Below are 57,671 nucleotides of genomic sequence, written 5' to 3' on the forward strand. Positions count from 1 at the left end.
GCGAATGTTGTTTGGTACGATGCTGCTACTGGCGGAAACAGATTAGATGCATCTGAAGCACTCGTGGAGGGTATGACCTATTATGCCGCCAGGGTGGATGTCAATACAGGTTGCGAAAGTGCCGATAGGTTGGCCATCATGGTAGCCGATTGTGCCCATCTGGAGGTAACCAAAACGGCAGAACTACCAACGGTAGTGGTCGGCCAGATGTTTAATTATACCATTGCCATTACGAATACCGGTCTGGTACCCGCCCAAAATGTGGTCGTGACCGATGATGTGCCTGTGGAGCTCCAAGTCTTGGAAGCCTCTCATGACGGCGCTATTTCCGGCAATAATGTCACTTGGTCAATTGCTGCAATTGGAGCGGGTGAGACCCTGGAATTGACGCTTGGCGTGATGGCGCTTACTGAAAGCCAAGGTGTAGTGAACAGTGTCACAGCGGACAGTGATAACTCTGATCCAGATGATGACGATTCTGATCCTACTACCATACTAAGTGATGATGTAGATTTGGCGATGGATAAAGTAGTTTCTGCTCCAGTGATTGAGATCGGTCAGGAATTTACTTACACCCTGACGGTGACCAATAAAACAGCCACACCTGCACTGAACGTGACACTGACGGATTATATGCCGGATCAGGTGAGGTACCTAGGATCCAATGCCCCAGCGGATATTATCGAGAACTATGATGCAGCCTCTGGAGAATTGACCTTCACCATTCCTGAAATACCTGGTGAAACAGTAGTAGAAATCCTGCTTCGTGTGGAGGCGCAGGACAGCGGTTTGGTAACTAATTCCGCAGCAGTGGAAGCCGCTGATCAGGTAGATCGTTTCGAAGGTGACAATACAGCTACCATTAGCCATGATCAGTTGGAAATCACCATACCGAATGTATTCTCTCCAAATGGTGACGGTATCAATGACACTTGGGAGATCGAAGGGCTGACAGAGCTTTATCCTGACAATGAAATCATCGTGGTCAATCGATGGGGAGGGGAAGTATTCAAGACTTCCAACTACCAAAATGACTGGGATGGTGGCTCCTTGGATGAAGGTACTTACTACTACAGGGTAATCATCAGAGACGGAGATACAGGAAGAGAAACGGAGTTTACTGGATACGTAACCATTTTAAGATAAAGAATCGATGAAAAGCTTAAAATACATCTTGATAGTAGCGGGGATCATTTTTACTTGCATGGATGCAAAAGCACAGCAAGCTCCCGTTTTCAGTCAATACATGTTTAATCCCCTGTTCTTGAACCCGGCATATGCCGGGTACAAGCAACAGATTTATCTGCAGAGCTATTACAGGAAGCAGTGGACAAATGTCCCGGGAAGCCCGGAGACATTTGCGATCTCCGGCGATGGACTGATTACCGATACCAATGTCGGAATAGGTGGTCATATCATGGTCGATCGTTTGGGGGCGCAGAAAACCACGGGAGGATATGCCAATACAGCCTATCACCTACGGGTTTCCAATGAAGGCTATTTGAGCTTTGGACTTGGTGCCGGTTTGGTGAATACCAGTTTGGATGGCTCGATGCTGAACCCGATGGACCCTTCGGATCCGTCGGTGTCCAGTGGTAACGAAAGGGTACTTTATCCTGATCTTAGGGCGGGGTTATTTTACTATAACCCGAAATTCTATGCTGGGCTATCTGCAGACAACTTGTTTTCCTCCAGTTTTAATTTTGACAATGGAGCAGTGTTGGTACAACCTTCTTCGAATATGTACCTGACAGCAGGTACGATCATAGATGTGTCCTATAATGTTGCCATAAAGCCATCTGTCCTTTATGTAGAGGATTTTAATGGGCCTTCAAGATTGGATTTGAATGCGTTTGTGCTGCTGGGCGAAAAACTTTGGCTGGGAGCTTCGTACAGGACTTCTGTTAACCTTCAGGGAGAGGAGTTCCAAGGGGAGACCAAGCGGCCCGTGTCTGTTGTGGGCCTGGTAGAGTTTTACGTAAATGACCGCCTGAGGATTGGATACGCCTATGATCATAATGTTTCCGGATTCAGTACCAAGGCATTTTCTACGCATGATTTCTCTGTAGGGTATTTGTTCCCGCCAAAACGCGTGAAATTAGTTTCTCCAAGATATTTTTAATTCAGATATATGATGAAAAGAACTACCTACTATTTTCTTACGGTATTGATATTGGCTGGGGTCTGTTCATGTTCCAGTTTGAAAAACAGGGACTTGATCAAGGGCGACCAGCAGTATGAAATGCTTAACTATGCCGTGGCGGTAAATCACTACCAAATAGCATGGGAAAGGACAGAACTACCGGAGGTAGCAAGAGGATTGGCAAAATCCTATTTCGAGATGAGGGAGTTTGATCTTGCCGAGTCTTGGTATGCTAGGCTGGACAGGGATGATCAGCTTACCAATGAGGACAGGCTTGATTTTGCCAAGGCGCTGATTGCCAATTCCAAATTCGATGAGGCACGGATGCAGCTGATCAGGTACAACCGCTCTGAAGCCACTGAAGTAAGCCAAGAGGAAATCAATAATTTGCTCGAAACGGTAAAAGAAGCCAAAGCATTGCTAAATGCATCCAAGGACGTGCGAATGACCAACCTAAAAGATGTAAATTCCTCTTTTGCCGATTTTGGGGCGTTTGTCAGGGATAGTACTTTGGTTTTTGCCAGTGATCGAATGGATCAAGATCCAGATAAGATGAAAGTGGATGAATACAATGCCCTCAGAAGTGATATTTACGGATGGACTGGAAATGGCTATTTGAAGGTGTATGAAGCCACCGGTGACTGGGATAAGTATGATGTCGATACCGTCGTGAAGCTAGATGAGTATAAGAGTGACCATCACAGTGGGCCGATATATGAGACAGAAAACATGGTGTTTTGGGTAAAAGCCGGTAAGCCTGGTGATAAGAAAAAAGGTGATAATGTAAATAAAAAGAACTATACGCTCTATCCACAGGTGTTTTACCGGATGAAAACAGATACTGTTTGGGGAGAGCTTAAAGGTTTGCCTTTCAATAATCCCTACGAGTATTCTGTGAGCGATCCCTTTTGGGATGAAAAAGAAGAACGGCTTTATTTTTCATCGGATAAGCCAGGAGGTTATGGCAAAGCAGATATCTACTACAGTAAGTTTATGGGAGAGGAAAAATGGTCCGAGCCGATCAATCTTGGTGATGAAATCAATACGTTTGGAGATGAACGGACGCCGTTTGTAGATAAGAAAGGCCAGCTTTATTTTTCCTCAGATGGAAGAAAGGGACTAGGCGGACTGGATGTTTTTATGAGTAAGCCAAAGGGCAATAACTGGGAAAAACCAGAAAACCAAGGAGCACCAATAAATTCCACTCGTGATGATTTTGCTTATTTTATCAATCCAGATATTCCCGACAGGGGTGTAATCTCTTCTGATCGACAAGGAGGGGAAGGCTGGGATGATATTTATGCTTTTGTGCTGGACATTAACTCCAAAATTTTCCTTAAAGGTACCGTAAAGGACAAGGAGTCCCTTGAACCACTTCCCAATGCCGTGGTGGTGCTGTCTGATAGAAGTACCGGTACCGAGTTTACCTACGTTACAGATGAAGAAGGAGAATATGACTTTCAGCTGAATGAGGAGACCGTTTACGATATCGAAGGCAAAAAGACAGATTACATTACTGCTGAGATCAAAGGATTGAGCACTAAGGGAATTAGGTTGTTTGCGGATAGTACGATTGTCCGGGACCTGTACCTTGATAAGATTGAAATCGGCAAAACCATTGAGCTGGAGAATATCTACTATGATTTTGACAAGTGGGAGATCCGTCCGGATGCTGCATTGGAACTTGATAAGCTGGTGAAAATCCTGGAGGACAATCCAACAATGAAGATTGAGCTGAACTCCCATACTGACAGTAGGGGCTCAGATTCCTATAATCAAACACTTTCTGAAAAACGCGCCCAATCGGCAGTGGATTACATCATCTCAAGAGGTGTGTCCAGGGTGAGAATAGAAGCAAAAGGGTATGGTGAATCAAGACTTCTGAATGAATGTGACGATGGCATCGAATGTACCGATGAGCAGCATCAGCAAAACCGTCGTACTGAATTTACCATTGTAGATTATTAAGCAATAAGGACTTTTTATATAAACTTTCACTGGGAGGAGGGATGAGTTCGGTAGTAGTTAATAATACCCTTCACGTAAATTTTTTAGATGTCAAGACCGTCTGTTGGGCGGTCTTGGCCTTTTTTTGCCTGCTTTTAATCCAACCTACCCAAGTCAAGGGACAGAAAGTGTATGCGGATAATTATATTGGGAAAAGTAGTGACGCTCCTATTGTTGGTGCTATTTTTCCTCCATATTATAAACGAACTGCTATCAATGCCAATGAAGCTGCTCATGGTGGTGATGAATTATTTGCTAGCCTTTATGCTAGTCCAGGACTTATCTTAGGCTTGGGGGCTTATAGGGGGTATGTAGAAATCCAATATGATGAGATTGTTCCAGCCAATACCCCAACTTATATCAGAGTGGATGGCGATGAGGGATTACTTGAACAATTATTAGGTGGTACACTAGGTGAGCTTTTGAGTGGGGTGGTTGGTAGTATCTTGGGAGAACAGATAATCAAAGTGGAAGCGATGAATTCAAATGGGTATGTGCTATTTGACCGAAGCACACTGGGAGGACTTGGATCTGATGATCTTAAGATGGTCAAGGATAAGAATGGTAATTACCACTTAATGTTTACCCCAAACGTACCTTATCAAAGATTGAAAATTACCAATCTGGCTATGGCTTTGGCTGGACTTGGTGTTGAATTTTATCTTGATGTGTATGAAGCTTTTTATTTTGGTGAAGCATGTAATTATTCTCCTGAGTTTATTTCTTACGATGGAAGTGGCATTAACCTGGATGCATTAAACTTGGGAGGAGGGATCGTGGAGCATCCAGAAAATGCTATTGATGATGATCTTTCTACTTCGGCCACCATAGGGCCTGGATTACTTAATTTGATCGGAGGGTATTCTTCTCACTTTTATTTTACGGAGTCATCCAGTCCTACGGACGAGGTGATGGTTACATTGAGTGGCGATCCTTCCCTGGTGAATATAGAATTATTGAGTCATGTTTCCTTTAGGGCCTTTGATGGGGATTCGCAAGTGTTTGAACAGGACTTGGGAGCCTTGTCGGAAGAACTGTTGGGCTTGATCAAGCTGGACCTATTGGGGCTTCTGGGAGATGGAGAGGCCGTTACCTTTCCGGTTTCACCAGGTGTTCCATTCGATAGATTCGAAATCAGTGTGAGTTCATTTTTGGATATAGACGTGGGAGAAGCCTTAAACGTTCATGAAGTGGAGCGAACGGTCGGCATGCCGGATTTTGGCGGGGTGACAGGAAATGATTATTCCGTTTGTGAAGGCCAGGGCCTCAGCGTATCACCGCAGCACTATGGTGGGACGTCTCTCCGATGGTATGAGTCGCAAGAAGGAGGTGAGTCTTTTTGTTCTTCTGAAAGCTTGGATATCGAGGCAGTTACAGAGGATAAAACCTATTATGTCTCCAGTGTGGATGAGTGTGGTGGAGAGGAAATAGAATCGGCCAGGGTAGCCGTAGATGTGGCTGCTTTGACAGTCCCGGAGGAAGAGGATTACGAGGCGCTTCCCAATCAGGCTTCTTATGGAGAGGGAGAAGTGGTGGTTTTAGTGCCGAACTTGGAATTGAGTGCCGGTATAGAGGATCCGCAATTTAGCTGGTCGATGGAAGCTGATGGAGAGCCTGCCATCACAGATGAGTTGGTAATAGATAAAGGTGACCACACCGTGACTTACCGCTTACGGCCGGACGGGACATTGGAGATCGAAGGACTTCAGCCAGAAGAGGAAATCGATGAAGTGTACTTGGTCCTACAAAACGGTGATACGGGCTGTAAGGCCATCGAGGCTGTGGAGCAAGTGTTTGTCATCTTGCCCATCAGTTGGATACGATTTGAGGGACATGCAAGGGGCCGAGGGAATTATTTGTATGGGGAGTTTCTTAGCCAGACTCCCTTGAAGCAGTTGATTGTCCAAAGAGCTGGAGCAGGCCTCCAATGGTACGAAACAGGGGAGATACCGCTTTCGGGTGATCATACTTATGGAGGAGTGTTTGATTTTGTGGATGAAGCCCCTGTTTCCGGAATAAATTACTATAGGATCAAAATGGTACCGCTCGATGGTAAGGAAGAGTATTCAAAGGTAATTCGCCTGGATAGTGAGGAGGCGGAGCAGTTGGCATTTACCATTTCTCCAAATCCAGTAGTCGATACTCCCGTATTACGAAACCACACTGCAATGGATTTTAGTCATATTACCGTGCAGGTGGTAAACCAAAACGGGGAGATGGTGGATAGCTTTACGCTTGACCAGTTGCTTTCTGGAGAGGCCAAAAAACTCCAGATGGGCAAGACATTGAAGCCAGGGGTTTATATTTACCTGATATATGCCCAAGGGCATGCCCAGCGTGTAAAAGTGATTTGGTAAAGCCTTTGGGGGGTGAGTCCCTGCTTAACGGGTCACTTGGTTTAACCTGGACAGGATGTTTTGATAATAATTTCTGCCCACAGGAATTGATTGATCTTTTATGATGATTTCTTTGGAATTGAGGGCGTCTATTTTGTCGAGGTTAACGATAAATGCCTTATTGACTTTACAGAAAAGCATAGAAGGCAGCTTTTGGAGGACATCTTTGAGGATGTTTCTCAGCGTATAGACGGTATTGTTTCCCGTGCTAATATGCGTATAGGAGCCGTCAGCTTTGATCCAGTCAATATCTTTAATGAAGATTTTTTTTAAATAGCCCTTGTCTCGGATAAATATTGAGCCCCTGATGATTTTATCGTGTAGGATGAGCTCCGATACCTTGTCAGTGTTTTTGGTTTCAAAATTACTGATGGCCAGGGTCAGCGTGGTGATCAAAGTGTCCTTGGAAAAAGGCTTTACAATATACCCGTCCGGTGAGACTTCCTTCACCTTGTTCAGGGTTTCTTTATCCGTAGAGCTCGTGAAAAACACTACTGGTATGTTGAATTTATCACGAATGTCATGAGCAATGTCAATACCGTTACTGTTGCCCTTTAGATGAATGTCCAAAAGGACAGCCGCAGGGAACTTCTCGAATAAGGTATCTTCAATCCTTTCGTCTGAATCCAGAATATCGCAAACCTCAAATCCCTCAGCCTCCAGCAAATCCTTGGTATTATCTGCCAGTTCAAGGTTATCTTCTACGATCAGTATCTGTGTTTTCATATTTTGTCAAACTTGTATTCTCCAAATTGCGTCAATAATACGTAGAAATTAGGGGAAATAATACGAGATTTCCCTAAAAAAAGAAAAAAATATCATAAGATATTGTTATGATATTTTTGATACGTAATAATCACAAGCTTTATTTGTATAATTTTAGGTTTTATTAAAAAAACAACAGATTTCTGATAATAAAAGGAGGGATTATGTTATCTTAACAAGCAGGTAGCTGGTAATATAAACTAGGCCTCGCCAAATTGTCAATGGATTATTTTTAATATTTCGTTGGAATTGAAACATCCGGTTTATCGTCAAGAAGGAAGTTGGTAATATGGTAGGGAGATTTGTAAAGGGCCTGACGGGTTTAGTCAATGTGCTCAGCAAAGGGATCGATAAAATTTTAGGTAAAAAGACAATTATTTAAAAGTGTTTCGGTTAATGGATTCCTGAATTTAACCAACTGTTAGTCAAAACCGAAAATCCTAGATTGATCATTGTCATATAATTGATTTTGGCAGCAAATAGTCCTTAATGACAAGGGGAATCTATAAAGATTGAAAGTATCTGCCGCTTTGAGGGTAAATACTGCACTTCTTTGAGGAATATGAAAAAAGGAATAAATCTTTTATTTTAATGAGGAGGGATATGTTGAGAGCGTCGTATTCAATGGACCGAAATAACCTAAATACAGTAAACAAAGAAGTGTTTTCTAGCACAGGAGCGCATGAAAATAGGTGTTTAAAGGAAAAAGGACGAAGCGTGATGAATGTTTCTACCGAACTTTTTAGAATCCAGCGACTTTATCATTGCGAACAAATAAATGGGAATACAGCTTTTAAGAAGTTGGAACAGGTGGTGTCAGAAATAGTGACATTTGAATCCTTACTTTTCGGGAAGTTTGATTCAGGGAAAGTAGACAGTTACATGTACATTTGTTCCAATACCAAAGATGTTTCGGATTTTGTCTACTGGAATAAAGCCAAAAATGCTGCGAGTAGGATCTTGGTAGAGCACACAAACGAGCTTAATAGGGGCGAGCTATCTGAGGGAAATGAAACACGGCTATCCGATAATGATGTTATAATCAAAAACTATGTATTGGTACCGACTGTTCTGGATAATGAAAGTTTGGGCTTTTTACTTTTGGTAAACACTGAAGGAGGTCACATTGGTGATTGGCAGGAAAGCCTGGGACGGATAGCAGATGCTTTTGCTCTCATTTCATTAGCGGAATTGCGTCTTGGGAAAACAGGAGGAGATTTAGATCGTAAAAATAAAAGTGAGCTGCTGGATATGTTGATTATGCATTCCTCAGATATTATTGGCGTATACGACCTGAGTTTGATGCCAAAGTACCTTTCCCCTTCAGTGGAGAGTATTTTAGGGTTCAGTGTCCCGCAATTGATGCAACCGTCATTTTTTGAAAAGCTTCGTAAAGATTCCCAAGATATTCAGGAGGTCAATATTGATGGGGTGAAGCGGTACCGGTACATTACCAAAAATAAAGATGGAAAAGAGTTATGGCTAGAAACCATCATGGATAGTTTGTATGATGAGAAAGGGGAAGTGCAGGGATATTTTGGGGTAACCAGAAATATCTCCGAAGAAGTTATGGGGGATCAAAAGATGACAGAAGCGTTGGAAAAGGAAATAGCCCTGAACAAAATGAAATCCCAGTTTATTTCCATTACCTCTCATGAATTCAAAACGCCGCTTTCCACCATTAAATCAAGCATAGAGATCTGCAATATTGAATTGCAGCGCCAACTGGAAGAGCATCCTTCGGAGCAAAAATTCAGGAAACACTTTAACAGGGTAAACAATGAGGTGGACCGCATGAACACTTTATTGGTAAACCTTCTGAACCTTGAAAAGATCAATCAAGGAGTAATTCAAGTGACTCCCAAAGGTAAAAGGATCAATAGTTACCTTCATGCTGTTTTGGAGGATTGGGTCGATCAGGGGGCGGTGTTGTTTGAAACAGCGTTGCCCGAAGATTTTACTCATCCCATCGATGTCAGCTTGATGAATCAAGTTATAACAAACCTGGTGGAAAATGCCTTGAAATATGGCAGCAGGGATGATAAAGTGCTTGTGCAGGCCAAAAGCATAAAGGATAAGCTGATCATTTCCGTGAAAGACTATGGGGATGGGATCCCCAGGGATGAGCAAAAACATCTTTTTAAACCATTTTTCAGGGCATCGAATTCAAGTAAATATGACAAAGGATCAGGATTGGGCCTCATGATTACAAAAAAATTCATCGAACTCCAAAATGGGGCGGTACACTTTGAATCTAAGGAAGGAGAAGGAACCTGCTTTTATCTTACATTTCCGCTGATATGATCTTTTGACGGATGGAAGGCTATTTATGCCCTGGCCCCTTATCGGCAACATGCAATTATTTTATGAGGTGGAGCGCTTTAGAATGATCAGCTGGATAGTAGCGTTTAAGTTGACCTGGGGATAATGCAATGGTCTCACACTTTTTTCTGGTAGAAGGTCCAAATTTATTTATAAATCGGCCTTGTTTGTCCTTTTTATGAGCTAATTTAATGGTTTGTGAAATTAAAGCCGATTCTAGAAAATATGAAAAAAATACTGCTGCCCATTTTAGCCATCTGTATTTGTAGTGCCTGTTCCAAGTCCACCCAACAAGCCAATGAATCCGAAACGGAGGATACAGCCCCAGTGGTCGTTGACCTTGAAGAGGGTTGGGAGTCATTGTTTAATGGGGAGAATTTGGACAAGTGGAAGGTGAAAATTTCCAAGCATGAACTCAATGATAACCATGCCAATACCTTTCGAGTGGAAGATGGCATGATGAAAGTGCGCTATGATGGCTATAAGGATTTTGACCAGCAGTATGGCCATATTTTTTATGATAAATCCTTTTCCGCTTATTTACTTCATCTCGAATACCGGTTTGTGGGTGAACAGGCACCGGGAGGCGAAGGTTGGGCATTGAGAAATAGCGGTGCGATGCTCCATGGCCAGTCTCCAGAGAGTATGCTTAAGGATCAGGATTTCCCTATTTCCATTGAGGGACAACTGCTCGGTGGTGATGGAGAACATGACCGCACCACCAGCAATCTCTGTACCCCGGGTACGAATGTGGTAATGGACGGAGAGTTGTTTACACCGCATTGTGTGAGTTCTTCTTCAACAACCTATCATGGTGACCAGTGGGTATCTGCTGACTTTTTGGTTTTGGCAGATTCTGTGGTGCAGCACATCGTGGAGGGAGATACGGTGATGACTTATTATTCGCCTCAGATAGGAGGCGGGAATGCCGATCCTGTTGATCCGGAAGTAAAGCAGGATGGTAAGCTACTTTCAGAAGGCTACATCTCTTTACAAAGCGAAAGTCATCCCATTGATTTTAGAAAGGTGGAGTTGTTTGACTTGGCACCTTATATGGATGACCCGGCTTCATTGAAAGCTGTTCTGGAGAAATTGAGAAAGCGTTAAAGACACAGGTGAATGCTGATTACCAGCATTGGGACCAGGGGCAGGCAGTACTTCTATTTCAGGTCTGAAGACGGGAGTCCGTGAGCTACCATAAGTAGCTAGGTTTTAGAAAAGAGCCAAGAATAAAGCATCAGGACCAAGGTTAAGTTTTGGATTCCTTTCGCTTTTCCTCCTCTTTTTTGTTTTTTGGTTTTTTATAGAAAAACCACCAAAAAATCCCAAGTATGATTACCGTAAGAGGCAGGACTAAATAAATAATAATGTCTGCCGTAGTGTTTAATCGCACAGGCTCATCAGTCCTTGGTGTTCCTGTCGGTATCTGCGCATAAACATGTTGACAAGCAATAGCGATCACCCCTACCACCAGGGGTATAATACGACATGTTCTTCTTATCATCGGCTCCATAATTGTTTCGTTTTACTTAAAGTTATGGAATAGCTGGGTAAAATGTAAATGATTAAAGATAAAAACAGCTATTCTACGGCCTCCATCCATAGCCAATTGAATAGCAAAGTACCTTCTTCTGAGGGAAAAACGGTCAGAGTTACTTCATGATAGCCCTTATGATCAAAATGAACCTTGCCCAGTTGTATTTCTGGAAATTGGTCAGCGTAAAATTCCTGATAGGGTTCTACTACAATTTTTCCACTTGGCGAAACGGATGAGGAAAGTGTTTTTCTTCCTGTTTTTAGCTGCACGGAGGCGTTCGATTCACTTTGAGCGATGTTGTACGAAAGATCAAAGGTATAGTCTCCGGGCTGTGGAATATAGACTTTCCAGGACAATGAATCAGCCTCCGAGAAGACAATATGGCTAGGGCTGGTGCCGTCAAAGTCAATAATTTCCCAGCTTTCAAGACTATTTTTACCATTTAGGGAAAAACCCTTAAAGGTAGCTTCTGCAACTACTTCCGTATCCAGATCGGCTATTTGGTCAAACTCCATGGCTACAACGGAGACAAACCGATCCGGGGCCAGGTCGGGGAGCTGTATATGCAGTAAGGGGCCGTCTTGGTCAAATTCCAGCGGTTCTTTGAGCTTGTCCGCCAACAGGTAAATATTTTTGGGTGCCGAAGTGATGCCCGTGACGTTCAATTGCCGGTCAAGTGGCCAATTATAGACCTGCAAATAAATGGTGTGGTCATCGGTGTTTGTGGTGATCTTTCCCCAGTCATGTTGGGAAGGGGAGAGTGGCAGCCCTTCACTTTTGTAAATGGAACGGCCGTTTTCCCTGAGCCATTCTCCTATGTCTTCCAGTCTGCGCCTTCCCTCAAAGGGAAAACTTCCGTCAGCTCTTGGCCCTATGTTCAACATAAAATTTCCATTGAGACTGACATTTCCGATCATTGCTTGAAGGAGTTGGGAGGTGGATTTCCATTGGTTTTCCAGTGCGTTATATCCCCAGGAATGGGCGATAGTGCCCGGAGTCTGCCAGGGATGCTTTTTATAGACCGCTCCCAATTGGTTGTCGCCCAGCGTCTCGAAATCAATGTCCTCCAGTGAGGCCGGTAATCCTAACCTGGAATTGATCAGGCAGTTGGGCTGGAATTCCCTGACCAGATCGATTACCTGCTGGAGCTGTTTCTCCTGTACGATGGTCTGCTTATGGGGTATCCACATATCAAACCATAGCATGGCCACGTCACCATAGTCTGTCAGCAATTCCCGGAGCTGTGGGATGACTTTTTCCTGCCAGTATTGGTCAAATTGGTCATCACTTACTTTTCCGGTAAGTTCCAGGTTATGGTTCCAGCCATAGGGATGGGCCCAGTCGATCCAATGGGAGTAATAAAAGCCCAATTTTATATCATGTTTCCGACAGGCTTCGGCTAATTCTGCAATGATGTCTCTGTCGGTCCCTGCCAAATTGGGTAGGTTATAATCATCTGTACTGGAGTTCCAAATGGCCACTCCATCATGATGCTTCGCAGTGATGGTGATGTACTTCATGCCTGCTTTTTTTGCCAGTATCACCCATTCCTCTGGATCGATTTTCTCCCAGTCAAACCGCTTGGCGAGCTCACCATACTGAGCTGTGGGAATCCGGTTTCGGTACTTGATCCACTCCGCATAATTGTTGAAATGCCTGAGCCGTTCACCTTTCCAAATTCCTTCGGCCGCACTGTAAAGTCCCCAATGGATAAACATTCCGAATCGAGCTTCTTCAAACCATGCAGTCCTTTCTTTGGTAGAAAGCACCTGCTGGGATTGGGCATTGGCCATTCCCATTATCAACACACAAAACAGCCAAGTGAAAATGCAATGGATATTAGTCATGACGATAAGTGACAAGGGGTGAAAAAGCCGGTGAAAATGGAATTCACCGGCTGGAGATATTAAATAGATATGGCATGGTCTGCGGGGATGCTTTGTCCTGCCCAGGCTTTCTTGGCAGACCAATCCTCGTCAGCAGCACTCCAGAATTCATGGTCAGCGGGCAAGCCCAATGGTAAGAAGCCCAATGTGCAGAGGTAAAGGCTGCCTGTGGAGATATAGGAGTCGCCCATTTCAGGTTGATGGCCACAGAAACCGATGGTCAGCCAACCGTCTTGATCGAAGGTTCCCGGGGCTTCAAACTGTCTTTGGATAACCGCACTGAGTGCACTCCGTACCTGGGCACCGGAAATGGCTTCGGGAAGTATGCCCAGCAGGGCGGTTTCTGCCAGGGGCTGGAAAGCACCGACACGGTAAGTAATGGAACGGCCTACCGGCGGGTAGGTGCCTTCCGGTGAAATCAGCCTTTCCTGTTGCTCGGCAAAGCGGGTCATCCTTTTCGTGACTGTTTCGTAGAGTTTTTCATAACTTTTCTTTTTGGAAGAGGCCACTTTTAGCACCTGGAGCATCATGGGCTGGATGACGTAGCCGTTATAATAATCCATGTGGAAGTTTTGACCGTCACCGTACCAGCCGTCACCGACATACCATTCATCGTGTTTTTTTACGGCAAAATCGATCCGCATAAAATCGCCCCCTTCTCCTACAAACAACAGAAAGGCGTCCAGCATAGCGCCAAAGAGCAGCCAGTTATTGTAATAAGGAGGAATGGCCTCTTTTTGGTTTTTGATTTCTTGGACAAAACGCTGCTTGACTTTCTCATCGAGCGGCTCCCAAAGAGCTTCAGGTGCACGCATAATACCATGAACCAAAAATGCCCCATCCACAAGCGGTTGGGCTCCTTCGGTCCAGTTAAGGTAATCGGGGGAATTTGGGTCTACACTGTGCGCGATGCTTTTTAGTGCTTTTTCTTTGAGGTCTTTACGCATCTTTCCTTCTTCATCAGAAGATTCGGGAAGTGCCAGCCAAGGAGCCACACCGGCCAATGTTCTTCCCAAAGCCTCCAAGTGTGTGACCGTTTCACGGCCTCTGTAGGCTTTGGGAGGGGTTTCTACGGGCATGGTGGCACGGAGTTTTCCCTGGCTCATTTGAGTAAGCATGGGGGAGGCTATTTTATATAGCGTCGCTGCCCAATAGCTTCTTGCATTCGGGTTTTCGGCAGCTGCTGCCGTGGTTTTTGCTGATAAGGTACTCGGCAAAACGCCGATGGCCCCCACTGCTGGAATGTATTTCACGAAAGATCGTCTATTCATAATGATGTGATTTTCTGTTTTTTTTAAAAATAGTCTGTATGCACTAATTTTCAAGAAACATAGGGGGATTTATGATTATTTCCCCATGATTGGCTCCGGGTGCCTGTCAGGATTGAAAGGGTCGAAGAAGTAAATTCCTGCTTTGTGGTAAAGAGGAAGGTGTTTTTTTAGCCTGCTGGAGAAGCCGTCAAAATCTTTTTGCTCCTCGGGGGTCCAGGCAACCTCTGCAAGAGCGGCTAGTCGAGGGAAGGTCAAATAATCCAAACGGTCTTCATCAGTGACCGTTTCTGTCCATAAATTGGCCTGGAATCCCAAGATCAGCGGGGCTTTAGAAGCGGGAATATTTAACTTATTCAAGCTAAAATCATAGACACGTTGAAGAGGGTTGAAATTACCGCCCCATTTTCTGCCATAACGGTCATTCTCCTGCTGTACAAAATCAAAATATAACGGTATTCTCGGGCAGATGACTGTAGGGATATTGTTGTCCAAGAGTTTTTGGAGCTGCTCAGGCTGGTCATGACGCCACCATAGCAAGATGCTTTGGCTTGTAGGGAGTCCAGCTTCTGCCATTTCGTCCCAGGCCAGGATGGTATTGTTCACTGAGAAAAGAGAGTCTGCCATTCGCTTCATAAAGTAATCCTCCACGGCCTTCAAGTCCTCAAGTTGCTGGGAAGCCATTAGTTGTTTTACTTGAGCGTCTTTTTCCCATTGTTGGTTCCCAAAGCTTACTTCATCCCCACCTAGGTGGATCATTTGGCTTGGGAAAAGTGCATCTACTTCCCGAAGGATAGCTGTCAGGTAATGGTAGGTTTCTTCTTTGGCAGGGTGAAAGGTGAATTCGGGATATTTTTCTGATCCACCACCACTAAATCGAGGATAAGCCTTGTTGGCAGCTGTGGCATGTCCGGGCATGTCGATTTCCGGAATGATATCTATTTTCCTTTCAGCAGCATACCGGACGATTTCTTTGATTTGCGCTTGCGTGTAGTATTGGGCGGGTGTAAACGAGCTACTGTTGTTGCCAATACCTCCTACCAGCGTCAGTTTAGGATACTTTTTGATCTCTATCCGCCATCCCTGCGCATCAGTAAGGTGCCAGTGGAATTTGTTGAGCTTGTAATAGGCCATCCAGTCCAGCAGTGATTTGACCTTTTCTACTCCGAAAAAGTGCCTGGACTCGTCCAGCATAAATCCTCTCCATGAGTACGCAGGAGCATCTTTTATGTTCCAGGTCGGAATGGATAGGTGATCTGAGGTAGCTTCAGCTTGATCAGCCAATTGAAGGAGCGAAATGATGCCTTGGAAAATACCTGTTTCGTTTGAAGAAGAGATGGTGATGCCCGTGGATTGGTCAATGAACAGGTGATAACCATCACGTACCGTCTCTGTCAGAATGAGGTTGATCCCTTTTGTATTCGTTTCGGCCTTTTGTATGCTGATGGGGTATGATTTCCGGTTGAGGAGTTCTTTTTGCAAAAAATAAGCTTCTTCTTTCAGGTGATCATCCGTGTAGTGAATCTTCGTTTTTGAGGTTATAAAGAAAGCAGCTTCTCCACCTTCGTATGTTGCTGGCAGAGGGATGATTTCCGGACTGTTTTGGCCGAAGGAAACGGAGAACGATAAGTAGGCTAAAAGGAAGAACCAATAAGTTTTCATGTCTTAGGAAATTGTGGGATTTGGCGGATGTCGCCAGCGGTAAAATGCAAGTAGGTCTAAAACAAAAAGTGCTGACAAATAACCTCGAGAGTGTTTGTCAGCACTTTTTGTTATCATTTCTCCTTAATCAAGGAACCAGTCTTGGTAGCGCTTCAAGGCTTCAATGTAATAATAATCTGCATAGGTCAGTGGTACGTCGACTTCAGAATCGTGCGGCAAGGATCCCACACTGTGCAACAAGATAAACCCACCGTTTTGACCTAATTTAGCGCGGTACTTATCCGAAGACAAGCTGATAATCGTCTTTTCGGCAGCAGATACATATTTTTCTGCTTTGGCTTTGTCTTCAGTGTATTTGCTCAATTCTAGGAGTGCCGATGCGTTGAGCGCAGCTGCTGACGCATCCCTGAAGGTCGTGTCAGAGGCCGGTGCATCGTAATCCCAATAAGGAACCATGTCTTCTGGCATATTGGGATGGTCAAGGATAAAGGCGGCAATGTTTTCTGCCTGATCCAGATAGACAGGGTTTTTAGTGTCACGATACATGACGATGTATCCATAAAGTCCCCATGATTGTCCACGGGCCCACGCAGAGTCATCTGCTTTACCTTGGTGGGTTTTCTTGTCCACCACTTTTCCGGTAGTGGGATCGTAATCGACTACGTGATAAGAACTGTAGTCATCCCGGAAATGGTTTTTTATGGTGCTGTCGGCATGGGAAATATTGATGTTACGGTATTTGTCATCACCAGATGCTTCAGAAGCCCAAAATAGAAATTCCAAGTTCATCATATTATCGATGATCACTGGATATTTCCATGAGCCGTGGTCCCAGGATTTGATCAGTCCCGTTTCAGGATGGAACCGGGTAGCCAATGATGCTGCCCCCTGTAGCATTACATTTTTGTAATGCTCATTTCCTGTGATCCTGTAGGCATTGCCAAAGCTGCAGAACAGCATAAAGCCAAGGTCATGTGTGCCTTCATTGTTTTTTTCTTTTTCCAGGATTTCCAATTTCTGCTCGGCAAGCCGAAGCATGGAGGAGTCGCCTGACATCTCATAGAGATAAAGCAAGGTGCCCGGGTAAAATCCAGATGTCCACCAACTGGTACCGGATGTTACAAACTTGTCTTCATCTTTGATGTAGGTCTTGGGGAGTTTGTCTTCAGGTACCAGCGTACTTAGATGTTGATATTGATTGACGGAGAAGTCAATGTTCTCTTTTATGAATTCATCTGTAATAACTGGTTGGCTAGATGTGTCTCCTTCTTTCTTTACATTAGATTGGCTGCAGGCGCTTGCCAAGATACCCACAGTCAGTAGGGATAAGGTTAATTTGTGATTGAGTTTCATGCGTATATGATTAATTAAACTGCCAGATAAGCGTTTTTTTTATATAGATAGAGCGAATTTTGAGTAAAAGACCACTTATAAATGGATATTTTTTTATGAAGTTTAATTTACTTGGAGATTCTCCATCGTCAAGCCAATATATTAAATTAAAATAGAAATTATTGCCTATAAGTTTTGATTTGTTTCATTTTTGTTAGTAAATAGTAAGATATTGAAAATATAATATCAATTTAGCATGTAAACTGGTATTTTTCGCAAGGAAGTTCTTGTGCGATGTGTCCGGCCTAAAATTGGTCAAGGTGATGAAAATTATATTTCCCCCAAATATGTAAAGTGATGATATCATGATGGCAAATTCCCAAAATCTAGAGGAAGCTTGGAGTGCGTTTTTGGACGGCGATGATGAAGCTTTGGGCTATATATATGCCGAAAATATTGATCGACTTTATAATTATGGTAGGCAGTTTACGAGGAATAAATCCTTGGTGAAGGACACGATTCAGGATGTTTTTTGTCAATTGATCGATGATCGTAAAAAATTGCGGAATGCCCGCTCTGTGAGAGCATATTTAATGGCTTGTTTTCGCAGGAGGTTAATCGAGGCATTGAAGCAAGAGCGAAGGGATGTCGATGCTGTCTTGGAGGAAGAAGCATTTTTTATCTCGGTAGATGCCAGTTCCTATTTTATTGACTCCAATCTTTCCCTGGATCAAAAGAAAATATTGGAACGGTACTGCAATGAGCTTCCTGTACGACAACGGGAGATCATCATGATGAGGTTTTTCGAAAATATGCCCTATGAGGAAATAGCTGAAGTAATGGGCTTGGCTAATGCCAAAACCGTCAGGACCATGATGTACCGCGGACTCAATAAACTCTCGGATTCCCTGACGCCTTATAAATCCCAACTTTTGCAGCTATTGGTCATGATGGAAATGTTAAGGTGATGATGGGGCAAGCGAAAAGTTGGAGGGATTAGGGTTGGTTTCGATAGCACGTAGATGGCGCAGATTAATAAGATTTGCGCTGATTTTTTTATGCTGGAGCATGCATTCCTATTGCTAAATTAAAGAGAAATATGCTTACAAAAACCACCTGGAAATCTCTCATCCCCCAGAAATATTGCTTGGTCCGTGATGATCTTGGATAATTGCTCTGGGATGGGTTTTTAACTTTTTTTTTGTGGATTGAATCCGCTGTGCAATTTTATTGATTGTACCCAATCAGTTCATGTCTGGCTGTGGAGTAGCATGGGTGTATTCCCTGAATCTGATTGGTTTTGTTCAATTTTTTCTCCTAAAGTGACAGCGGTAATTGATTCAATTAATTAACCCCGGATTCAATGCCGATTTAGCGAAGAGCAGACAGTGACAAAGCTGTCATCTTGCCGCGGCGAAATACATAATGATTAAAAAGGTCCTTTCCCGATCTGTTGGGATCAGGATAGCTTGTCCCGCATGACTATAGAGGGCATACGTTAACTAAACGGGTTGAAGTTAATCTTGAGCTATTAAGCTATAGTGAATCCTTTAGAGGTATAATGTTTTTACTGGTAGAAGAGGAAGTAGTCGGAATTTTTTAAAATAAAATTAATAATCGAAGTGGTCGTTTTATCAGTTTTTCTCTCTACCCACAAAAGAACCTATCATAAGGAATTGTAATAGATGGATTTCAAAAGTATTGTTTTTAGGGAGTTACTAGAGGATGAATATTTTATCCAATGGTTGATTGCGCCAGACAACGTATCTGACAAGTATTGGCAGTCATGGATGAAGAATAATCCAGACAAAGCAACAGTTTTGAGAGACATTAAGGCAGTGGTGAATGCGATAGACCCTAAGAGTACTTATCAGTTGAATATGGCCGAAAAGAACGAGATACTAGGGCATATCAAACAATACGCTGGTCAGAAGAAATGTCAGGAATCATCCTGGAACAGGAGCAGGCCAAAACCAAGAAAACTGACCAACACCATATTGATGGCTGCTTGCTTTGTCATTTTGGCCATTCTTACAGCCAAATATTTTGGCGTTTTCGATCCGATACCAGTCCAAGAGCCACCTGTTACCGAGCAGATGATCTCAAAGCAGACAACCAAAGGTACGAAGTCTAGTTTTTACTTGCCCGATGGTACATTGGTGAAGCTGAATTCTTCAAGCTCACTGATGTTTCCGGCTGCTTTCTCCGATACCTTACGGGAAGTAAAGCTTGTCGGTCAAGCATTTTTTGAAGTGACCAGAAACGAAGCTGCCCCATTTGTAGTGGAGACAGAGCACTTGGATGTCCAAGTATTGGGGACATCTTTTGACGTGTTGAGCTATCCAGGAAGCGAACGTTTCGAAGTGGCTGTAGCCTCTGGCAAAGTAAAAGTCAACTCCTTTGCAGGCAATCAAGAAATCCTTACCAAAACAGAAATGACCCAATTGGATGTGCACAGCGGTCAATTGATCAAAAGCCATTTTGATCCGGTTTATCAACTGGGATGGAAGGATGGGGTCCTGGTATTTGAAGACGAGACTTTCGAGAAAGTCTTTGAGCGACTGGAGTATTGGTACGGTGTCACGATCACTGTATCCCCAAGCATGGCCATTGATAAATCCTATACCGGCAAATATGATAACCAGTCTCTTGAAAATGTACTCATAGGAATGTCAACGGTTCTTGATTTTCGATTTAAAATCGATGGCAAGCAGGTGACGATATTTCATTAATCATCAATTTAACATTAAACAAAAACCCAAAGCAGAATTGAATGTAAACCATAACCATAGCAAAATGAAAACACACCTACTTTCTGAAATGAAATTTGTGGGAATACTCGTCATGACGATACTTTTAAGTCTTGGTGATATTTCTGCCCATCAATATGCTTATGCCAATTCCTCCTGGAAACGGCACCAGAAGCTGGAGGATGTACAAGTGTCCTTGAACATGAAGAATGCCAGCATGGTACAAGTGCTAAAGGAAATCGAATCGTCCACCGCTTTCCATGTGGCATATATGGAGGAAGAACTTTCTACTGAGAAGGACATTTCGCTCAATGTAAATGAGCAATCATTGCTGTATGTTCTGGAAGTGTTGTCCAGGGAGCACAATGTACGGTTTACCCAAGTGAACAATACCATTCATGTCTCTCCAAAGAATGTACCACAATTACAAGAGGAAGTCGAGGAGCGGAATATCTCAGGAAAGGTCTTGGATGAAGAAGGAATACCCATTCCCGGCGTGAATGTGATCGTCAAGGGAACCAAAAGAGTGACCGTGACTGATCTGGACGGTGTGTTTTCGTTTGAGAATATTTCAGACGATGCGATTTTGGTATTCTCCTTTATCGGTTTTGAGTCACAGGAAATAACGGTGACCAATAAGGAAACGGTCTCGGTGACATTACGGGAAGATATGTCAGAACTTCAGGAAGTGGTCGTGGTTGGTTTTGGCGAGCAGCCGAAGGCGAATTTGACAGGATCAGTGGCTACGGTAGATAGCAAGGATATTGAGAATAGGCCTGTTACCAATGTGATGAACTCGTTGCAAGGGACAGCTCCCGGACTGACCGTGACCCGGTCAAGTGGTCAGCCAGGGAATGAAGGCTATGACTTGAATATCAGGGGCATCAGCTCTGTGAATGGGGATAACCAGCCGCTGGTCATTGTAGATGGAGTGGAAGGCAGTTTGGAGCTGTTGAATCCAAATGATATTGAATCTGTTTCCGTGCTGAAGGATGCTGCCGCTTCGTCGATTTTCGGGGCCAAAGCAGCCAACGGAGTGATCATGGTAACGACAAAGAAAGGTGCTGTAGGTAAAACAACAGTAACTTATTCAGGAATGTTTACGATCAATAAGCCCTATAGTCAGCCGGAATTATTGTCTTCCTACGAACAGGGGCTGATGCAAAATGAAGCTAGGGTGAACAGGGGGGGGAGTCCCGTATGGCGAGATGAGCAGTTGGAGTGGATGCAGGATGATAATTTCAACTATCAAGTTAATCCCAATAACCCAGATCGCTACGATTATTATTATAACATCAACAAGAAGGATCTTGTCATGAGAGATCTTACCTATGCCCAAAACCATAATCTATCCATAAAAGGAGGAAATGCTGAAAACCAATACTTGATTTCACTTGGCTATTACAACCAAAACGGTGTGTTTAAGTTTGGCCCTGATGGAAATGAACGTTATAATGCTAGGGTCAATCTAAACACCAAGTTTAATGATATATTTAGCTTGGATTCACGAATTTCCTACAATATGGATGAGACCATGTCTCCAAGTAGAAATGTAGGTGGTGATTATGGATTAATTTATCAAGTATATCAGTCTAGGTCCATTTATCCGGTTTACTTACCAGGATCTGATGACACCAAATACGCTGCTGGAACCCCGAATTATTATGGAGCACTAAAAGAGGGTGGATACAATGAAAGGATACGGAGCGATTTTAATGGTGTATTTACGCTAAAGGCTCAAAACCTCGCAAAGGGATTGACATTGAAGATGGTGTACAACCCGCGTTTCCGTAACAATACCGAAGACCAATTCAATAGGACAGTGCCATTTTACTACATCTCTCCCACACCTGGAAGCTACTATAATCAAGTGAATTCCATTGTCAAGGAAAGACAGAATGAAATCAATCATAACCTGCAACTATTGGCCGATTATGACTGGAATATCAATGAAGACCATAAGTTCCATGTACTAGGTGGATACCAATTCCAAAACTATCGACGGGATTATGTGACGGCTACTGCCAAAGCATTGATTTCAAATAATGCTCCTTCTTTAAATTTTGGCAGTGATCCCAATGTCCCTCCTGTGGTCGGAGATAATATTCAAACCAACGCATTTATTTCTTACTTCGGAAGGTTCAATTATTCCTTTAGAGATAAGTACTTGTTTGAAGCTAACCTGAGAAATGATATTAGCTCCAAGCTTGCCCCCGGGTATCGAAGTAAAACCTTTCCTTCATTTTCTGCAGGTTGGATATTGAGTGAGGAAGACTGGTTCCAAGAGTCCCTGTCATTTTTGACACAATTTAAGCTAAGAGGCTCTTGGGGTAAATTGGGCAATGCTAATGTTTTAGGTAACTATGATTATATATCCTTATTAAGGGAAGGTAATAATTATCCTTTTAATAATGTATCCAACTTGTCACTTTACCAAAGAGACCTAGCATCGCCCGAGAAAAGCTGGGAGTCCATTAAGTCTACTAATTTCGGTGTGGATTTCGCATTGTTTGATTATAGATTGACGGGTAGTTTCGATTATTTTGTAAGGCAGAATGAAGATATGCTCGTGACAGTGACACTTCCTGCCACGTTAGGGGTAAATCCTTCCCAGACCAATTCCGCCAAAATGGAAACCAGAGGCTGGGAGGTGGTTTTAGGCTGGAGAGACACCAGGGGTGAATTCAGCTATTCGGTTAATTTCAATCTTTCGGACAACAGAAACAAGGTACTGGAATATGCCGGAAGAAGTGTCTACAGTGAGGGCGTGAATAAAATAGTGGAAGGGCTGCCAATCAATACAATATTTGGCTATGAGGCAGACGGATATTTTAGTTCTGCAGATGAGGTGGCAGGCTGGGCGTTTCAAGATTCTAGAACAGGTGCGGGCGATATAAAATACCTTGATAATAACAATGATGGAAAGATCAACGGTGGACTTTTTAGACCTGATGACCATGGCGATCTGATCAATCTTGGAAACACTTCTCCCAGATACCTTTTTGGAGCCAATATTGGGTTTGATTGGAAGGGATTTGATTTCAAGGCGTTTTTCCAAGGAGTAGGGGAAAGAAAAATGTTGATTTATACACGGGCTGCCATTCCTATTTATGAATCGTGGAGGATGCCGTGGAAACTACAGCAGGATTATTGGACGCCTGAAAATCAGGATGCATTATTCCCAAGGTTATATGAAGGGGCCTCCCATAATGGCCGGACGTCCTCGCACTGGGTGCAAGATGCGGCCTATATTAGACTGAAAAACTTACAGGTAGGTTACACATTTAAAAATGGCGTGCTGGACAAGCTCAGTGTATCCTCTGCTCGCGTGTTTTTCTCTGGTCAGGATATGTGGGAAAAAACCAAAATGTGGTTCACCTACTATGATCCTGAAAACCCTAACAATGTTTCTTATAACTACCCATTCTTTAGGTCCTATGCCATTGGCTTGAATGTGACTTTTTGATCGGTTGAGTATTAGTCCACAAAGAAAAAAATTATGAAGATTATAAATAATATCAAAAATAATTTAGGCATCATCGCGGTGATATTGCTGGTGATGGGCTGTCAGGACAAGCTGGACTTGGCACCTGAGACGCAGATTTCGGATTCCAATTTCTGGAATTCTACCACTGATTTGGAAAAAGCAGCAAACTATCTGTACACCTTTTTGCCGGATATAGAATCGGCCACTGATAATTCGGGTACATTTTCTTTTTCCAATAGTGGAGCCAATAGTGTCAGTGATGGGACCAGGATCGCTCCAGCAACAGATACGGACAACTGGGATCAGAACTATGACATCATCAGGGCCAGTAACAATATCCTCGAAAAGTCTGTGAATGTAAGTGGCGATGAAGCGACCATAAACAAGTACTTGGCTGAAGCAAGGTTCTTCAGGGCATGGGCCTATTTTGAAATGGTGAAGCGTTTTGGAGGAGTTCCTTTGATTACGAAGACCTTGGGTGTTTCAGATCCTGAGCTTTATGCTCCAAGGGCAGAGAGAAGTGAAGTTGTTAGCTTAATTTACCAAGACCTGGATTTTGCAATTTCCCATTTACCGATGCCCAGTAAACAAGCTGGTGCTGAATATGGACGGATCACCGCATCAGCTGCTTTGTCTTTCAAATCCCGCGTGGCGTTATTCGAAGGGACGAGAGCGAAGTTTCATGGTGGTGATGATGCCCAAAAACATCTTCAATTGGCTATGGAAGCTGCAGAAGAAGTAATCAACAGTGGAGAGCATGGACTTTTTAAGTATGGTCAGGACCCAGCGATAAGCTATCGGAAACTATTCCATGATGAAGGTGATGGGCCATCAAATCCCGAGAGTATAATGGTTAAGTTATATGGAGAAAATGCGTCCAATAACCTAAGAAGCCACAGGATCACGGAAAACCGGCTCAATCAAGGCCAGATGGTCCCTACCAAAGCTCTGGCAGATCTTTATCTCTATACAGATGGCTTACCAAAGGAAAAATCAGCGAATTATGGGGAAGAGGTGACTTCTTTGACACAATTTGAGAGCAGGGATCCAAGGATGGAGATGACGATTTTTAACAAAACGTTATTTTATACTCCTACGGCGTTGTACGTGCCTGGTTTCCAGTTTTCGCCTTCTGGGTATAAGTTTTGTAAATATTTCAATCCAGAATATATGTCGCCGCCGGATTGCTGGGTGGATTTTATGATTATACGTTATGCGGAAGTTTTACTTAATTATGCTGAGGCAAAATTTGAACTGACTGAATCCATTAGTGATAGTGATTTGGACAAATCCATTAATCTCCTGAGAGAGCGGGTGGGGATGCCTGCACTGAGCAATCAATTTGTCAATGCCAATTCACTGAGCATGCGGGAAGAAATAAGAAGAGAGCGAGGAATAGAGCTGGCCATGGAAAATTTCCAATATTGGGATTTGATCCGATGGAAAACTGCCGAGGTGGAGTTGCCCCAGACTATTCTGGGAGCGAAGTACTTTGAGGAAGAGTATGGACCCACAGCTAATGAAATGAACGCGGATGGATATGTGATTGTCCAAAAAGAAGTGGACAGGCACTTTGATCCGTCCAGAGATTATTTGTGGCCGATTCCCCTGCAAGAACTAGGGCTAAACCCTGCTTTGGAGCAAAATCCTAATTGGTAATGTGAAATTTGATAGAGGACTTTGGCTTTTGCCGGGTCCTCTTTTTGTCTTAAAAAGGAATGACTATGGGGTTGAAAAAAGTTTTTATCGTTGTCTTGATCGGACTAAGTGCATATTCGCCATTGTTTGCCCAGAGTGGTTTTGATATTATAATGGAGCGGATTTTTGACAATTTTCAAAATTCCACTTCTACGAGCATCTTGGATGGGCAGGTGGCTGTAGTACGTGCTAGCTTAGATATGGACGGTAGCTGGCCGGATATTAACTACGCCGATCAGTCACAGACCAACTGGCAGCCTGTTAAACATTATGAAAGAGTAAGCGTGCTTTCCAAGGCCTATTCGAGGCCAGAGAGCAGTTACTATGGTGATCCAGCTTTGTTGGCAGATATTACTGCGGCCATGGATTACTGGCTGGGGCTTAACCCAGTTCCTTATAGTACCAACTGGTGGTTCCTCAGTATCAAGGTACCCAAGGATATTGGAAATATCCTTATTGCCCTAAGAAACGCCCCCACTGGCATTGACCCGGCACTGGAAAGCAGTATGATTGAATGGATGACCAAAGGGGGTTCTATGACTGTGTCCCCCGGAAAAGATGGTTCCAATCTTACTGATATTGGCCAACACTATATCATGAGGGCCTGTTTGACTGAAGACAGTGGACTGATGCAGCATGCCGTGACAGAAACGGGCAATTCGATCAAGATCAGCTCAGGGGAAGGCATCAAACGGGACAATTCCTATATGGCACATGGAGCGCAGCTTTACATTTATGGGTATGGAAGGGAGTATGTGTCAGGAATCAGAAATATCGCGGTAAATATCACAGGGACTTCCTATGCATATCCTCCAGAAAAAATCGCCATATTTTCGGATTTTGTCAGGAACGGATTTATCAAAACTTCTCGTGGTGCCTATGCCGATTTCAATGTTTTTGGAAGGAGCATTACCCGTTCGGGGGTAGGGCGTGCGGATGTAAACTTGATCGAGCAGGTCAGGGATTTTGATATGCCCCAATATCAAGCAAGTTACGATACCGTCATCACCAGGATGCGTGAACAAGAAAGTCCTGACTATGGCGTTACGCCAGAACATAATCACTATTGGAAGTCAGATTATACAGTACACCACCGTCCTGGCTATATGGTGGGGCTGCGCAATGTCTCCACCCGAACGGTGAAATCCGAAATGGGCAATGGTGAAAATATCAAAGGACATTTTTTAACGGATGGCGCCACTTATATTGCGGTAGATGGAGACGAATATTTTGGGATTTATCCTGTTTGGGATTGGAATAAGATCCCGGGAACCACCACTCCTGCAATCACTTCCTTTCCTGCCAGATCCTCTTGGGGGACCAATCCAGGGAAATCTCATTTTGTAGGTGGCGTATCAGATGGACAATACGGCGCCTCAGTCTATGATATGGATGACTATAATACCACCGCCAAAAAAACGTGGTTTTTCTTTGACGATGAGGTGGTTTGTTTAGGGACAGGAATCAGCTCATCGGCTGCGGAAGCCATCAATTCCACAGTCAACCAGGCCATGCTAAAAGGTAATGTTATCGTCAGCACAGGCAGTGGAGGAGTGTCCTTGGGGCAGGGGGATCACACCTATGCTAATAACCTCAAATGGGTATGGCATAATGACGTCGGTTACGTATTTCCTGAAGGTGGCCAAATAAAATTAAGCAACCAAAACCAAACGGGCAGCTGGAACAGTATTAACCAAACACAGTCTTCCGGGCAAGTTATAGAAGAAGTGTTTAAACTGTGGTTTGAACATGGCGTATCTCCAATAGATGATAGCTATGCCTATATCCTGCTCCCCGGGAGCACACAGCAGGAAACAGCCAGTTTTGATATCAAAGGCTTAGAGCTCTTGGCCAACTCAGATTCAGTGCAGGCGGTCAGGCATGGAGGACTGGGTATGGTGCAGGCAGTTTTTTACCGTTCAGGAAGCTATCTTTTGGATAATATAAGGGTCAATGTGAGTAAACCATGTATGTTGATGCTCAAAGGTGCCAGTACATCTTCGCTCAATGTGACGGCAGCAGACCCTACGCAGGGAAATACTGGTGTGCTGAGGGTTGGTTTGGAGACTGCCGCTTTGAGCGAAATGAAAATGCTTGACCTTACCTTGCCAGAAAGGGATCTTGCGGGGAGCAGTGTGGCTGGGGAAATCAACCAAAATTCACCGGCATTTGAAGAATTGGTGGCGCCACAGGTTCATAGAGCGGTAGCCGATGCTTTTGTGAGAGACGGTAGCTATGCAGATACCAACTACCCTACGGGGAATTTGGTGGTGAAAAAGGATGGAGCTGGGTATAGTCGAGAAAGTTTTCTTAAATTCAATACTACCGTGCTGAGTAATCAGTTGGACAGCGTGAAGCTTCGGCTTTGGATAAATAATGCCAATACGACTGTGACGGAGACCAATTGGGAAATCCATCATGTGGCAAATGATGCTTGGCAGGAAACAGGCATTACCTGGAACAATAAACCAGCCAGGGATAATCTCTTGGGACAGATTCCGGGTGCGCCTGCGGGGCAATTTGTAGAACTGGATGTAACCAATACCGTTTTGGAGAGCCTGTCTGGTGATGGGGCTTTTTCAATCAATATTGCAGGAACATTTCAGGGCAGCAAAACCGATGTGCAGTTTGCATCCAGAGAAGACGGCAATCCAGCCCATCAGCCTGTTTTGGTAGTGTATAAAAGCGAAATCAAAGGAGGGGAAGAGGGGAATTTGCCGGTGATAGAAGATACTTTCGTACAAAGAACCGATGCTAACGGTGATACCAGTGATAAAAATTATGGGGCAGCAGGGTTTCTCGCTGCCCAAAATGGAGGCTATGAGCGGGAGGTTTACCTTAAATTTGCATTAACTGATCTCACAGAGCCCATTCAGCAGGCTGCGATCCAACTGTACAGTCTGGGATCAGCTAGTGCTACATCTTGGGAGCTGTACAGTCTAGAAGATGTTGCTTGGGAGGAAGGAACGGGCAATTGGCAAGGAAATAGCGGCGAAGGCCTTACTTGGAATACCGCGCCTAATTCGGCAACCTTGCTCCATGCCATTCAAGGAACTACGCAAGAAGGTCCTGTGGTGTTTGATATCACCGGCTACCTGCAGCAAGTGGCTCCTCAGCAGGATACGGTGGCATTTAAAGTGGTATCCACAGCATCTGGTGTTTACACTTCCTTTGCCTCTGGAGAGAGCAATGATGTCAGTAGGTATCCTAGGATCCAATATGTGTTGGAACCTGAAGCCCTTGATCACGGGCTAAAGCCAGCCCCTAAAAACAAGGTGTTGCTTTTCCCTAATCCCCTGGAAGGAATGGGGACAGTGACTTCCGAACGGCTCATTCGCCAGGTGGTGATCAGGAGGCGTTCCGGAGAAATGGTCAAGGAAGAAAAAGATGTCAATGGTTATGAATATGAATTGGACCTGACGGGAATGAGAAATGGCTTGTACTATGTCATCATAATAGGTGATGACTATACCGAAGTGCAAAAGGCAATAAAGCGAAATTGATCATGTTGAATCGATCGTGACTTGAGGATTGAACCAAGCCCACTGATCTACATAAAATAATATCTGATGAAATGCAACTTAACTTTTACTGTCCGAGGAATATTTTTGTGCTGTTCGTTGATTTGGGCAGTCTTTAGCGCGTCAGCTCAGGAGAAGCGGGATTTACTGACCAAACAAATAGAGGACGTGAAAGACCTTGCCGCTTGGGAGATGGATCCCTTATCCGTCTTTCCAAGTGAAAATGCTGTTCACCAACAGTTAAGCCAGCTTCCGAAAGAAATCCAGTACCAGCTGGCAGAAGAAGGGGGCAAAGCCCTGGCGTATGAATGGCCAAGCATACCGGTGTCTGCCTATTTGGATTTTGTGCGCAACGGAAACCGTACCCGGATGCAAGCTTATCAAAATGAACGGATGAAGGCATTGAAAAGCTTGGTGATGGCAGAATTGGCGACAGGGGAAGGAAAATATATTGATGCGATCATGGATGGTGCCTGGGCCATGTGTGAGCAGTCCACCTGGGTGCTTTCTGCCCACCTGGGTGCCCAGAAAGATAAGTCGGGAATGCCTGATGTGGAGGATCCCGTAATCGATCTGGGAGCTGGTGAGGTGGCCAATTTATTGTCATGGATCCATTTTTATTTTCGAAGTGATTTTGAAACCATTTCGCCGTTGTTGACCAGAAGGATTGAGAAAGAGTTGGATGAGCGGATTATTAGCCCATATTTGGCCAGGGATGATTTTTGGTGGATGGGCTTTGAGTCTTCCTTTGTCAATAATTGGAATCCATGGTGCAATTATAACGTCCTGCTAACAGCATCGTTAGTAGAGAAAGATCAAAAACGCCTTCACCAGGTAGTAGAAAAAAGTGCACGATCAGTAGATCAGTTTATCAATTATTACAAGGCTGACGGGGCTTGTGAAGAGGGGCCTGCTTATTGGGATCATGCTGGGGGGAAGATGTTGGAATACTTAGCGTTACTCAAAGACCTTTCGCAGGGAAAAGTGGATGTTGGGAAAGAGCCCGTGATCCAAAATATGGGCAATTATATCAGGAAAGTCCATATTGCGGATGACTACTACGTGAATTTTGCGGACGCCTCTGCTCGACTAAAGGCACACCCTGGGATTATTTTTAGGTACGGTCAGTATATTTCAGATGAGAACCTGAAGGGTTTTGCAGCAGATGTAGCCCAAAAGGAGGACTTAGACCAATGGCTGCTGAAGGGAAGCCTGGACCGGACGATTCATAATCTTATGGGGTACAAGAAGGTGGAATCCCAAAAAGCTTATCAGGAAAAAACTCCTTTCTTTTGGTATTCGGAGACAGAGGTTGCAGGAGGACGATCTGTAGATGGGTTGTTTTTTGCGGCGAAGGGTGGCCATAACAATGAAAGCCACAATCATAATGATGTGGGGACATTTGTTCTGTATTATCATGGGAATCCGGTTTTTATCGATGTTGGTGTGGAAACGTACTCGGCCAAAACATTTAGCAAGGACCGCTATGATATCTGGACCATGCAGTCTGATTTTCATAACCTCCCGCTGATCAATGGTGTATCGCAGCAAAATGGCAAGAACTTCAAGGGAGCCTCGGTGGGTTTTTCCGAAGGAAAACGATACGTTCGTTTTGGACTGGATGTAAGCCAGGCTTATCCTGAGTCTGCGGCAAGCAACTTTTGGGAAAGGAGTTATGAGTTGGATAGAAAAAAAGGAAAGTTTAGCATTACCGACCAATTTTCTCTGAAAAGATGGGAGGCGCCATCTGAAGTACACTTAATGAGCCTATACCCTCCGGAAAAAACAGAAGAGGGAATGGTGGGCATCACATTGCCCAATGGTCAGGATATGATAATGCAGTACCCCGCTGATAAGGTGACGTTAACCATAGAAGAATGGCCAGTGGAGGATTCTCGGCTTTTACAGGTTTGGGAGCAGGAAGTGGTTTATCGGTTGGTATTTGTCCAAGTAGGAAAGCGCTTGGAGGAGAAATGGGCGTTTGAAGTGGCCACTCCATAGCTCCACCAGTAAAGTGGTTTACTGGTGGAGTTGGGAAAGGTCAGCTAATGCCCGTTTCGGGTTCAATCTCCCGATTCCCAAGCGTTATTGCCTGATGTCGGAACGAAATAGGGATGAGGGAGTTGGGCGAGCCATTGGTTATACTTTTCATTCATTTCAAGGTGTTTTCCAGGATTGCTTTTTAGCAGGTTGTTTTCTTCCGCCAGGTCTTGGTCCAGGTTGTAGAGTTCATGGCTGTCTTTGTTCACGATAAGCTTCCATTGCCCGGTCCTGATGGCACCTTTATACTGACTGGTGTGCCAGTACAGTTCACGGTGTTCGTGTTCCTGAGGTTTGTTGATGAGTTCCAGTACCGATTTTCCTTCCAGGTTTCGTTTGGAATAGCCTACGGCATCCAAAATGCTTGGCAGGATATCGAGGCTTGATGTGATGGAATGACAAACGGTTCCACTGTTGATTTTTCCTGGCCATCTTACCGCAAAAGGAACCCGGATTCCTCCTTCATACAGTTGGCCTTTGTAGCCTTTCAAGGGACTATTGTTGGCACTGATATGTTTCGATCCTCCATTGTCATTGATGAAGAAGATGATCGTGTTGTCCAGCTCGTCCATTGCTTGAAGCTGATCGAAGATCTTGCCGACATTTTCGTCCAGTGAATAAGCCATGGCTGCTAAGATTTCCCGTTTTGGATCCTCCGGAAATTTGCCTTTGAACATTTCCACATGCTCAGGTTTGGCTTCCAAAGGGCTGTGGACTGCGTTATAGGAAATATAGAGAAAAAAGGGATTTTCACGATTGTTGGTGGCAAAGTCCAGCGCTTCATCCGTGATGGCATCGGTCATGTAGGGAATGGTGGCCGGGTCTACAGGCTTGCCATCATCAATGACGTCTATGGCTTTCCCTGTGTGGTAGTGGTTGGAGCCCCACAGGAATCCCCAAAAATGGTCAAAGCCCTTTTGTTGGGGCTGGAATTCCTCTGCAAACCCTTCATGCCATTTGCCAAATGCTGCGGTAGAATAACCTAGTGGCTGAAGGTATTCTCCGACCAGTTTGACATTGTGAGGGAGTCCATATTCATCTTGATCTATACTGTAGGTTATCCCTTTGATGTAGTTGTAAATATGGCCAAACTCAGGCTGGTTGATGCCAGAAAGGAGCCCGGCGCGGGAAGGGGAGCATACGCTGGCGGTCACATATGCGTTGGTGAATTTTGCGCCTTCGTTTGCGATCCTGTCAATGTTGGAGGTAGATATAAACTTGTCAGACTGAAAACTGAAATCAGCGTACCCCGCATCATCGCTGACGATGACGATGATGTTGGGTTTTTCTTGGGCTAAGCTGTTGCCTATTGTGAATAACAAGAGAATTAAAAATGAACAGTATGGTTTCATGCTTTAATATTTGTAAGTGAATTAACGTTAATCAAAGTACTGCATATGATAATATAATGAAAATTTTAAAAACAAAAAGATAATGTTTTGAACGTTTTTTATGCTTGTGTTTGATCTTTAGATTTATACGGTAATATTTGTCTATATGTGGATTTAAAGTGAATCGAATAGTTTTAATTGTTTAGGTGAATTGTTTTTAATATGGTTTTGAGAAACCAATATATTTTCGATTGGTTTTATTATAAAATTTTTAGAGGATTAATGGGGTTTTTGTAAAGGTATTTAGTAGTTTTTATAAGGAAGTAAAGCATAAAATGTTTTACTCTATTGTTTTTTTTGTTTAAAAATTTTTATGTTTAAGAAATGTCTGATTATGAGAAAGCTAATAAAGTATAAGGAGAAGGAGTTGGTTGCTCTGATGAAGGAGGGGGAGTTGGCTGCTTTCGATGAATTGTATTATCGATATGCTCCACGTGTATTTGGGTTTGCCAAGAGTATTTTTTATGATCACGATATTGCAGAGGAGGCTGTTCAGGAGGTATTTGTGAAAGTATGGGAAAAGCGAGATGGATTAAATGAACAATTGAACTTTAAAAGTTATTTGTTTACAGCTGTCAAGCACCAAGTGTACAATAGAATAAGACAGGTGAAGCGTACTGTGGGATTAGAAGAAATGGCTCAGCCAGTCTATCACGAAGTTTCCGGTTTGGACGAATTGGAATACAAAGAATTTGAGCAAACAGCTTTGAATTTGATAGATAGTCTTCCCAGTGTACAAAAGCAGGTGTTTAAATTGAGCCGGTTGGATGGGGTCAGTCATAAGGAAATTGCCGAAAATCTAGGTGTTTCTGTCCGTACGGTAGAACATCATTGTTACTTGGCTACTAAATTCTTAAAAGGGCAACTGCTAAAACAGGCATCTGTCATCACCCTGACGTTGTTCATTTTGATTTTTTTGAACAACTAATTTGTTGTTTTTTGGATAATAATGTAATTGCTGCTAAAGTAAAATGCTGTTGATTCGGCTATTGTTTCCATGGCCGTTGCCCATGGCTATCACGCTCTATCTGGCACTAGACACGGTTACTTGGATGCAGACAAGCCTTTAAGGGCTTCCGCCTAACCTGCCCAGCCCTTCCTAATAAAAAAATCAGCGTAAATCTTATTAATCGGCACTATCTGCGTTCTATTACCCCCCCCCCCTCAACTTTTCCGCTTGACCCCTGATCTCAAATTGTTGTTTTTATACCGGTGATTTGTAAAACGCTGTTAAACAGGTGTTTGCTTGTTTTTTTGTTTTTTTTTATAAATAAATTAAGTAGTTCCCCTCTGTCATGTGTAGTGCCATTAAATCGAAGAAAAAAATTGGAAAAAGAGATACTTTTAAAATATCTATCGGGCACTGCTTCCCAAGTAGAAAAAGCAGCTGTTATTGATTGGCTTAAAACAGATAAGGGAAAAGCGCAATTGGAATCCTTGATGCAAGAGGAGTGGGGAAAGGAGCATAAGGGAGTACAGGAAGATGATTTAGAAAAGATGCTCACTGGGATTTATCGACGGATCGGTAAAGCTACTACCCATAAAAAACTGTCCAACAGAAAGGACCACAATTGGGGGAAGGTAGTTAGGATAGCTGCATCCGTGATGCTTGTCTCTTTATTGACTGTTCTGCTGTATAAGCAGCTTGATTATACTACCCCTGAATTGCCCGAAGAGCTCAAGACCTATACGAAGAAAGCTAGAGCAGGAGAAAAGCTGAAGCTACGTCTGCCGGACAAGACCTTTGTGATTTTGAATGCCAACTCTACCATAAGCTATACTTCGGGATTTGGAAAAGGAACCCGTGAGGTGGAGCTGGAAGGAGAAGCATTTTTTGAAATTACCCCAGATAAGGAGCGGCCATTTATGGTGAGAGCAGGTGGGGTAGTAGTGACTGCTTTGGGTACGGCTTTTAATACAGAAAATAGGGGAGGTAATGTATCGGTGGCGCTCACAGAAGGAAAAGTAAGTGTAGAAAATAAAGTGGAGGGAAATGAGGAAAGTGTCATTTTGGTCCCTGGTCAAATAGCCTCTGTAAATCGCAACGTAAGAGGGGAATTAGGTGTCGCGACATTTATTCAGGAAGATGTTACTGCATGGAAAGAAGGAAAAATCCTCTTCAAGAGCAAACCGCTCGGCGAGATTTTGGATGATCTTGAAGAATGGTATGGCGTGGACATCAAGTTAACAAAAGGCGTGAATGCCGCTCGAAAAGTTTCGGGAACTTTTAATAACGAGAGCTTAGAAAATGTGCTGAAGGGATTGACTTTTTCCCTTGGCTTCGAATATGAAATAAATAATGAACAAGTGATACTCAAAAAATAACATTGCCTATGTGAAAAGAAATCAGGACAGCCTTCCATCGCCAAATGAATCAACTGCCCTGAACGTTTCAAGTGATAAACCTTAAAACATTTACAAAATTATGAAAAGAAAATTACTGAGCCTAATTAAAATGGTGTCTAAGAACCTGTTATATGGTATAATTATACAATGCATATTTCTTACTTCGCTTATGGCTGGGGAGGGAAATGCACAAATCAAGCCCTTGGACAAGGCCTTTGTGAAACTGGAGCATCAAAATCGAACGGTGCAGTCCCTGTTTGAGGACATGGAGTCCAAGACTGACTATGTCTTTGTCTATCCAGATGACTTGCTAAGCAATAACCCATCCGTGACTTTGGAAAAAGGAAAAAAATCAGTAGAAGAAGTACTGACCGAAATCGCCAAATCCACTAAACTAAAATTTAAACAGGTCAACAATACCGTCTATGTTGGCAAAAATGTTCAGAACAGAGCTGATGCAGTAGAGATAAATATTGTTAAAATAGAACTGGTTGGTGTCGTCACTGATGAAGGCGGCAATCCGCTGCCAGGAGTAGCGATCGTCGAAAAAGGCACCACCAATGGCACCGTGACGGACTTGGAGGGAAAGTACAGTTTTAGTGTCCAAGAGGGAAGCGAATTGGTGATTTCTTTTGTAGGATATACGTCTCAGACGGTTCAGGTAGGAAGTAGTTCCCAGCTTGATATTGTGCTAGAGGAAGATCTTGGAGACTTGGAAGAAGTGGTGGTTGTGGGGTACGGTACCCAAAAGAAGAGTACACTCACAGGCTCCGTGACGGACTTAAGAGCTGATAAACTGGCTAAAAATCCAACGACCAATGTGAAGGGACTTTTGGTAGGACAGGTTCCGGGATTGGTAACCAATCAAAATCCAGGACTTCCGGGCTCTGATAATGTAGACATCAGTATCAGGGGATTTGGTTCTCCGTTGGTAATTGTGGATGGCGTGGAGTCTCATCTGGACCGATTGGACCCCAATGATATTGAGAGTATTTCGGTGTTGAAAGATGCCTCAGCGGCCATTTATGGTGCGCGTGCCGGAAATGGAGTCATCTTGGTAACCACTAAAAGAGGAGTCACAGGTAAGCCCAAGGTGTCCTATCATGGGTATTTTGCATCACAGAAAAGATTGACTTTCCCAGAGCAGGTAGATGCAGGTAGTTTTATCCAGCTCGGTAGGGATGGGATTTTTAACACCCAATATGACCCTACCAAACCAGATGCAGAGATTCCTTATGGTACGACATTTACTGAGGAAAACCTGGAGAAGTACAATGCTCCTGGTGCTCCTAGCTATGACTGGGCAAATGCAACTGTGAAAGATGGAGGCTCTCCTCTACAAAACCATAACCTGAGTTTTAGGGGTGGAAGTGAGAATGTAAGGTATTATGTCAGTGTAGGAATGCAAGACCAGTCAGGGATTTTTAAAGGAGATTATGACTATAAAAAGTTTTCGGTAACCAGTAATACCGATATTAAACTTTCTGAAGGCCTGGACCTGAAATTAAATGTGAGCCATATCAATGAGCAACAAGATTATGCCTCTTCAAGTATCGGGGATATATGGAATGATTTGAGGACAGCTCAGCCTATCTATCCTACGGTCTTGCCTGATCCTACGAAGAATCCCTATTCTGGATTCAATGCTCGCTCACCTGTGACTCGGATAAATAAAGACGCGGTAGGATATGAGAATACTAATAAAAAAACGACTGCTGGTGCTGCGGAATTAAGCTATAATCTTCCATTTTTTAAGGACCTAACGGTGGGAGCAAGGATGAATTTTCGGTTTAGAGGTGCGGTACGAGAGGAGCTGACCAGGTTCTACGAAGTGTACTCTTATAATCCTGATGATATCACGGAAGATTATGACGGATATAAGTTAGAAGGTTCGCAAGGGATCAATTCATATACCAAATCAATTTTTGGTCCAGGCAATGATCCGAGAAGTAGGTTCCTGTACAGAGGTTATGCAAGGTATAACAAAGAGGTTTCCAAGCATGATTTTTCTGCGCTGGCATTTGTGGAAAGGGAGGACAATATATACAATGATCTGTCGGTAACACGGAGGGACCTGCTTTCTCCTGATATTCCTCAAGTAAGCGGAGCCAATGAACTGACCATCACTAAGGGGACTGGAAGGGATGTCGAATACACCCGGATCAGTGTAGCTGGCCGATTTAATTATTCCTATGATGAAAAGTACCTGTTTGAAGCGACCTTACGGGCGGATGCGAGCTCTAAGTTTGGCCCCAAGGTAAGATGGGGCTATTTTCCTTCTGTTTCTGCGGGCTGGAATATTGCCAGGGAGGACTTTCTGAAAGATGCAGCAGTTCTGGATCAGTTGAAGTTGAGGCTTTCCTACAGTCAAACTGGCGTGGATAATAACCTGAGCAATACCTCCTTTGAATACCTGTCAGGGTTTGAAGAAAGGGTAGGGAATATCTACATCCTAAATGGTGATCAGGTTCCCCAAATTCAATCCAGTAGTTTGCCCAATGAATTGGTGACATGGGAGGAGACAACTTTATATAATGTGGGGGTAGACTATACAATATTTGACGGTAGGGTGTTTGGTAGCTTTGATGGATTTTACCGATATCGTGATGGACTGCTAAGGATTCCTCTAGAGGATTTGCCAGGGACATTTGGAGCCCCTCTTCCCGCGGTAAACCTTGATGCGAGAAGTAACAGGGGCTTTGATGCTTCACTTGGTATTAGAGGTGCTGTGGGCGAATTCCAGTACAATATCGTTGCAGGTGTGGGGTACACTCGGGAAAAATACGAAAAGTACCAAGAGGATATCGATGAGACGGATCCTGTGCAGGTGAAATTTGATAAGAGGGCCGGACGCTGGGTAAACACCGTCTTTGGCTATAAGTCTCATGGCCTTTTTAATTCACAAGCCGAAGTAGATGAATACTTGGACACGTACACTTTTGAAGATATCAATGGCAGCCCAAAACCGGGCGATATCAGGTATGTTGATCTTACAGGAGATGGTGTGATCAATAGGGAGGACCGATATGAAATCGGGTATGGAAATGACCCGCAATTGACCTATAGTCTTCAGCCTAATTTGACCTATAAAAACTTTAACCTGTCCATGCTATGGCAAGGAGGCTCTCAGTTCAATGTATTTGTGGTAGGAGCCTTCAGGGCACCGTTTGGCAATGAGCAGGTTCCGCTAAAGCTGCATGAGGAATACGCTTGGTTCCAAGACCCAGCTAACCCAGGTGTAGGAAGTAATCCCAATGCACAATTGCCCGCCTTTAATAGGGATGGAGCTAGGACTTGGAATGATACCCAATCCGATTTTTGGATGAAGGACGGCACCTATATAAGGTTAAAGACGGCTACCTTATCGTACACTTTCAGTCAGCAGATGTTGTCCCGGGTAGGCTTGGATAGGCTGACACTGTATGTGTCTGGAGACAATATAGTGGCATTTAACAAACTGGGGATTTTCAAAGGGAATATTGATCCTGAGGAGGCCTCCCGTCCAAATGCCTTTAATCTGCCTCTGTTGAGGACGATGTCCTTTGGTGTTCAATTAGCGTTGTAATTTAAAAGCAGACCGTAATGAAAAACGTAAGATATATATTTATACCACTTTGCATCTTCATGCTGTTTTCGTGTGAAGACGAGTTGACCAAGGTTCCGAATTTCATATCGGAGGATAATATTTTTGAGTCCGAGTCTTTGACTGATGCCTACTTGGCTAAAATCTATCAAGATTTGCGATTCATTAATTTCGGAGGTGATAATGGATATAACGTCGCCATGATCCCTGCCATAGGAGGTGAGCATATTTGCTTTGCAGATTGGCAGACCCCCAACACCACATATCAGCGGACCTATTCCGCGGCTGCGGGGGATGGGCCGGTTGGCTATTATCCTTGGAATAATATTCGTGATGCGAATTATTTAATAGAGAATATTGCGAATAGTTCCTCCTTTTCGCAAGTATTTATTGATGCCAAAACCGCTGAGGCAAAGTATCTCCGTGCCCATATGTACTTTGAAATGGTGAAACGGTACGGCGGAGTGCCCCTGATTACAGACGTGCAATATGTGGACGACCCAGAGGAAGTGCTGTATCCAAGCAGGAGTACCGAACAGGAAATCTATGATTTTATTATTTCGGAGCTGGATGCAGCCATCCCTTTTTTGAGTACTGACCCAACTGGCGGACAGGGAAGAGTGGATAGATGGACGGCATTATCGCTTAAAAGCCGAGCCGCATTGTATGCAGCGAGTATCGCCAATTTTGGTGAAGTGCAGCTGGATGGAGTGGTCGGTATACCCAATGCCCAAGCCGAAAACTATTATCAAATGAGTTATGATGCCTCCAAAGTGATTCTTGAGTCGGGTAATTTCAGCTTGTACAATGCCTATAACGATAAGGTAGAAAATTATATTAACCTGTTTCTGGATGATGGCAATAGCGAAGTGATTTTTGCCCAGGTTTTTGAGCCGATCGTGAAAGGGACGGGGTTTGATCGTTTGGCTTTTCCTGCCGAATTCCGCGGTGGCTGGGGCTGTAATTTCCCCGTGTTATATGATATAGTCGAATTGTTTGATTTTCAGGATGGCACCTTAGGGACTTCCATTTCGAGAGATGAGCTTACAGCAGATAATTCTTGGGACATAGATGAGTTTTTTGGGAATAGAGATCCGCGCTTTAGGGCATCGGTTTTTTATCCTGAAACTACTTTTAAAGGCGGCTTGATCTATTTTCACAGTAGCACATTGTATACCAATAGCAATGGAGAAAAAGTGGAAACTACCTCAGGAAATCTTGACAGGGTCGGAGAGGTATGGCCAGCTGCAGCTCACCCTAGGAACGTAAGGAATACCGCCTTGCTAAGACGAAAGAATGTAAATGAGAACTTGGATTTGCCGAATTCAGGTGAATCAGGACAGGATTTTGCGATTTTCAGGCTGGGCGAGACGTATTTGAATTTGGCAGAGGCTGCTTATTATCTCAACAATAGGGACGAATCACTCAATGCGATCAACATGCTACGTGAAAGAGTCGGAATGCCCCTTTATGATCAGATTTCTGAGGATAAATTGAGAAAGGAAAGGCAAGTGGAACTGTGTTTTGAGACACATCGGTATTGGGACTTGGTAAGATGGAGAATTGCCCCGGAATATTTGGATAATGTCAGGATGAAAGGATTGGTCTTCAAGTATGACCTGGATGAGGACAAGTATATTATTACACTAAAAAATGCCGAACCCGAGACCCGGACATTTGGTCCGGAACGGTTTTACTTTCCTATCAATCAAGGGATCATCGCAGATAATCCCAAGTGGGTCCAAAATCCATTCTACGAATAGGAGTAAAACAAATTGATATAAAAAGACCGGTGAGATCGCCGGTCTTTTTATCTTTTGAGTAGGTATATTAGTGCGTTTGGACTATATTTAAATGAACTATTAAACGATAAATATGAACAAGGCTTATTACGTTGGGGTATTCTTGTTGTTGATTGGTTTTTCCTGTAGCAATAAGAAGACAGGGGTCAGCGGTCAAGAAAAAGTAAATACAAAGGAGCCCAATGTCCTGTTAATATATACGGACGATTTAGGGTATGGGGATGTGGCCAAGTACGGAGGGCAGATTCCTACTCCCCATATCGATGAATTAGCTGCAGATGGCATGCTTTTTACCAATGCTTACGCTACTGCAGCCACCTGTACACCATCCAGGTACGCGATGCTCACTGGTGAATATGCTTGGAGAGCAAAAGGACGAGGAGTAGCTCCGGGAGATGCTTCTGCCCTGATCCGGCCTGACCGGGAAACTTTGCCATCGGTCATGCAGCGAGCAGGCTACAGAACTGGTGTGATCGGCAAATGGCACCTGGGCTTGGGAGGTGATGAAGGACCGGACTGGAACGGTGCATTAAAGCCAGGTCCGTTGGAAATAGGCTTTGATTATTCTTTTATCATTCCTGCTACTGGAGACAGGGTACCAACGGTCTTTGTGGAAGACCATCACGTGGTCGGCTTGGATCCTGAAGATCCGATCCAGGTAAGTTACCGAGATAAAGTAGGTGACCGACCCACTGGCAAAGAGCATCCCGAACTCCTGAAAATGATGTGGTCCCACGGGCATAATCATACGATTGTGAACGGGGTCAGCCGAATCGGCTATATGGCTGGTGGGGAAGCGACCTTGTGGAGGGATGAGGACTTTGCGCAGACTTTTGTGGACAAGGCCAGCCAGTTTATCACTCAGGAATCTGACAAGCCTTTTTTTCTTTATTTTGCCACACATGATATCCATGTGCCACGATTGGCCCATGAGAAATTCCAGGGAACTACTGGTTTTGGGCCGAGAGGCGATGTGATCGCACAGTTGGATTGGACAGTGGGTGAACTGATGAAACTCTTGAAGGAAAGAGGGATGGAAGAGAATACAATTGTCATCTTTTCCAGCGACAATGGCCCAGTGTTGGATGATGGTTACGAAGACCAGGCAAGGGAATTGATTGGAGACCATAAGCCGTGGGGAACGCTTAGAGGAGGAAAGTACAGTGCATTTGAAGCAGGGACCCGGGTACCGTTTATCGTAAAATGGCCAGCACAGATCGAGGGAGGAAAGACCACAGACGCGATGGTCAGCCAAGTGGATTTGGTAGGTTCTTTTGCTGAATTTTTGGGGCAGAAATATAATGCCCAGCAGGCGGTGGATACCCAGAATGCCTGGCCTGCCCTGGTAGGTGAAGATCCTAAAGGCAGGGAAGGGTTGGTGCAGGAAGCACTCTTCAGTAATCTGGCCTATATCCGACGCGATGGATATAAGTTGATCCCCGCAAACAATGGCCCCGACATGGTGCCATGGGGGCCTGTTATAGAGACAGGTTTTACCAATAAAGATCAGTTGTTTGATGTGAAGAATGATCCTGGAGAGACAAAGGATATCTCTTTAACATCACCCAAAATAATGGAAGAGATGAAATTCGCCTTGCAGCAGATCAAGGATAAGTAATGATCCCTAGTTTGTGCTTTATTAATATGGAAAGTGACTTTTACTATCTTTCGATCTTACAACCCGACCAGCAAAGAAAACACCTGAAAAGGAAAAGTCTTGTGTATTCTTTGATTTTATTTTTAGGTAACTTGCCCTTGTTTATTTGTTTTGAAAATCAACTAAATACATCATGCATACCTATTTGAAAGAAACTGCGTTTGTATTCTTTATGTTGCTGCTGATTTCTTGCAGTAAATCTGAAAAGGAAAAAAATGGACCAGTTCCTCCCAATATTATCTATATTCTGGCGGATGATATGGGAATTGGTGATATCGGGGCATATAGCCCGAATGGAAAAATCAAAACTCCTCATCTTGACCAACTCTCCGCAGACGGTATGCGTTTTACCGATGCACATACCTCCTCGGCGGTATGTACACCTACTCGATATGGCATAATGACCGGGCGGTACAACTGGCGGTCCACCCTGAAGAGCGGCGTGCTTTGGGGAGAGTCTGAAGCATTGATCGATACATCAAGAACTACGGTGCCATCCATGCTAAAGGAGCATGGTTATCATACAGCATATATCGGGAAGTGGCACTTGGGCTGGAACTGGGGCAGGGATGCAGAAGGAAATGTGGACTTCAGCAAGCCTGTGACGCACAATCCCAATGATAACGGATTTGACTATGCCTACGGCCATGCGGCTTCGCTGGACATTCCGCCTTATGTTTATGTCGAAAACGGAAAGGTAACTGCTTTACCGGTAGATTCTACAGAGAGTAAGGATAAATATGGCTGGTGGAGAAAAGGGGCAACCGGTGCTGATTTCGACCATGAAGATGTTACCCCTAATTTTTTTAGGAGAGGTATTAAATATGTGCAGGAAAGGGCCGCTTCCGATAAGCCGTTCTTCCTTTATTTGCCACTGCCATCACCACATACTCCGATCTTGCCCACTGCCGAATGGCAGGGAAAGAGTGGCTTAAATCCGTATGGGGACTTTGTGATGATGGTGGATGATTATGTGGGACAACTGATGGCTGCGGTAAAAGAGGCGGGGGTAGAAGAAAACACACTGGTCATCTTTGTTACCGATAACGGGTGTTCGCCTGCCGCAAAGCCTGAAGAATTGACCGCAAAAGGACATTATCCAAGTGGCCCCCACAGAGGTTACAAAGCCGATATTTATGAAGGTGGCCATAGAGTGCCCTTCATAGCTAAATGGCCAAAGGTCATCAAGGCAGGGTCAGTCAATGGCCAGACTATTTGTACTACCGATCTGATGGCTACCTGCGCGGCTATTGTGGGATACGAACTGAAGGATGAGGAGGGGGAAGATAGCTATAGTTTATTGCCGTTACTGGAAGGGAATGCTGGAGAAGAGGCCTTCCGGGAAGCTACGGTGCACCATTCCATAAACGGAAGCTTTGCGATCAGGAAGGGGGACTGGAAGCTGGCCATGTGTGCGGGATCCGGTGGATGGAGTCATCCTACCCCGAAGGAAGTAGCCATAATGGATACTTTACCTGCCGTTCAGTTGTTTAACCTGAAAGAAGACCCTGCGGAAACCATTAACCTCGAAGCGGAAAATCCCCAAAAAGTAGAAGAGCTAAAGACGTTATTGACCAAATATATTGCAGAAGGCAGGAGTACACCGGGAGCACCTCAGTCCAATGATGGGGACAAAGTTTGGAAACAACTGTGGTGGATGCAGTGATGGAGAAAATGTGGATTATCGGTTGTATTGGTTTAATGTCGTTTTTGACTCCCAGTTTGGAGGTATGGGCACAACAAATTGATGTCCCTGTTCCATCTCCGGCACAAATTGCCTGGCAGGAAGCGGAATTGACAGTGATATTCCACTATGATCTTCATGTTTTTGATGGTAAAAAATATGTCCAAAGCAACAATCGGATCACGCCAATCCCTGATTACAATATTTTCAATCCTGAAGCGCTGGATACCGATCAATGGGTCAGGGCCGCCAAAGGAATGGGGGCTAAGATAGCCATGCTGACGGCTACACACGAGACGGGGTTTGCATTGTACCAGAGTGATGTCAACCCCTACTGTATGAAAGCCTTGAAATGGCAGGACGGAAAAGGGGATATAGTTCAGGATTTTGTCACTTCTTGTCGGAAGTATGGAATCAAACCGGGGATCTACATCGGAATCCGCTGGAATTCATTCTATGGAATCCATGATTTTGAGGTCAGTGGGCAGGATGAGTTTGCGAAGAATAGGCAGGCACATTATAACCGCATGTGTGAAGGGATGGTGGAAGAATTAACTTCCAAGTATGGGGAGTTGGCGATTATATGGTTTGATGGCGGAGCACATGGGCCAGCCCAAGGAGGTCCCGATGTACAGGGAATTGTAGAAAGCAATCAGCCAAATGCCCTTTTTTACCATAACCTTGATCGTGCCGATATCCGCTGGGGCGGGAGTGAGAGCGGGGCTGTCCCGTATCCCTGCTGGGGTACGTATGGCCACCCTTCTTGGTTTGCCAATCGTGGTGATTCGATTGATTTCAGACCTATAAAATATGGTGATCCCAATGGTGCTTTTTATATGCCGGCGATGAGTGATGCACCGCTGAGAGGGTATAATGGAAGGCACGAATGGTTTTGGGAGCCTGGTGATGAAGCACATATTTATCCGCTCGAAAACCTCATGGAAATGTATTACAATAGTGTTGGGCATAACAGTACCCTGATCTTGGGGATTGCCCCAGATGAACGTGGACTGGTACCCAATAAAGACGTGGAGAGGATGAGGGAATTTGGAGATGAAATCTCCGCAAGATTTAATGATGCCCTTGCTAAGGTTTCCGGGACAGGTAAGGAGATATCAGTGCCACTTGGCAAGTCGTTAGAAGTAGGGACAGTGGTCATAGAGGAAGATGTCCGTTTTGGAGAACGAGTAAGAGAGTTTTTGATACAGGGAAAGACAAAGGGGCAGTGGGTAGACCTTTATAAAGGAACTTCTATAGGTCACAAACACATAGCGGTATTTTCAGCAAGGAAGGTGGACAGTGTGCGGCTTCAGATTCATGAAGCTATTGGTGATCCCAAGATCGCCTCCATAAAGGTATATGATTGAGGCCATTATTTTAGCTGTCTGAGTGCATACGTAGCTCGAAATGAACGAATTCCAGTTCGTCATCGCGAACGAAGTTGGTAACGCAGTGAAGCGATACCGTTTCATGATTACAAGATTGCTTCACTATACATCCGTTTCGTTCGCAATGATGTTATTACCGTTTTTTATCGAATTGGATAAATCCAACTGAGGTTATTTGGCAAAAATAGTACTGGTAATGGAGAAATTAATTAGAGCAAAAGACCTTATTTTGAATTAACTTAGTATTGTAAATCATTTAATGGGTTTTATTAGGGTTTGAAAGGTGAAAATCCCCGGAATATTGTCCGGGGAATTTTTTTTTATACCCCTAATATGCCTGATTGAAAATGAGGGTTCTATATGGTTTACTGTGGTTAAGTTGAGCGGTAGCGGGCTATGGGGATCGAAAAAACTCGTTGACGGATGGATTCGTCACTCAAATCATGCATACTTTTCTTGCCCGTGGTCAGTACCTACGGCGCTGTTAGGCTACCGTATTCGCTTTCTGTTACCAAGCTAATGCACCTAGCGGAGCATGACTGTTGACACTTCTGTCCGCTGAGTATAATAAGGCGGGTGTCCTGGCTAATGCCGCTAGACATTAAAGCTTGGTGAAATCAGGTTGCCTCTAGGCTTCTTTGTGCCGTAGGCCAGCCTTGCTCTAGGTAGGTAAAAGCCTGTTTTTCTGATCAATCCGCTCAAGAGAGATTAATCCATCTCTCCGATAAAAGGCAATTCTTCCTGCAATGAATTTCGGATGGTAGAGTGAATATAATCATCTACCTGCATAAACTTTGCCGCGTCCATGGCGTTGGTGGCTTTTTTGAATTTTTTGTAGTATTTGGCGTGCAGTTTAGTCAATTTAAGTGAATTGCTTAGTGTCCTTTTAGCTAAATTGTCAGCTTCTTCCTCGTCCAGGGTCGAATAATTGTCCAAGTATTCGTTGGCTATTAAGATTCGCTCCCTGGCAATGGCCTTTCTTTCTTCTTCATAAGCTTGATAGACGTGCCAAAAAGCAGGCTGGTCTGTTTCAGATAAGTCCATGTAATTTTCGATCAAGGTTTTCTTTTCCATACCGAATTCTGCTTGGATAAGCTGAATTTCTTCGTTTGCAGTCATTTGGGCATTGACGATGATGGGGCAAAAAACAAAGGTGGCGAAAAGAAGGTGTTTGAAGTTTTTCATGTTGGATGGGTATTTAATATTTTGACTAAGTTAGCCCCTAGTTGGTAGATGACATCTTTCTCTATGGACACGCTTGCCAAAAATGAATAAATCTTTGCAAGGAATAGTCAAAAAAATACCCGTGTTGGAGGCATTAAGCCACTGCGCTTACTGTATGATTTATAAAAAGGTGAAGTGCCGAAGGAGCAGTAAAGGAGCGTGATGGTTTATAGTGGAGCTTAAAGTGTTAAGATAATGGCTTGGGTAGTTGATTATTAGGGCAATTGGATAGTGTATGAAAGTTTTTAAGTTAAAATGCGTAATATTTTATCGATTATTATGTAAAAATTAACAATTATATAGTTTTATTTTTTCATTATGTTTTAATTAAGGTTTCGATTTGTATATTAATGGATACAAAGAAATTATGGTAGGTAGGTCTTTCGGGCTATATCATCCGATGATTCCAAGCATATATCCTTAAATCATGTCCAACACCGAAGCATTAAATTATACCCTTAAAGAGTGGAAGGAGGAAACTTCATCATCCAGCCGGCAGAGCCAATTTGCAGAAAAGGACGATGCCGTGATTTGGCAGCAATTTAAAGTGGGCAATGAAAGTGCTTTTATTTACATTTATAACAGCTATTTTGAGGAGTTGTGTCAATTTGGACTACAGTTTGCCCAAGTTGCGCTGGTGGAAGATTGTGTCCAAGACATGTTTATTGACCTAAGGAGAAAAAGGGAAAAGCTGCCTCCGATCACTTTATCCATAAGACTGTTTTTGTTCCAGTCTCTAAAGCGAAGGATTTTTAATGTATTGAAAAAGAAATCCTCCAAACTGGAAAGATATGCCGCAAGTGAGCATTTTGGAATATCTCCATCCCAGGAAACCTTAATGATCCTCAGTCTGCAACAAAAGGAGCGCCTTGAAAAGTTAGATAAAGCTTTGGCCGGCCTTAATGAAAAACAGCGGGAAGTGGTCTATTATTACTTTTATAAGGGGATGGGATATGAAGAAATTCAACAAATGATGGGATATGACCATGTCAAGTCTGCCCGTAACATGGTTTATCGGATCATTGGGAAGTTAAAGGAAGTGTTTCTGATAACATTGTCCCTAGCTTTTTGGAATACATAGTGAATGGTCTGAGAATTAATTGTTATCATAAGGAAAAATAATTTTAAAATTTTCAATTTCATATGATGTCATTTTGAAGTGTTACTTGTCTATAAGGAAAAGGACTAGTAACATTGGAAGATCATAAATTTGATATCGACTATTTTCTCTCTAACAGATACTTTGTGAGCTGGGTAAAGAATCCTAGTGAGGAAAGTGATGTTTTTTGGCAGAAATGGCTCCAAAATCACCCACAAAGCCACGATGATTTTTACCGAGCCAAGGAATTGGTGAAGCAGGTTCATTTTGAGGAATATCCAAACGGTAACCATCAAAAAGAAGCTATTCTGGATAAGATATTGAAAGAAAAGCCTAGCGATCATTTCAACGATGGAAACGAAAATCAGAGCCGTCTGCTTCAGATAATGCCCGTTTTACTTCGAGCGACGGCGGCATGTCTAATAATAATGTTGGCTGTTACGTACATCTTTTCTTCTTATCCGGTAAGAAACGATGAAGCCATTTCTACAGTGGCTTTTGTGACCAAAGAAAATCCATATGGGCAAAAGACAGCATTTTTCCTTCCTGACAAAAGCCGGGTTATTCTGAATGCGGGTAGCAAGATCAGCTTTCCAGAAACTTTCGATGGTACCAAACGCGAAGTGTTCTTGGAGGGGGAGGCATATTTCGATGTAATCCATGACGAATCCAAGAGCTTTTTGGTGCATTCCGGTGACGTGGTGACCCAAGTCCACGGGACGGCATTTTCTGTACAGGCCTTTTCGGGTGAGCAGATAGATATATCCCTGGAAAGAGGACTGGTCTCCGTCTACCCTTTGGAGCAAGAGAAGCCGGTCATACCATTATATCTAAAACCTGGCGAAATGCTTACGGTCCATCAGGATTTTGGGCAATCTGTTAAATCGACTTTTGACTATGATCAGCAGTTTGGCTGGAAAGATGGCAAGTTGGTTTTTAAAGGTGCCAATATCTCCACGGTAGTAAAGGTACTTGAGCGATGGTATGGGGTGAGTATCACAGTTGTGGATAATCCTCCATCGCAATGGAAAGTAAGCGGGGTTTTTCAGCAAGAGAGCCTGGAGAATGTACTCGAAGGGATAAAGTACGCAAGAAATATCACCTACGAAATCCATGAAAGTCATGTTACGATCAAGACAAAACCATAAACAATCTAAAAATAAACTTTAATCATTGCATGCTATGAAAAAAAATGTACCCAAGACCAATGGTCTAATCTGGAAAAGTGGTGCCATGCTTTTTTTTCTACTGCTCGGCACAGCTCTTCAGATGGCCAAAGCAGCGGAAAGAGCACAAGGAGACCTGGATATGGACAAGGTGTTTATTTCCCTGCACGAACAGAACAGTACTTTAAGGGAAGTGTTTTCTTCTATTGAGACCAAGACCTCGTTTCGGTTCTTTTACGATGAAGACCTAATATCAATAAATCGAAAACTGACCCTTGATAAGGATAATGCATCGTTGACAGCAATTCTTCAAGAGATTTCCGGAGCTGCGAATCTGAAATTTCGCCAAATTAACCATGTCATCAATGTCAATAAGCGGCACTCTGATAGTGAGCTAAGGGTGATCAGGGCAAATAGGATCGTGACAGGACAGGTTACTTCTGGAAATGAGCCCATGGGGATTCCCGGCGTGACCATTCGTGTCAAAGGAGGGAATACAGGAACGGTGACAGATATTGATGGAAAATTCAGTATTGAAGTGGCCGATGAAAGTGCGGTGCTGGTCATCAGTTCCATTGGTTACAAAACCCAAGAGCTTCCGGTAGGAAATCAGACTACCCTTAATGTGCAATTAGAAGAAGATACCAAATCACTGGATGAAGTGGTGGTAGTCGGCTATGGTACGCAGAAAAAGGTCAACCTTACCGGGGCGGTAAGTCAAGTGTCTTCTGACATGCTGGAAAACCGACCCGTGGCCAATATCGGTCAAGCATTGCAGGGAACCATCGCTAACCTAAACGTGGGGATTTCCAACGGAGCTCCCAATACCAATCCTTCGTTCAATGTAAGGGGAGGGACTTCCTTTTCAGGTGGATCTTTCCAAACGGGAAGCCCATTGATCCTGGTAGATGGCGTGGAGATGGATATCAACCAACTTAATCCGGAGGATATCGAAAGTGTATCGGTGCTAAAGGATGCCGCCTCCGCTGCAATCTATGGATCCAGGGCTGCATATGGGGTGATGCTGGTGACGACTAAAAAAGGTGCGAAAGGTGAAAGAACAAAAATAAGTTATTCCAATAGCTTTCAGTGGAACAAGCCTTCTGCTGTGCCGGATTTATTGGATGCCTATACCATCCAAGATGCTGCCATCAAAGCAGAAGAGTTACAGAACAGGACGCCTTCCTCGGATATGCAGGAAAAACTGGACAATATCGACCGATATATGAGCAATCCTGATACCGAATTGCCCTATTTTATGGATGCTGGGGGAAATATCATTTGGGTAGGAAACACCCGTCCCTATCAAGAAGCCCTAAGGGAATATAGTCCTATGCAGAAACATAACTTGAACCTGTCTGGTGGCAGCGCCAAAAGTTCATACTATGCATCCTTGGGCTATCAAGGCCAGGACGGTTTATATAAGATCAATACGGATAAGTTCAAGCGATACAATATGATGCTGAATGTCAAAAACGATGTTACGGATTGGTTCAGCGTTGAATTCCGCTCTTCTTATAGCCAGTCCAATTATTCAGAGCCTGTCAGTCCATCCGGGAAAGGGGGCTGGTGGACAGCGATGTCGCAGGAGCCCAGTCGAAACATTAACATGCCGATTAAGACCCCTTCTACTTCACCGGTAGGGGAGATGTATACCGATAATATTTTATCCTTTATGGATTATGGATCCCGTAATGATGAAACCAAGGAACATATCCTACTGGCCATAGCCCCCACGATCCATGTACTGAAAGGCTGGGATGTAAAGGCAAATATTTCTTATAAATCCTATAACTTCAGGAGAAAGCAGGTCATTCCTGAGTTGGAGCGAATAGAAAACAGATGGGATTCACCCACTACCGTGCATACCAATCCAAGCTCCGTGCAGCGGTGGACCCAGCACTCTGATCAATTTACCATCAACTTATTTACAGACTACTCCCTGACGCTGGACAATCATGAGTTTTATGTACTTGGTGGGTTTAATCAGGAGTCTTACAAGTACACTTATTTGGGAGGAAGGGGAGAACAGCTATTAACACCCTATGTTCCCGTGATTGGCCAAACCCTGGGTAATGAGTATGCCTATGACAATGAATCCGAATGGGCATTACGTGGGGCTTTTTACCGATTTACCTATAATTATGACAATCGCTACCTGATCGAGTCCAATGGACGCTATGACGGTACCTCAAGGTTTCCTTCAGACAGGCGTTTTAAGTTTTTTCCATCACTTTCCGGTGCATGGAGGATCAGTGAAGAGACATGGGCAGAAGGAATAAGGCCTGTAGTCAATGAACTGAAATTAAGGGCTTCATACGGTAGTCTTGGTAATCAGAATGTAAGCAACTATATCTATATCCCTTCTTACGGGACCACAGCACAAATTAGTTACCTTTTTGATGGGACAAGACCAGTGGGGATAAGGCCTCCAGGATTGGTGAATGCCGATTTGACCTGGGAAACAGCTACGACGATTGATGTTGGCTTAGATGTAGCGGTCTTTGATAAGCTAGACTTGAGCTTTGATTGGTATGAGCGGACGACCAGTGACATTTTGGTGGCAGGGGATAAGTTCCCTGCTGTTTTGGGAACCTCATCTCCAACCAAGAATTCCGGAGAAATGACAACGACTGGTTGGGAAGTAACAGCAAAATGGCGAGATGTATTGGACAATGGTGTTCGGTATGACCTGTCCCTAAACCTGTCTGATTACCAATCCGAGATCACCGAATTTAACGGCAACCCCAACAAGCTCCTTAGCTCACTGTACACTGGACAGGTGATGGGGGAGATTTGGGGATACGAAACAGTAGGGCTCTTCCAAAACCAGGAGCAGATCGATAATGCGCCAGGCCAAGAGCTGATCAATTCAGGGCTATGGTTTCCCGGTGATGTGCAGTACCGTGACATCGACGGTGACGGCGAAGTGGGGCCAGGTGAGAGTACTGCTGAAAATGCCGGTGATCGCAGAATCATTGGTAACAGCACTCCCCGGTACCAGTTCGGGTTGAATATGAACGTTTTTTGGAAAGGTTTTGACCTTAATATTTTCTTTCAAGGTGTGGGCAAAAGAGATGTATGGATAGGCAGTAACCTGTTTTGGGGTGGCATAGCAGGAGGCACGGGTACCTATGAAGTGTATGAGGACTCTTGGACTCCCGAAAGAACCAATGCATATTTCCCGGGTTACCGTTCCAGTGGAGCTAACCGTCAGACACAGACAAGGTACCTGCAAAATGCTGCTTACCTAAGATTGAAAAATGTTTCCCTGGGCTATACACTTCCGGCTGCTTTGACGGAGCGTATCCGTTTGGACAAAGTCCGGGTGTACACCTCGGCTTACAATATATGGGAAGCTACCAGTGTACCGGACACATTTGATCCGGAAGTGCTGAGCGGTAATTACCCGATGTTGAGGTCTATTGCTGCTGGACTGCAAATCACATTCTAATTCCTAAAACTGACACAATCATGAAAAGATTATATATCACAATTGCTTGCCTTGCAGGACTCCTTTCAGGGTGCAATGACGAGTTTATGGATCGCTATCCATTGGATCAAATTACCGATGAGAATTTCTGGAAAACAGCCCAGGACCTGGAGTTGTACTGTAATAGTTTTTATCCTGAATATATTACAGGTTTTGGTACCGACTGGGGCACTAGTACGGTAGCTCCCTATGGGTACAATGAAGCTATCGCGTATGGAGATGTCATTTCCGATAACGCGGCTCCAGAAACCTATTCTAAGGTGGCTGCTGACCAATATAATGGCTATGTAGGTGGAGGAAGCGGCAGTAGTGGATGGAGTTGGGGGAATATCCGCCAGCTTAATTATTTTCTGGATAACTACCAACGTGGTGATGTGGCAGAGGATGTAAGAAATGTTTATTTGGGAGAAGTCTTATTCTTTAAAGCCTGGGATTATTTCAAAAAGGTGAAAACTTTTGGTGATGTACCCTGGATTACCCACGCCCTGGAAACCAATTCACCAGAGCTATATGCTCCTCGGGATCCCAGGGAAGTGGTGATGGACTCTGTGATGCACATTTTAAATCAAGCCATCGAATTCCTTCCTGCCAAAGGGGAAGAAAAAACCGATCGGCTGAATAAAGATGTGGCCTTGCACTTAAAATCGAGAATTGGCCTCTATGAAGGGACCTATCGAAAATACCACCCGGAGATTGGCTTGGATGGGACGGCGTTTTTAAGCGCATCGGTTGAAGCAGCAGAACAGTTGATGGCTGGAAGTTATAGCCTGTACAGTACAGGAAATGCTTCTACAGATTACAATGATCTCTTCGCTACCTATAGTTATGATGGTAATCCTGAAGTGATTTTATGGAGGGAATATTCAGCAGATCTTACGTACGGAGTGGCATTTAGTCGATATTATGCACAAAACCTGCGCCATCGACACGGCGCTACCCGAAATCTCGTGGATGAATACCTTTGCGAAGATGGTTTGCCGATTAGCCAAAGTCCCCTTTTCATGGGCAAAGATTCTATTCAAACCGAGATGATGAACAGGGACCCAAGGCTTCCCCAGACAGTGGCCAATTTTGGAACTTACAATCTACAAGAGGGCGTACAAGGTGCCAATAATGCACCACTGCCAAATATTCCAGGGCTTTCAGGAAATAAATGTCCAACTGGATACCGCGTAGCAAAGTGGTTCTTAAATGATCCCGCTGACTGGGACCGAGTGACCAATGGCATGCAGGCCGCACTGGTGTTTCGGTATGCGGAGGTTTTGTTGAATTATGCTGAAGCTAAATATGAACTCGGGGAAATGGACCAAGCTGTATTGGACAACTCAGTCAATCTTATCAGGGCAAGAGTGAATATGCCACCAATGGTACTGGGTGATATCCCTGCAGATCCTGAGCTGGACGGTAACTACGCCACGTATTGTGACTATGTGCCCGATGCGGTTTTGAGGGAAATAAGAAGGGAGAGGCGTGTGGAGTTGGCTTTTGAGAGTTTCAGGTGGGATGACCTTATGAGATGGAAGGCAGGTAAATTTCTGGAAATTCCCGTGGAAGGGATCAAGTTTGTCCAAGAACAGTTCCCTGGTGTCATAGTGGACAAAGACGTGTTTTTAAGTGAAGAAGGCTACATTTTGCCTTATTACCAAACCCTTCCTGACGGTAGGGCTTTTGATGAAGAGAAACAATACTTATTTCCTATTCCGATTGAAGACTTGGTACTGAACTCTAACCTGGAGCAAAATCCAGGATGGGAATCCAACTAGCGCTTCAGCTGATGTTGAATTAAAAAGTTTTGTGTTGGGAAATAGATTAAGAAGGGGCCAAGTGGCCTCTTCCTGATCTCCTATTGTCTTTTTTTTGAAAATTAATTTTAACCACTAATAACTACTTTGATTATGAAAAACCGAGTCAATGAATTGTTTTTAAGAATGTTAGCTGTTTTTACTGCGGCTACAGTGATTTCTTGTAATGAAGTGCCGGAAACTCCGGTGATTGAAAATCAAAATGGGGCTGGTTTTGTGACCCATCAGGAGAATCTAAATGTGGTGTACTTTGTACCTACTGATAATCCTGAAGTGTCAGGTTATGAAGACCGATTGAGTGATCTTTTGGTTTATTTTCAAGAGTATATGGAAGATGAGATGGACAGAAATGGTTTTGGACAAAAAACATTTGGGCTACCGTTGGATTCTGCCAATAGCCGGGTAAAACTAGTGACCATTTACGGTACGGAGGACCAGTCCACGTATGGATATGGAAGTGCAAGTACCATAATTAGTGAAATCAATGCGTACAAATCCACCCATCCCGGTGACTTTACCAGTCAGCATACTTTGGTCATCTTGCCGCAGCGTACTGACAGCGGAAGTCAACCGTTTTACGGGTATGGTAAATATTGCTTTGCGGTAGACAATCCCAATATCAGTGTGGCAGAAATTCCCAGCACTTCTTCCAACTTGATAGCAGGAATGCTCCACGAGCTGGGGCACGGACTAAACCTTGCCCATAACAAGGCCAAAGATAATGAACAACAAACGTTGGGGACTTCCTTAATGGGGGCTGGAAATTATACCTGGGGGAGGTCAGCGACATTTATTCCTTTGGCAGATGCAGCGATATTAAACCGCAATCAGATTTTCCAGTCCACTCCGGTGGCAGATATTTATGGCGCAGCTACCACAACCATGAGTCCTGCGATAAGTTACGATGAGGTGAATGATGCGATCGCATTGTCCGGTACTTTTACCAGTGATAAGACGGTCAGCGATGTATTGGTCTGGGTGGATCCCAACGTCAATGGGGAAGGATCAGGAGCCAATAAGGATTACAATTCAGTTTCTTGGGTGGCCAATAGGAATGGGAGTGCTTTCGATGTGGATATTCCAATGGCTGAAATTCAGGATCATGGAGATTGGCCGTATGAGTTGAAGATAAAACTATTAATGGAAAATGGCACGATCAAGACGCATGGCTATAGCTTCAGTTATGTGAACGGTGAATTTACCTTGCCTGATGGTGTGGGGGTATTCCAGCACAGCAGCTACAATGGGTGGGGCGTGACACTTGCTGAAGGCTCTTACACAGCTGCCCAATTGACAGCACTCGGTGGAGTAGATAATGACATCAGTTCCATCAAAATTCCCTTAGGGTACGAAGTGACCTTGTATGATGGGGATAATTTTACCGGGGATAGCTATGAAGCTGGGCCTGGCAATATCAGCTTCCTTTCCGGATTCAATGACAAGGTGTCCTCTATTATAGTGGGTAAACAATAAGAATAAATCCTACTAAAATAACCGGGCTTTTGGAGAAGGTGCCTTTTCCAAAAGCCTTTGTTAAGTACCAGCACAGATGAAAATTACCAGAAAGAAATTCTTTTTTCCAAAGGATCTTTTCCTATCCTAAAGGACCAAATGAAGTGGAAATTGATTAAACAATGAACAAGCAAAAAATAAGTGAAAAAATGAAAAGGAGTTTAACAATGGTATTATTGATGTTTGCACTGACGGGTGCGAGCACCACTTTGACGATAGCCCAAGCCCCGGATAATACGCCAAGAATCTCCATGACGTTGGAGCATGGCGCCCACAGAATAGGTAAACGGATAGATTCGAAGATGTCGCGTTGGCGAAATTATGGTTTTGGTCAGTTTATCCATTGGGGGCTTTATGCCATTCCGGGAGGTCATTGGAACGGAGAATATTATGGCGGTGCCGCTGAGTGGATCCGCTCATGGAAAGGAATGCCCAATGAGGATTACGATAACTTGTATACGGAATTTGATCCAGTGGATTTTGACCCCAAAGCGTGGGCGGAGCAGGCCAAGGACATGGGAGCACGGTACATGATCATAACCACTAAGCACCATGATGGCTTTTGCCTCTGGCCAAGTGAGTTTACGGATTATGATGTGACCAATGCCCCATATGGCCAAGATATCATTGGCCCCTTGGTAGAGGCTTATGATGCAGAAGGCATCGATGTGTATCTTTATTTTTCTGTGATGGACTGGAATCATCCCGGCTATCGGAGTAAGCTGGAAACAGCCGAGGACAGAGAGGCTTATGAGGGTTTTAAGGAATTTACAAGAAATCAGCTGTTGGAATTATTGGAGCGGTACCCCTCGACGAAGGGGCTTTGGTTTGATGGAACCTGGGATGCGGCATGGAAGGAGCAGGCTGAGTTTGCAGATAACCTGGCTATGGAGATGCGGGAAATGATCCCTGGTTTGATCATAGGAAGCCGGTTTAGGCCAGATGACTATGGTAATCGCCATTTTGACAGCAATGGTGATCTGATGGGAGACTATGAGCAAGGTTGGGAGCGAAAACTTCCTGACACCTATGAAGATACCAAAGGTAATGATTGGGATTGTGTCATGACCGTTCCTGAAAACCAATGGGGATATCATTCCGATTGGAGAGGGCATGTGAAGACCAGTTACGAATTAATCGAAATGTTGGTAAAGTCTGTGTCCTTGGATGGGAATTTCGTGATGAATTTTGGCCCAAATGGTCAAGGAGAAATCCGGAAAGAGGAAAGACAGCTGGCTAAGGAGATTGGTGAATGGATGCACAAAAACCAGAAGGCCATTTATGACTGTGGTTACATTGATTGGGAAAAGCAGGACTGGGGATATTACACCCGGAATCGTGAGAGTGGCGAAGTCTATATGATTGTTTTTAATAAACCGATCAATGGCGCTTTGCGCATAAAAACACCTGCCAAAATCAACTTGGATAAGATCTTCGATCTCAATGGCCCCCAAAAAACTTACCGTCCTGAAGAAATCCATCGAAATGAATATTTTATTCACTTAGATGAAGCATTATTGGAGACGCCCAAGGTGATTGTTATTCAATATTCTGAAGCTACCAACCAGACAAAAGGCTATGATAAGGCTAAGACCTGATAATTATAGCAAGTAACAGGAGGCTGGCTTTTATTGATGAATGAAAGTGAGAATGCTTGGTTAGTATAAAAAATAAGTTTATTCACTTATTTTTTAAGCATGGATTTACTAGTTCATGCTTTTTTTGAATTTTTCACTTAAAAAATGATAGTTTGGCAAGTTATAATTTTTATATTCGTACCTGAACATGTTCCACAAAGTGTAGAGGTTCTCTACACGGGTTCTACACATTGGAGAGTGGGACGTGGCTTTAAGGGCTGATTTCATAAATGGCACGGGTTATGAATACTTGTCTATCAAATGAAACAGTAAATGATCGAGCTGAGAAGAAAGGTGCTGTTGTTGGTTTTTTTAATTGGTTTTATCATCGTTGCGCTCATTGGAGCGACAGGGATGCAATTAAAAAGAGAGGCAGGCGAGTTTCAGTTAAAGCTTGCTTCAAGGGTGCCAAGTAGCAGTATAATGTATCAACCCTAGACTAAAGATTATTCCATGAAGCTGATAACGTGCATGAGTATATTGACCATGATGATTTTAGCGTCATGTGGCAATCAAAGTGGAAATGAGGCATCAGAAGATGAACAACTTCAGTCAGAGGAAGTAATGCCGGATATTGATGGGGTTAGCGAATTGCAAACTCCTTCTGATGATGAGGCACAGCGGGATGAAATTGATAAAGAAGATCTTCCCGAGGACGTAATCAATTTGTTGGAGAGAGATTCCCTGCTTTCAACACTCCAGCTTAAAAAGGTTTACAAAGTTATAGAAGATGGGGAGACATTCTATGATATAGCTTTCGAAACTGATGAGAAGGAAACCATGATGGTATTGATCAGTGGAGAGGGAGAAGTACTGGAATACTAAACATTATAAAACAAATATGAAAAGAGTAGCTTTCATTATTGCATTGGGCGCATTGGTGTCCTTAGGTGTGGAAGCCTCTGAAGGGATATCGCCAAAAGGGTCGATTGTCCATTTGCAAGACAGAATAGAGATTGCTCCTGAGGATTTGCCTCAGGCAATAAAAGATACGATAGACGAAAAGTCTGAGACTAAAGATTTAACCATTTCGAAAGCCTATCAGGTGACAGATGAAGAAGGTAATGTCATCT

At 43.8% G+C, this 57,671-nt stretch carries 35 protein-coding genes (2 of these 35 running past the window's edge); 27 read left to right on the top strand and 8 right to left on the bottom strand.

The window, feature by feature from the left end; genetic code table 11:
• The 4 genes in view from FKX85_RS10225 to FKX85_RS10240 are tightly spaced (at most 41 nt apart) and all read left to right on the top strand, a layout consistent with a single transcriptional unit that may run on beyond the window.
• On the top strand, nucleotides 1-1,146 hold the final stretch of the coding sequence (locus tag FKX85_RS10225; RefSeq protein WP_141614634.1) for an Ig-like domain-containing protein. The gene continues 8,283 nt to the left of window position 1, outside the view; the window shows 1,146 of its 9,429 coding nt (coding positions 8,284-9,429); the start codon falls outside the window, past its left edge; it ends in the stop codon at nucleotides 1,144-1,146.
• Nucleotides 1,147-1,153: 7 nt separating this feature from the next.
• Entirely contained in the window at nucleotides 1,154-2,122 is a 969-nt protein-coding gene (locus FKX85_RS10230; RefSeq protein WP_141614635.1) for a PorP/SprF family type IX secretion system membrane protein, read from the top strand.
• 9 nt (nucleotides 2,123-2,131) lie between these two features.
• Nucleotides 2,132-4,111 (top strand): OmpA family protein, encoded by a 1,980-nt coding sequence (locus tag FKX85_RS21810; RefSeq protein ID WP_141614636.1) that lies wholly within the window; start codon nucleotides 2,132-2,134, stop codon nucleotides 4,109-4,111.
• A gap of 41 nt (nucleotides 4,112-4,152) precedes the next feature.
• Entirely contained in the window at nucleotides 4,153-6,507 is a 2,355-nt protein-coding gene (locus tag FKX85_RS10240; RefSeq protein WP_141614637.1) for an immunoglobulin domain-containing protein, read from the top strand.
• 24 nt (nucleotides 6,508-6,531) lie between these two features.
• Here FKX85_RS10240 and FKX85_RS10245 read toward each other — a convergent pair whose 3' ends face one another.
• On the bottom strand, nucleotides 6,532-7,272 hold the full coding sequence (locus tag FKX85_RS10245) for a LytR/AlgR family response regulator transcription factor (protein ID WP_141614638.1): 741 nt from the start codon (nucleotides 7,270-7,272) through the stop codon (nucleotides 6,532-6,534).
• 642 nt (nucleotides 7,273-7,914) lie between these two features.
• Between FKX85_RS10245 and FKX85_RS10250 the strand changes: the two genes are divergently transcribed.
• Together FKX85_RS10250 and FKX85_RS10255 are read left to right on the top strand one after the other, a co-directional pair.
• Nucleotides 7,915-9,615, top strand: a complete 1,701-nt coding sequence (locus tag FKX85_RS10250; RefSeq protein WP_168196243.1) for a PAS domain-containing sensor histidine kinase — start codon at nucleotides 7,915-7,917, stop codon at nucleotides 9,613-9,615.
• A 243-nt stretch (nucleotides 9,616-9,858) separates the two neighbouring features.
• Nucleotides 9,859-10,740: a 3-keto-disaccharide hydrolase gene (locus FKX85_RS10255; protein WP_141614640.1), complete on the top strand. Its 882-nt coding sequence runs from the start codon at nucleotides 9,859-9,861 to the stop codon at nucleotides 10,738-10,740.
• Nucleotides 10,741-10,882: 142 nt separating this feature from the next.
• On the opposite strand, the gene FKX85_RS10260 is transcribed toward FKX85_RS10255, so the two are convergent.
• The 5 genes from FKX85_RS10260 to FKX85_RS10280 form a co-directional block, all read right to left on the bottom strand.
• The gene (locus FKX85_RS10260; RefSeq protein ID WP_229239821.1) at nucleotides 10,883-11,146 is read right to left on the bottom strand and encodes a hypothetical protein; all 264 of its coding nucleotides are present in this window, start codon (nucleotides 11,144-11,146) and stop codon (nucleotides 10,883-10,885) included.
• A 68-nt stretch (nucleotides 11,147-11,214) separates the two neighbouring features.
• Nucleotides 11,215-13,017 (bottom strand): alpha-L-fucosidase, encoded by a 1,803-nt coding sequence (locus tag FKX85_RS10265; RefSeq protein WP_210416922.1) that lies wholly within the window; start codon nucleotides 13,015-13,017, stop codon nucleotides 11,215-11,217.
• A gap of 59 nt (nucleotides 13,018-13,076) precedes the next feature.
• Nucleotides 13,077-14,327 (bottom strand): DUF2264 domain-containing protein, encoded by a 1,251-nt coding sequence (locus FKX85_RS10270; RefSeq protein WP_141614641.1) that lies wholly within the window; start codon nucleotides 14,325-14,327, stop codon nucleotides 13,077-13,079.
• A gap of 75 nt (nucleotides 14,328-14,402) precedes the next feature.
• Complete coding sequence (locus FKX85_RS10275; RefSeq protein ID WP_141614642.1) at nucleotides 14,403-15,986, bottom strand: beta-N-acetylhexosaminidase; 1,584 nt, start codon at nucleotides 15,984-15,986, stop codon at nucleotides 14,403-14,405.
• A 123-nt stretch (nucleotides 15,987-16,109) separates the two neighbouring features.
• A complete protein-coding gene (locus FKX85_RS10280) occupies nucleotides 16,110-17,339 on the bottom strand; it encodes a glycoside hydrolase family 88 protein (RefSeq protein ID WP_141614643.1) in 1,230 nt (409 codons plus the stop codon).
• 344 nt (nucleotides 17,340-17,683) lie between these two features.
• On the opposite strand from FKX85_RS10280, the gene FKX85_RS10285 reads away from it, so the two are divergent.
• From FKX85_RS10285 to FKX85_RS10310, 6 genes are all read left to right on the top strand, one after another.
• Nucleotides 17,684-18,286, top strand: coding sequence for an RNA polymerase sigma factor (locus FKX85_RS10285; RefSeq protein WP_141614644.1), 603 nt, complete (start codon nucleotides 17,684-17,686; stop codon nucleotides 18,284-18,286).
• A gap of 717 nt (nucleotides 18,287-19,003) precedes the next feature.
• Nucleotides 19,004-20,050: a FecR family protein gene (locus FKX85_RS10290; protein ID WP_141614645.1), complete on the top strand. Its 1,047-nt coding sequence runs from the start codon at nucleotides 19,004-19,006 to the stop codon at nucleotides 20,048-20,050.
• Between the two features lie 64 nt (nucleotides 20,051-20,114).
• The gene (locus tag FKX85_RS10295) at nucleotides 20,115-23,534 is read left to right on the top strand and encodes a SusC/RagA family TonB-linked outer membrane protein (protein WP_141614646.1); all 3,420 of its coding nucleotides are present in this window, start codon (nucleotides 20,115-20,117) and stop codon (nucleotides 23,532-23,534) included.
• Between the two features lie 33 nt (nucleotides 23,535-23,567).
• Entirely contained in the window at nucleotides 23,568-25,214 is a 1,647-nt protein-coding gene (locus FKX85_RS10300; RefSeq protein ID WP_141614647.1) for a RagB/SusD family nutrient uptake outer membrane protein, read from the top strand.
• A 65-nt stretch (nucleotides 25,215-25,279) separates the two neighbouring features.
• Nucleotides 25,280-28,756: a polysaccharide lyase family 8 super-sandwich domain-containing protein gene (locus FKX85_RS10305; RefSeq protein ID WP_168196244.1), complete on the top strand. Its 3,477-nt coding sequence runs from the start codon at nucleotides 25,280-25,282 to the stop codon at nucleotides 28,754-28,756.
• 66 nt (nucleotides 28,757-28,822) lie between these two features.
• On the top strand, nucleotides 28,823-30,775 hold the full coding sequence (locus FKX85_RS10310) for a heparinase II/III domain-containing protein (protein ID WP_141614649.1): 1,953 nt from the start codon (nucleotides 28,823-28,825) through the stop codon (nucleotides 30,773-30,775).
• A gap of 62 nt (nucleotides 30,776-30,837) precedes the next feature.
• Here FKX85_RS10310 and FKX85_RS10315 read toward each other — a convergent pair whose 3' ends face one another.
• Nucleotides 30,838-32,136: a sulfatase-like hydrolase/transferase gene (locus tag FKX85_RS10315; protein ID WP_168196245.1), complete on the bottom strand. Its 1,299-nt coding sequence runs from the start codon at nucleotides 32,134-32,136 to the stop codon at nucleotides 30,838-30,840.
• A gap of 403 nt (nucleotides 32,137-32,539) precedes the next feature.
• Here FKX85_RS10315 and FKX85_RS10320 point away from each other — a divergent pair, with 403 nt between their 5' ends.
• From FKX85_RS10320 to FKX85_RS10350, 7 genes are all read left to right on the top strand, one after another.
• Nucleotides 32,540-33,133, top strand: a complete 594-nt coding sequence (locus FKX85_RS10320) for an RNA polymerase sigma factor (RefSeq protein WP_229239822.1) — start codon at nucleotides 32,540-32,542, stop codon at nucleotides 33,131-33,133.
• A 398-nt stretch (nucleotides 33,134-33,531) separates the two neighbouring features.
• Complete coding sequence (locus FKX85_RS10325) at nucleotides 33,532-34,530, top strand: FecR family protein (protein ID WP_141614652.1); 999 nt, start codon at nucleotides 33,532-33,534, stop codon at nucleotides 34,528-34,530.
• 100 nt (nucleotides 34,531-34,630) lie between these two features.
• Complete coding sequence (locus FKX85_RS10330) at nucleotides 34,631-38,116, top strand: TonB-dependent receptor (RefSeq protein WP_141614653.1); 3,486 nt, start codon at nucleotides 34,631-34,633, stop codon at nucleotides 38,114-38,116.
• Between the two features lie 17 nt (nucleotides 38,117-38,133).
• The gene (locus tag FKX85_RS10335) at nucleotides 38,134-39,897 is read left to right on the top strand and encodes a RagB/SusD family nutrient uptake outer membrane protein (RefSeq protein WP_141614654.1); all 1,764 of its coding nucleotides are present in this window, start codon (nucleotides 38,134-38,136) and stop codon (nucleotides 39,895-39,897) included.
• Between the two features lie 112 nt (nucleotides 39,898-40,009).
• Nucleotides 40,010-41,554, top strand: coding sequence for a sulfatase family protein (locus FKX85_RS10340; RefSeq protein ID WP_141614655.1), 1,545 nt, complete (start codon nucleotides 40,010-40,012; stop codon nucleotides 41,552-41,554).
• A 172-nt stretch (nucleotides 41,555-41,726) separates the two neighbouring features.
• Nucleotides 41,727-43,259 (top strand): sulfatase family protein, encoded by a 1,533-nt coding sequence (locus FKX85_RS10345; RefSeq protein WP_141614656.1) that lies wholly within the window; start codon nucleotides 41,727-41,729, stop codon nucleotides 43,257-43,259.
• Nucleotides 43,232-44,644 carry an alpha-L-fucosidase gene (locus tag FKX85_RS10350; protein WP_229239823.1) on the top strand — a complete coding sequence of 471 codons (1,413 nt, stop codon included), beginning with the start codon at nucleotides 43,232-43,234 and terminating at the stop codon, nucleotides 44,642-44,644. The genes FKX85_RS10345 and FKX85_RS10350 overlap by 28 nt, the downstream gene beginning before the upstream one ends.
• Nucleotides 44,645-45,373: 729 nt before the next feature.
• Here the strand turns inward: FKX85_RS10350 and FKX85_RS10355 are convergent.
• Entirely contained in the window at nucleotides 45,374-45,850 is a 477-nt protein-coding gene (locus FKX85_RS10355) for a hypothetical protein (protein ID WP_141614657.1), read from the bottom strand.
• Nucleotides 45,851-46,316: 466 nt separating this feature from the next.
• Between FKX85_RS10355 and FKX85_RS10360 the strand changes: the two genes are divergently transcribed.
• From FKX85_RS10360 to FKX85_RS10395, 8 genes are all read left to right on the top strand, one after another.
• Nucleotides 46,317-46,970, top strand: coding sequence for an RNA polymerase sigma factor (locus tag FKX85_RS10360; RefSeq protein ID WP_141614658.1), 654 nt, complete (start codon nucleotides 46,317-46,319; stop codon nucleotides 46,968-46,970).
• 164 nt (nucleotides 46,971-47,134) lie between these two features.
• Nucleotides 47,135-48,136, top strand: a complete 1,002-nt coding sequence (locus tag FKX85_RS10365) for a FecR family protein (protein ID WP_141614659.1) — start codon at nucleotides 47,135-47,137, stop codon at nucleotides 48,134-48,136.
• A 34-nt stretch (nucleotides 48,137-48,170) separates the two neighbouring features.
• Entirely contained in the window at nucleotides 48,171-51,608 is a 3,438-nt protein-coding gene (locus FKX85_RS10370; protein WP_141614660.1) for a SusC/RagA family TonB-linked outer membrane protein, read from the top strand.
• 20 nt (nucleotides 51,609-51,628) lie between these two features.
• The gene (locus tag FKX85_RS10375; RefSeq protein ID WP_141614661.1) at nucleotides 51,629-53,410 is read left to right on the top strand and encodes a RagB/SusD family nutrient uptake outer membrane protein; all 1,782 of its coding nucleotides are present in this window, start codon (nucleotides 51,629-51,631) and stop codon (nucleotides 53,408-53,410) included.
• A 132-nt stretch (nucleotides 53,411-53,542) separates the two neighbouring features.
• Nucleotides 53,543-54,922: a hypothetical protein gene (locus FKX85_RS10380; RefSeq protein WP_141614662.1), complete on the top strand. Its 1,380-nt coding sequence runs from the start codon at nucleotides 53,543-53,545 to the stop codon at nucleotides 54,920-54,922.
• Between the two features lie 188 nt (nucleotides 54,923-55,110).
• Nucleotides 55,111-56,559 (top strand): alpha-L-fucosidase, encoded by a 1,449-nt coding sequence (locus FKX85_RS10385; protein WP_141614663.1) that lies wholly within the window; start codon nucleotides 55,111-55,113, stop codon nucleotides 56,557-56,559.
• Between the two features lie 492 nt (nucleotides 56,560-57,051).
• Nucleotides 57,052-57,423 carry a hypothetical protein gene (locus tag FKX85_RS10390; RefSeq protein ID WP_141614664.1) on the top strand — a complete coding sequence of 124 codons (372 nt, stop codon included), beginning with the start codon at nucleotides 57,052-57,054 and terminating at the stop codon, nucleotides 57,421-57,423.
• A gap of 16 nt (nucleotides 57,424-57,439) precedes the next feature.
• Nucleotides 57,440-57,671 carry the 5' portion of a hypothetical protein gene (locus FKX85_RS10395; RefSeq protein WP_141614665.1) on the top strand. 80 nt of this gene lie beyond the right edge of the window, so the window shows 232 of its 312 coding nt (coding positions 1-232); the start codon lies at nucleotides 57,440-57,442; its stop codon lies off the right edge, out of view.

This window comes from Echinicola soli, assembly GCF_006575665.1.
Lineage (GTDB): Bacteria > Bacteroidota > Bacteroidia > Cytophagales > Cyclobacteriaceae > Echinicola > Echinicola soli.

Excerpts from the sequence above, each read along its gene's own strand:
- FKX85_RS10230 (WP_141614635.1), top strand. The coding sequence starts at position 1,154 with ATGAAAAGCTTAAAATACATCTTGATAGTAGCGGGGATCATTTTTACT.
- FKX85_RS21810 (WP_141614636.1), top strand. The coding sequence starts at position 2,132 with ATGATGAAAAGAACTACCTACTATTTTCTTACGGTATTGATATTGGCT.
- FKX85_RS10240 (WP_141614637.1), top strand. The coding sequence starts at position 4,153 with ATGAGTTCGGTAGTAGTTAATAATACCCTTCACGTAAATTTTTTAGAT.
- FKX85_RS10245 (WP_141614638.1), bottom strand. The coding sequence starts at position 7,272 with ATGAAAACACAGATACTGATCGTAGAAGATAACCTTGAACTGGCAGAT.
- FKX85_RS10250 (WP_168196243.1), top strand. The coding sequence starts at position 7,915 with ATGTTGAGAGCGTCGTATTCAATGGACCGAAATAACCTAAATACAGTA.
- FKX85_RS10255 (WP_141614640.1), top strand. The coding sequence starts at position 9,859 with ATGAAAAAAATACTGCTGCCCATTTTAGCCATCTGTATTTGTAGTGCC.
- FKX85_RS10260 (WP_229239821.1), bottom strand. The coding sequence starts at position 11,146 with ATGGAGCCGATGATAAGAAGAACATGTCGTATTATACCCCTGGTGGTA.
- FKX85_RS10265 (WP_210416922.1), bottom strand. The coding sequence starts at position 13,017 with ATGACTAATATCCATTGCATTTTCACTTGGCTGTTTTGTGTGTTGATA.
- FKX85_RS10270 (WP_141614641.1), bottom strand. The coding sequence starts at position 14,327 with ATGAATAGACGATCTTTCGTGAAATACATTCCAGCAGTGGGGGCCATC.
- FKX85_RS10275 (WP_141614642.1), bottom strand. The coding sequence starts at position 15,986 with ATGAAAACTTATTGGTTCTTCCTTTTAGCCTACTTATCGTTCTCCGTT.
- FKX85_RS10280 (WP_141614643.1), bottom strand. The coding sequence starts at position 17,339 with ATGAAACTCAATCACAAATTAACCTTATCCCTACTGACTGTGGGTATC.
- FKX85_RS10285 (WP_141614644.1), top strand. The coding sequence starts at position 17,684 with ATGATGGCAAATTCCCAAAATCTAGAGGAAGCTTGGAGTGCGTTTTTG.
- FKX85_RS10290 (WP_141614645.1), top strand. The coding sequence starts at position 19,004 with ATGGATTTCAAAAGTATTGTTTTTAGGGAGTTACTAGAGGATGAATAT.
- FKX85_RS10295 (WP_141614646.1), top strand. The coding sequence starts at position 20,115 with ATGAAAACACACCTACTTTCTGAAATGAAATTTGTGGGAATACTCGTC.
- FKX85_RS10300 (WP_141614647.1), top strand. The coding sequence starts at position 23,568 with ATGAAGATTATAAATAATATCAAAAATAATTTAGGCATCATCGCGGTG.
- FKX85_RS10305 (WP_168196244.1), top strand. The coding sequence starts at position 25,280 with ATGGGGTTGAAAAAAGTTTTTATCGTTGTCTTGATCGGACTAAGTGCA.
- FKX85_RS10310 (WP_141614649.1), top strand. The coding sequence starts at position 28,823 with ATGAAATGCAACTTAACTTTTACTGTCCGAGGAATATTTTTGTGCTGT.
- FKX85_RS10320 (WP_229239822.1), top strand. The coding sequence starts at position 32,540 with ATGAGAAAGCTAATAAAGTATAAGGAGAAGGAGTTGGTTGCTCTGATG.
- FKX85_RS10330 (WP_141614653.1), top strand. The coding sequence starts at position 34,631 with ATGAAAAGAAAATTACTGAGCCTAATTAAAATGGTGTCTAAGAACCTG.
- FKX85_RS10335 (WP_141614654.1), top strand. The coding sequence starts at position 38,134 with ATGAAAAACGTAAGATATATATTTATACCACTTTGCATCTTCATGCTG.
- FKX85_RS10340 (WP_141614655.1), top strand. The coding sequence starts at position 40,010 with ATGAACAAGGCTTATTACGTTGGGGTATTCTTGTTGTTGATTGGTTTT.
- FKX85_RS10345 (WP_141614656.1), top strand. The coding sequence starts at position 41,727 with ATGCATACCTATTTGAAAGAAACTGCGTTTGTATTCTTTATGTTGCTG.
- FKX85_RS10355 (WP_141614657.1), bottom strand. The coding sequence starts at position 45,850 with ATGAAAAACTTCAAACACCTTCTTTTCGCCACCTTTGTTTTTTGCCCC.
- FKX85_RS10360 (WP_141614658.1), top strand. The coding sequence starts at position 46,317 with ATGTCCAACACCGAAGCATTAAATTATACCCTTAAAGAGTGGAAGGAG.
- FKX85_RS10370 (WP_141614660.1), top strand. The coding sequence starts at position 48,171 with ATGAAAAAAAATGTACCCAAGACCAATGGTCTAATCTGGAAAAGTGGT.
- FKX85_RS10375 (WP_141614661.1), top strand. The coding sequence starts at position 51,629 with ATGAAAAGATTATATATCACAATTGCTTGCCTTGCAGGACTCCTTTCA.
- FKX85_RS10380 (WP_141614662.1), top strand. The coding sequence starts at position 53,543 with ATGAAAAACCGAGTCAATGAATTGTTTTTAAGAATGTTAGCTGTTTTT.
- FKX85_RS10385 (WP_141614663.1), top strand. The coding sequence starts at position 55,111 with ATGAAAAGGAGTTTAACAATGGTATTATTGATGTTTGCACTGACGGGT.
- FKX85_RS10390 (WP_141614664.1), top strand. The coding sequence starts at position 57,052 with ATGAAGCTGATAACGTGCATGAGTATATTGACCATGATGATTTTAGCG.